The 57,671-nt window shown below is 37.7% G+C and carries 58 protein-coding genes and 1 pseudogene (1 of these 59 running past the window's edge); 49 read left to right on the plus strand and 10 right to left on the minus strand.

Annotated features, from left to right (window positions below):
• Nucleotides 1-1,418 (plus strand): Cna B-type domain-containing protein (locus DN392_RS08660; RefSeq protein ID WP_149238012.1); only part of this gene is annotated, 1,418 nt, incomplete at its 5' end.
• A gap of 648 nt (nucleotides 1,419-2,066) precedes the next feature.
• On the opposite strand, the gene DN392_RS08665 is transcribed toward DN392_RS08660, so the two are convergent.
• Nucleotides 2,067-3,464: a M28 family metallopeptidase gene (locus tag DN392_RS08665; RefSeq protein WP_000749135.1), complete on the minus strand. Its 1,398-nt coding sequence runs from the start codon at nucleotides 3,462-3,464 to the stop codon at nucleotides 2,067-2,069.
• A 536-nt stretch (nucleotides 3,465-4,000) separates the two neighbouring features.
• Nucleotides 4,001-4,795, minus strand: coding sequence for a type I methionyl aminopeptidase (gene map, locus DN392_RS08670; RefSeq protein ID WP_002108936.1), 795 nt, complete (start codon nucleotides 4,793-4,795; stop codon nucleotides 4,001-4,003).
• Nucleotides 4,796-4,952: 157 nt separating this feature from the next.
• Between map and DN392_RS08675 the strand changes: the two genes are divergently transcribed.
• Genes DN392_RS08675 through DN392_RS08690 form a run of 4 tightly spaced genes read left to right on the plus strand, consistent with a single transcriptional unit; the run spans nucleotide 4,953 to nucleotide 8,316 of the window.
• Nucleotides 4,953-5,855, plus strand: a complete 903-nt coding sequence (locus DN392_RS08675) for an ABC transporter ATP-binding protein (RefSeq protein WP_071743637.1) — start codon at nucleotides 4,953-4,955, stop codon at nucleotides 5,853-5,855.
• A complete protein-coding gene (locus tag DN392_RS08680; protein WP_088321580.1) occupies nucleotides 5,852-6,586 on the plus strand; it encodes an ABC transporter permease in 735 nt (244 codons plus the stop codon). The genes DN392_RS08675 and DN392_RS08680 overlap by 4 nt, the downstream gene beginning before the upstream one ends.
• Nucleotides 6,587-7,717, plus strand: coding sequence for a sensor histidine kinase (locus DN392_RS08685; RefSeq protein WP_048566722.1), 1,131 nt, complete (start codon nucleotides 6,587-6,589; stop codon nucleotides 7,715-7,717).
• The gene (locus DN392_RS08690; RefSeq protein WP_000619265.1) at nucleotides 7,714-8,316 is read left to right on the plus strand and encodes a response regulator transcription factor; all 603 of its coding nucleotides are present in this window, start codon (nucleotides 7,714-7,716) and stop codon (nucleotides 8,314-8,316) included. The genes DN392_RS08685 and DN392_RS08690 overlap by 4 nt, the downstream gene beginning before the upstream one ends.
• A 13-nt stretch (nucleotides 8,317-8,329) precedes the next feature.
• On the opposite strand, the pseudogene DN392_RS31160 reads toward DN392_RS08690, so the two are convergent.
• A pseudogene (locus tag DN392_RS31160) lies at nucleotides 8,330-8,653 on the minus strand (bacillolysin).
• A 408-nt stretch (nucleotides 8,654-9,061) separates the two neighbouring features.
• On the opposite strand from DN392_RS31160, the gene plcR reads away from it, so the two are divergent.
• Both plcR and DN392_RS08710 read left to right on the plus strand, forming a co-directional pair.
• Nucleotides 9,062-9,919: a transcriptional regulator PlcR gene (gene plcR / locus DN392_RS08705; RefSeq protein WP_000542915.1), complete on the plus strand. Its 858-nt coding sequence runs from the start codon at nucleotides 9,062-9,064 to the stop codon at nucleotides 9,917-9,919.
• Between the two features lie 86 nt (nucleotides 9,920-10,005).
• Complete coding sequence (locus DN392_RS08710; RefSeq protein ID WP_000734732.1) at nucleotides 10,006-10,152, plus strand: quorum-sensing peptide PapR; 147 nt, start codon at nucleotides 10,006-10,008, stop codon at nucleotides 10,150-10,152.
• Between the two features lie 16 nt (nucleotides 10,153-10,168).
• Here the strand turns inward: DN392_RS08710 and DN392_RS08715 are convergent, their stop codons facing one another.
• The 3 genes from DN392_RS08715 to cls all read right to left on the minus strand — a co-directional run bounded on the left by DN392_RS08715 (nucleotide 10,169) and on the right by cls (nucleotide 15,155).
• Nucleotides 10,169-12,847, minus strand: coding sequence for a DUF4084 domain-containing protein (locus DN392_RS08715; RefSeq protein WP_000609939.1), 2,679 nt, complete (start codon nucleotides 12,845-12,847; stop codon nucleotides 10,169-10,171).
• A gap of 128 nt (nucleotides 12,848-12,975) precedes the next feature.
• Nucleotides 12,976-13,929 (minus strand): UV DNA damage repair endonuclease UvsE, encoded by a 954-nt coding sequence (uvsE, locus tag DN392_RS08720; RefSeq protein ID WP_131233618.1) that lies wholly within the window; start codon nucleotides 13,927-13,929, stop codon nucleotides 12,976-12,978.
• A 32-nt stretch (nucleotides 13,930-13,961) separates the two neighbouring features.
• On the minus strand, nucleotides 13,962-15,155 hold the full coding sequence (gene cls, locus DN392_RS08725; protein WP_000465813.1) for a cardiolipin synthase: 1,194 nt from the start codon (nucleotides 15,153-15,155) through the stop codon (nucleotides 13,962-13,964).
• A gap of 353 nt (nucleotides 15,156-15,508) precedes the next feature.
• Here cls and DN392_RS08730 point away from each other — a divergent pair, with 353 nt between their 5' ends.
• The 8 genes from DN392_RS08730 (at nucleotide 15,509) to pyrG (ending at nucleotide 25,431) form a co-directional block, all read left to right on the plus strand.
• Nucleotides 15,509-17,620, plus strand: coding sequence for a (Fe-S)-binding protein (locus DN392_RS08730; RefSeq protein ID WP_001086763.1), 2,112 nt, complete (start codon nucleotides 15,509-15,511; stop codon nucleotides 17,618-17,620).
• A 9-nt stretch (nucleotides 17,621-17,629) separates the two neighbouring features.
• Nucleotides 17,630-18,913, plus strand: a complete 1,284-nt coding sequence (locus tag DN392_RS08735; RefSeq protein ID WP_002108940.1) for an acetyl-CoA C-acetyltransferase — start codon at nucleotides 17,630-17,632, stop codon at nucleotides 18,911-18,913.
• A gap of 56 nt (nucleotides 18,914-18,969) precedes the next feature.
• Nucleotides 18,970-19,821: a 3-hydroxybutyryl-CoA dehydrogenase gene (locus DN392_RS08740; RefSeq protein WP_048566720.1), complete on the plus strand. Its 852-nt coding sequence runs from the start codon at nucleotides 18,970-18,972 to the stop codon at nucleotides 19,819-19,821.
• Between the two features lie 72 nt (nucleotides 19,822-19,893).
• A complete protein-coding gene (locus DN392_RS08745; protein ID WP_001009066.1) occupies nucleotides 19,894-21,024 on the plus strand; it encodes an acyl-CoA dehydrogenase in 1,131 nt (376 codons plus the stop codon).
• Nucleotides 21,025-21,045: 21 nt separating this feature from the next.
• Nucleotides 21,046-22,185 carry an acyl-CoA dehydrogenase AcdA gene (acdA, locus tag DN392_RS08750; RefSeq protein WP_088321582.1) on the plus strand — a complete coding sequence of 380 codons (1,140 nt, stop codon included), beginning with the start codon at nucleotides 21,046-21,048 and terminating at the stop codon, nucleotides 22,183-22,185.
• Nucleotides 22,186-22,251: 66 nt separating this feature from the next.
• Entirely contained in the window at nucleotides 22,252-22,881 is a 630-nt protein-coding gene (locus DN392_RS08755; RefSeq protein ID WP_000238598.1) for a TetR/AcrR family transcriptional regulator, read from the plus strand.
• Between the two features lie 154 nt (nucleotides 22,882-23,035).
• Complete coding sequence (gene rpoE / locus DN392_RS08760) at nucleotides 23,036-23,566, plus strand: DNA-directed RNA polymerase subunit delta (RefSeq protein ID WP_001009784.1); 531 nt, start codon at nucleotides 23,036-23,038, stop codon at nucleotides 23,564-23,566.
• 257 nt (nucleotides 23,567-23,823) lie between these two features.
• Nucleotides 23,824-25,431 carry a CTP synthase gene (gene pyrG, locus DN392_RS08765; RefSeq protein ID WP_000170449.1) on the plus strand — a complete coding sequence of 536 codons (1,608 nt, stop codon included), beginning with the start codon at nucleotides 23,824-23,826 and terminating at the stop codon, nucleotides 25,429-25,431.
• Nucleotides 25,432-25,463: 32 nt separating this feature from the next.
• Here pyrG and DN392_RS08770 read toward each other — a convergent pair whose 3' ends face one another.
• A complete protein-coding gene (locus tag DN392_RS08770) occupies nucleotides 25,464-25,988 on the minus strand; it encodes a DUF2529 domain-containing protein (RefSeq protein WP_000912405.1) in 525 nt (174 codons plus the stop codon).
• A 202-nt stretch (nucleotides 25,989-26,190) separates the two neighbouring features.
• On the opposite strand from DN392_RS08770, the gene spo0F reads away from it, so the two are divergent.
• From spo0F to DN392_RS08840, 15 genes are all read left to right on the plus strand, one after another.
• The gene (gene spo0F, locus DN392_RS08775; RefSeq protein ID WP_000398593.1) at nucleotides 26,191-26,559 is read left to right on the plus strand and encodes a sporulation initiation phosphotransferase Spo0F; all 369 of its coding nucleotides are present in this window, start codon (nucleotides 26,191-26,193) and stop codon (nucleotides 26,557-26,559) included.
• Between the two features lie 211 nt (nucleotides 26,560-26,770).
• Nucleotides 26,771-27,628: a class II fructose-bisphosphate aldolase gene (locus DN392_RS08780; RefSeq protein ID WP_001131858.1), complete on the plus strand. Its 858-nt coding sequence runs from the start codon at nucleotides 26,771-26,773 to the stop codon at nucleotides 27,626-27,628.
• A gap of 332 nt (nucleotides 27,629-27,960) precedes the next feature.
• The gene (gene murA, locus DN392_RS08785) at nucleotides 27,961-29,250 is read left to right on the plus strand and encodes a UDP-N-acetylglucosamine 1-carboxyvinyltransferase (RefSeq protein ID WP_000413258.1); all 1,290 of its coding nucleotides are present in this window, start codon (nucleotides 27,961-27,963) and stop codon (nucleotides 29,248-29,250) included.
• 116 nt (nucleotides 29,251-29,366) lie between these two features.
• Entirely contained in the window at nucleotides 29,367-30,332 is a 966-nt protein-coding gene (gene glpX / locus DN392_RS08790; RefSeq protein ID WP_000442336.1) for a class II fructose-bisphosphatase, read from the plus strand.
• A gap of 273 nt (nucleotides 30,333-30,605) precedes the next feature.
• Entirely contained in the window at nucleotides 30,606-31,877 is a 1,272-nt protein-coding gene (rho, locus tag DN392_RS08795; protein ID WP_001053898.1) for a transcription termination factor Rho, read from the plus strand.
• A 593-nt stretch (nucleotides 31,878-32,470) separates the two neighbouring features.
• Nucleotides 32,471-32,716 carry a type B 50S ribosomal protein L31 gene (locus DN392_RS08800; RefSeq protein WP_000643447.1) on the plus strand — a complete coding sequence of 82 codons (246 nt, stop codon included), beginning with the start codon at nucleotides 32,471-32,473 and terminating at the stop codon, nucleotides 32,714-32,716.
• Nucleotides 32,717-32,826: 110 nt separating this feature from the next.
• A complete protein-coding gene (locus tag DN392_RS08805) occupies nucleotides 32,827-33,411 on the plus strand; it encodes a thymidine kinase (protein WP_000281084.1) in 585 nt (194 codons plus the stop codon).
• 438 nt (nucleotides 33,412-33,849) lie between these two features.
• On the plus strand, nucleotides 33,850-34,917 hold the full coding sequence (gene prfA, locus DN392_RS08810) for a peptide chain release factor 1 (protein WP_002096180.1): 1,068 nt from the start codon (nucleotides 33,850-33,852) through the stop codon (nucleotides 34,915-34,917).
• Nucleotides 34,917-35,768 (plus strand): peptide chain release factor N(5)-glutamine methyltransferase, encoded by an 852-nt coding sequence (prmC, locus tag DN392_RS08815; protein WP_001267076.1) that lies wholly within the window; start codon nucleotides 34,917-34,919, stop codon nucleotides 35,766-35,768. The genes prfA and prmC overlap by 1 nt, the downstream gene beginning before the upstream one ends.
• Nucleotides 35,769-35,881: 113 nt before the next feature.
• Nucleotides 35,882-36,748 carry a stage II sporulation protein R gene (gene spoIIR / locus DN392_RS08820; RefSeq protein ID WP_064057321.1) on the plus strand — a complete coding sequence of 289 codons (867 nt, stop codon included), beginning with the start codon at nucleotides 35,882-35,884 and terminating at the stop codon, nucleotides 36,746-36,748.
• Nucleotides 36,749-36,797: 49 nt separating this feature from the next.
• Complete coding sequence (locus tag DN392_RS08825; RefSeq protein ID WP_000758432.1) at nucleotides 36,798-37,256, plus strand: GNAT family N-acetyltransferase; 459 nt, start codon at nucleotides 36,798-36,800, stop codon at nucleotides 37,254-37,256.
• Between the two features lie 108 nt (nucleotides 37,257-37,364).
• Nucleotides 37,365-38,408 (plus strand): L-threonylcarbamoyladenylate synthase, encoded by a 1,044-nt coding sequence (locus tag DN392_RS08830; RefSeq protein ID WP_088321275.1) that lies wholly within the window; start codon nucleotides 37,365-37,367, stop codon nucleotides 38,406-38,408.
• Nucleotides 38,409-38,482: 74 nt separating this feature from the next.
• Nucleotides 38,483-39,031: a manganese efflux pump MntP gene (locus DN392_RS08835; RefSeq protein ID WP_000142486.1), complete on the plus strand. Its 549-nt coding sequence runs from the start codon at nucleotides 38,483-38,485 to the stop codon at nucleotides 39,029-39,031.
• Nucleotides 39,032-39,050: 19 nt separating this feature from the next.
• Complete coding sequence (locus DN392_RS30725; protein WP_001037624.1) at nucleotides 39,051-39,182, plus strand: hypothetical protein; 132 nt, start codon at nucleotides 39,051-39,053, stop codon at nucleotides 39,180-39,182.
• An 81-nt stretch (nucleotides 39,183-39,263) separates the two neighbouring features.
• A complete protein-coding gene (locus DN392_RS08840; protein ID WP_000197467.1) occupies nucleotides 39,264-39,542 on the plus strand; it encodes a DUF3935 domain-containing protein in 279 nt (92 codons plus the stop codon).
• A 69-nt stretch (nucleotides 39,543-39,611) separates the two neighbouring features.
• Here DN392_RS08840 and DN392_RS08845 read toward each other — a convergent pair whose 3' ends face one another.
• The gene (locus tag DN392_RS08845; RefSeq protein ID WP_000949075.1) at nucleotides 39,612-40,223 is read right to left on the minus strand and encodes a flavin reductase family protein; all 612 of its coding nucleotides are present in this window, start codon (nucleotides 40,221-40,223) and stop codon (nucleotides 39,612-39,614) included.
• A 159-nt stretch (nucleotides 40,224-40,382) separates the two neighbouring features.
• A complete protein-coding gene (locus tag DN392_RS08850) occupies nucleotides 40,383-40,769 on the minus strand; it encodes a DoxX family protein (RefSeq protein ID WP_000968618.1) in 387 nt (128 codons plus the stop codon).
• Between the two features lie 386 nt (nucleotides 40,770-41,155).
• Between DN392_RS08850 and DN392_RS08855 the strand changes: the two genes are divergently transcribed.
• The 19 genes from DN392_RS08855 (at nucleotide 41,156) to DN392_RS08945 (ending at nucleotide 55,451) form a co-directional block, all read left to right on the plus strand.
• Entirely contained in the window at nucleotides 41,156-41,653 is a 498-nt protein-coding gene (locus DN392_RS08855) for a PTS sugar transporter subunit IIA (protein WP_000473649.1), read from the plus strand.
• A gap of 247 nt (nucleotides 41,654-41,900) precedes the next feature.
• A complete protein-coding gene (locus DN392_RS08860) occupies nucleotides 41,901-42,341 on the plus strand; it encodes a low molecular weight protein arginine phosphatase (RefSeq protein ID WP_000442702.1) in 441 nt (146 codons plus the stop codon).
• Nucleotides 42,342-42,437: 96 nt separating this feature from the next.
• A complete protein-coding gene (rpiB, locus tag DN392_RS08865) occupies nucleotides 42,438-42,881 on the plus strand; it encodes a ribose 5-phosphate isomerase B (protein WP_000869917.1) in 444 nt (147 codons plus the stop codon).
• Nucleotides 42,882-42,902: 21 nt separating this feature from the next.
• Nucleotides 42,903-43,520, plus strand: a complete 618-nt coding sequence (locus tag DN392_RS08870) for a TIGR01440 family protein (RefSeq protein WP_095205689.1) — start codon at nucleotides 42,903-42,905, stop codon at nucleotides 43,518-43,520.
• A gap of 253 nt (nucleotides 43,521-43,773) precedes the next feature.
• On the plus strand, nucleotides 43,774-45,015 hold the full coding sequence (glyA, locus tag DN392_RS08875) for a serine hydroxymethyltransferase (protein WP_000349796.1): 1,242 nt from the start codon (nucleotides 43,774-43,776) through the stop codon (nucleotides 45,013-45,015).
• 271 nt (nucleotides 45,016-45,286) lie between these two features.
• Nucleotides 45,287-45,916: a uracil phosphoribosyltransferase gene (upp, locus tag DN392_RS08880; RefSeq protein WP_000517539.1), complete on the plus strand. Its 630-nt coding sequence runs from the start codon at nucleotides 45,287-45,289 to the stop codon at nucleotides 45,914-45,916.
• A gap of 369 nt (nucleotides 45,917-46,285) precedes the next feature.
• Nucleotides 46,286-46,399: a DUF4024 domain-containing protein gene (locus DN392_RS08885; RefSeq protein ID WP_000232961.1), complete on the plus strand. Its 114-nt coding sequence runs from the start codon at nucleotides 46,286-46,288 to the stop codon at nucleotides 46,397-46,399.
• Nucleotides 46,400-46,425: 26 nt separating this feature from the next.
• Nucleotides 46,426-46,650, plus strand: a complete 225-nt coding sequence (locus DN392_RS08890) for an AtpZ/AtpI family protein (RefSeq protein ID WP_001171220.1) — start codon at nucleotides 46,426-46,428, stop codon at nucleotides 46,648-46,650.
• Entirely contained in the window at nucleotides 46,650-47,042 is a 393-nt protein-coding gene (locus DN392_RS08895; protein ID WP_000567600.1) for an ATP synthase subunit I, read from the plus strand. Before DN392_RS08890 ends, DN392_RS08895 begins: the two co-directional genes overlap by 1 nt.
• 7 nt (nucleotides 47,043-47,049) lie before the next feature.
• A complete protein-coding gene (gene atpB / locus DN392_RS08900) occupies nucleotides 47,050-47,769 on the plus strand; it encodes a F0F1 ATP synthase subunit A (protein WP_000399874.1) in 720 nt (239 codons plus the stop codon).
• A 56-nt stretch (nucleotides 47,770-47,825) separates the two neighbouring features.
• A complete protein-coding gene (gene atpE / locus DN392_RS08905) occupies nucleotides 47,826-48,044 on the plus strand; it encodes a F0F1 ATP synthase subunit C (RefSeq protein ID WP_000052064.1) in 219 nt (72 codons plus the stop codon).
• Between the two features lie 129 nt (nucleotides 48,045-48,173).
• Nucleotides 48,174-48,680: a F0F1 ATP synthase subunit B gene (gene atpF, locus DN392_RS08910; protein ID WP_001142625.1), complete on the plus strand. Its 507-nt coding sequence runs from the start codon at nucleotides 48,174-48,176 to the stop codon at nucleotides 48,678-48,680.
• Complete coding sequence (gene atpH / locus DN392_RS08915; RefSeq protein WP_088321276.1) at nucleotides 48,677-49,219, plus strand: F0F1 ATP synthase subunit delta; 543 nt, start codon at nucleotides 48,677-48,679, stop codon at nucleotides 49,217-49,219. The genes atpF and atpH overlap by 4 nt, the downstream gene beginning before the upstream one ends.
• Nucleotides 49,220-49,230: 11 nt before the next feature.
• Nucleotides 49,231-50,739, plus strand: a complete 1,509-nt coding sequence (atpA, locus tag DN392_RS08920) for a F0F1 ATP synthase subunit alpha (RefSeq protein ID WP_000027510.1) — start codon at nucleotides 49,231-49,233, stop codon at nucleotides 50,737-50,739.
• 288 nt (nucleotides 50,740-51,027) lie between these two features.
• Complete coding sequence (gene atpG / locus DN392_RS08925; protein ID WP_000157704.1) at nucleotides 51,028-51,888, plus strand: F0F1 ATP synthase subunit gamma; 861 nt, start codon at nucleotides 51,028-51,030, stop codon at nucleotides 51,886-51,888.
• A gap of 117 nt (nucleotides 51,889-52,005) precedes the next feature.
• Entirely contained in the window at nucleotides 52,006-53,415 is a 1,410-nt protein-coding gene (atpD, locus tag DN392_RS08930; RefSeq protein ID WP_046960137.1) for a F0F1 ATP synthase subunit beta, read from the plus strand.
• A 20-nt stretch (nucleotides 53,416-53,435) separates the two neighbouring features.
• Nucleotides 53,436-53,837, plus strand: coding sequence for a F0F1 ATP synthase subunit epsilon (gene atpC / locus DN392_RS08935; RefSeq protein ID WP_000847206.1), 402 nt, complete (start codon nucleotides 53,436-53,438; stop codon nucleotides 53,835-53,837).
• 130 nt (nucleotides 53,838-53,967) lie between these two features.
• Nucleotides 53,968-54,750, plus strand: coding sequence for a DUF975 family protein (locus DN392_RS08940; protein WP_000578786.1), 783 nt, complete (start codon nucleotides 53,968-53,970; stop codon nucleotides 54,748-54,750).
• Between the two features lie 47 nt (nucleotides 54,751-54,797).
• Nucleotides 54,798-55,451, plus strand: a complete 654-nt coding sequence (locus tag DN392_RS08945) for a DUF975 family protein (RefSeq protein WP_048566715.1) — start codon at nucleotides 54,798-54,800, stop codon at nucleotides 55,449-55,451.
• 16 nt (nucleotides 55,452-55,467) lie between these two features.
• Here the strand turns inward: DN392_RS08945 and DN392_RS08950 are convergent, their stop codons facing one another.
• Nucleotides 55,468-57,671, minus strand: the 3' portion of a protein-coding gene (locus DN392_RS08950; RefSeq protein ID WP_061673583.1) for a putative bifunctional diguanylate cyclase/phosphodiesterase. It continues 526 nt past the right edge of the window; 2,204 of the gene's 2,730 nt are visible here — the last part of the coding sequence; the start codon falls outside the window, past its right edge; the stop codon is at nucleotides 55,468-55,470.

Genomic DNA, 57,671 nt, shown 5'->3' on the forward strand with positions numbered 1-57,671 from the left:
CAGGATATGAATCCAAAGTAAATGGTACTGACATCACAAATACAAAAGTAGGCGAAACAAAAGTAGAAGGAACGAAAACATGGAAAGACGATAACGCAAAAGATCGTCCGGAAATGATTAAAGTAGATCTTTTACAAAACGGTAAAGTAGTAGACACAAAAGAAGTAACAGCGGCAACAGAATGGAAGTACACATTTGAAAAGCTCCAAGCATACGATGCAAACGGAGTGGCATACAAGTATGAAGTGAAAGAACAGCCAGTAGCAGGATATGAATCCAAAGTAAAAGGTTATGACATCACGAATACAAAAGTAGGCGAAACAAAAGTAGAAGGAATAAAGACGTGGAAAGACGGAAATGCAACAGACCGTCCGACAATGATCAAAGTAGACTTACTACAAAACGGGAACGTGATTCAAACACAAGACGTATTCGCAGTAATGGGTTGGAAATATACATTCACAGATTTAGAAGCATATGATGCGGAAGGAAAAGCTTACGAGTATACAGTAAAAGAACAACCATTAGCAGGATATGAATCCGAAGTAAATGGTACTGACATCACAAATACAAAAGTAGGCGAAACAAAGGTAGAAGGAACAAAAACGTGGAACGATAACAATGTAACAGATCGTCCAAGTTCAATTAAAGTAGATTTACTACAAAACGGTAAAGTAGTAGACACAAAAGAAGTAACAGCAGAAACAAACTGGAAGTACACGTTTGAAAAGCTCCAAGCATATGATGCAAACGGAGTAGCGTACAAGTATGAAGTGAAGGAACAACCGGTAGACGGATACAAATCCGAAGTAAAAGGTTATGACATCACGAATACAAAAGTAGGCGAAACAAAAGTAGAAGGAACAAAAACGTGGAACGATAACAATGCAACAGATCGTCCAAGTTCGATTAAAGTAGACTTACTACAAAACGGTAAAGTAGTAGACACAAAAGAAGTAACAGCGGCAACAGAATGGAAGTACACGTTTGAAAAGCTCCAAGCATACGATGAAAATGGAGTAGCGTACAAGTATGAAGTGAAGGAACAACCAGTAGCTGGGTATGAATCCAAAGTAAAAGGTTATGACATCACAAATACAAAAATCAAGGACGAGCCAAATGTAGATCCAAAAGATCCAAGTACAAATCCAAAAGATCCAAGTACAAATCCGAAAGATCCAAGCACAGATCCGAAAGATCCAAGCACAGATCCGAAAGATCCAAGTACAGATCCGAAAAATCCAAACACAAATACAGGCAACAATAGCGATTCAAAAGTTCCACCTACTACAGAAAATGATAAGCCAACATTACTTCCTAACACAGGAGGAACATCAGCAGGAATGAGTTCAATTCTTGGAGGTATGGTATTGTTCCTTTTAGGTGGAATCCTACTCGCTCGTCAGCGAATTAAATAATAAAAAAGCTTTAGATTATTGATTACACTGTAAACTGAGTAGCTGACAAATTAAAAAATTACTATTGATATTGCTCCCTTTAGGTAAGTATTCAAAAACACTTCACAATAAGGTGAAGGGAAGAATGCAGCCTGAAGGGTTTTTTTTTATAGAAAAAAGGGAACAATTTCAAGGTGGACTCAATCAGTGGCTCTAAAACGATAACAAAACCGTTTTTAAGAAGCACATTATCATTGGACCATAAGCTTAGAGCGTGGTATCTCATGTAATTTAAGGTCAATGCTATGTTTCATTAAGTTTTGGATGAATGCATAGCCATTTTTATGGCTAATTTAGAAATAGCATATTGTAAAGCTTTGTTCTTGAGTAGCTGAAGCAACGTTTATTTTAGGAATGAAGGCATTAGTTCCTGAAGTTCAAGTTAACACAACTGCAAGAGCACCTTTTTATAATTGAAAAACCTTCTCATTAGATGTAATCAATAGTATTTAAATTTTTTATTCTACATAATGCTATGTGATTGATATCCTTTATTTATATATTACGATTTTAATTATACACCATAATACCATGTAATGAATATGCTTTTATGCATATTCATTTTTTCTTAATAAACAGCCACCGATTAATCGGTGGCTTGAAATAGTATTAAGCGGCTTTCTCTCCTGTTTTTACGGTGGAATGAAGGCTATTATAGACGCCTGTACCAATAACCTCTAATGCCATTTTCATGCGTTCAGGTGAAATGTTCTCAAATACGTTATCTTGAGGTGTGTGATATACCTTCTCGATATGATAGATTAATGGATTCCAACTATCGACACCCATCCAAATAAATAGGGCGGCAGGAATACCAACTTCAGCAAATGGCACGTGATCACTGGAGCCGAATTTCCCTTGCAGTACGAGGTCATTATTTAATTGTTTACCTGCTTGTAAGGCTGCGTCTGTTACAAGGTTTGGAGAGCCGTTAGGCGTCATAGCATATAAATTCTTTGCTTTATCGTAATTTGTTGCAACCATGTCTGCGTTAAAGACACCTAAAATTCGATCGCGTTCTTTTTGGGATAAACTATTAACGTAATAATCGGAGCCAAGTAAGCCAGTCTCTTCAGAACCAAAAGCAATAAAACGAATTTCTTTATCAGTTTCTACATTTTGAAAAGCACGAGCTAACTCTAATACTAATCCTGTACCAGAAGCATTATCGTTTGCTCCAGGTGCTCCAACTACACTATCATAGTGCGAACTTACAACGACAGCTTTTTCATTACCTGTACTGTTTTTTGGTTTCTTTTTAGCGATGACGTTTAAGGATTTTAAATTAGATTCATGTCTCGCTTTTAGGGAAAGAATTGTTGTCCCTTTTTTAGCGATTTCTTCTTTAAATGCATTTCCTTGCGCATAAGCAAGACCAAAGACAGGAATAGATTGCTTTTTCGTTAGGCGGGGATTGAAGGTTTGTCCATAATTTCCGCGTCCACCAATTAAACTGTATAAAAGAACACCTTTTGCTCCTTTGCTAACAGCATTTTCAACTTGTTTATTGTAGTCTGCTACTGTTGTTCCCCTTTCAAATAGAACAATCTTTCCATTTACTTCATTTGGAATATCCTCTAATTTTGTCCCACCTTGAACAAAGATAAGAGGAGCTGTAACAGCTTCTGTAGAAATTAGTGCGTTAGGAGCAGCGCCAGCTTGCCAATTACGCTTTGTGGATAATGGGGATTCAATAAAGCCAACGTACTGATCTGGCACTTGAAATGGTTGATAGTCTACTTCATAGCCCATTGATTTAAGTTGCATACCAACGTAGCGAGAAGCCCATTCTTCTGATTTTGTCCCACCAGGGCGAGGACCAATTGTTTCGGATAAGAAACGGATGTGTTCGATGGCGCGGCTTGCATCAACTTGTTTTGTGATAGGTGAAGTCTGTGTGATTTCTGACGTGGAATCAGCTTTGGCTTGTCCAATTGGAGCCAAGCTAACAGCGAGTGATACAGCAAGCAAAGAGCTTACTATTTTTTGTTTTAAAGATTTTTTCATTTTTTCCTCTCCTATTCTTCTATTCTCTCTGACTGACAAAAGAAGACGGATAACGACTTTATTTTACCTTTACATTTTTTATTTTTCAATATTCTGACATTGAGAAATAAAAAATACTATATGCATATTTGCATATTTTTGGTGGAGATATGTATGCTATCATTTTAAATGAAGGTTCGCTTTCTGTTTGGAAAGCTCCTACATTGCATGAATCTAGTGTACCCAAACTTTAGATTATGTAGAGAAAAGAATCCACTGTAGGGTTTCTTTTCTCGTGTTTGAATCATGTGATGATAAATATGTTTCCGCATTTCATAATTATCATCAGTGATATATGTAAGGCATCCATATGAAAATACGAGGCTGTTCAAAGGTTTTCCGTACTTTTGGGCAGCCTCACCCCGTTAAAAAGGTGGTGCCTTGATGCACCACCTTTTATTTATATAAATTTTTGCATACCTAAAAGTAATAAAAAATAGCCGTTTGGTAATAAAAAATAGCCGCTAGGTAGGTTTCTGCTACCAAACGGCTATTTTTTATATTTCTGTTAAAATAATCGGTTCGCCGCGTGTTACGACAACTGTATGTTCACATTGTGCAACAAGGCTTTTATCAGGTGTAACGAATGTCCAACCATCATCGCCGCGCTCAATAATGTGATCAGCTTTCATAGAAATGAATGGCTCTACAGCGATAACAAGACCGTCTTTTAGAAGTGCATTATCCATTGGGTCAAAGTAGCTTAAAATGTGATTTGGTGCTTCATGTAAGCTAAGACCAATACCGTGACCAGTTAAGTTTTGAATCACATTGTATCCATTTTTATGTGCGAAATTTGAAACAGCACGACCAATTTGATTTTGCTTTGAACCAGCTTTAACCTTTTTCATTGCTGCCCAAAATGCATCAACAGCTGCTTGGCAAAGCTTTTCTTTTGCTTCATCTTCTCCAAGTACAAATGAAATACCTGTATCTGCATAATAGCCATCAAGTGCAGCAGATACGTCGACGTTTACTAAGTCGCCGTCTTTTAATACACGCTCTCCTGGAATACCGTGAGCAACTTCTTCGTTTACACTGATGCAAGTTACACCAGGGAAATCATATTCTTTTTCAGGTGCAGAAATAGCACCATGCTCATCTAATACTTTTTTACCGATCAAATCAAGCTCTTTCGTTGTCATACCTGGCTTCGCTTCTTTTTTCATTTCTTCACGTGCAAGCGCAACGATGCGGCCGATTTTTCGTAAGCCTTCTAAATCTTGTTCATTACGAATAATCATGAAAACCACTGTCCTTCCTCGAATGTATATCTTACCCGATTGTATCATGTTTATTTTCGTCCTGCTACTCGCTTGCGGTATGCGGATTGATTCCTCTCACAAAGAATACATGACAATTGTCATATCGATGTTATGACGCATCATACTATTTCCTAACTTTTTCAACACATACAATGTAAATATAAGAAACAGCGGGGGTGGAGAGATGGAAAAGATTATTGAAGTAAATGGTGTTTCTAAAACATTTAAACATAAAAGTGCAGTAAATAATGTTTCATTTCATGTAAATAAGGGGGAAATCGTAGCACTACTTGGACCGAATGGTGCAGGGAAAACGACGACGATGTCGATGATGCTTGGATTAAAGGATCCGACGGAAGGAACTGTTTCTATATTTGGAAAGAGTCCCAAACATAGAGATGTTCGTAATAGCCTCGGTGCGATGTTACAAGAAGTAAGTGTCATTGATAGCATTACAGTGGAAGAGGCAATTGAGTTATTCCGTAGTTATTATACGAATCCGGTAGCGAAAGAAACGTTGCTACAGTTATCAAATTTAGAATCGGAGCGAAAGCAAAGGTGTGAGAAATTATCAGGTGGGCAAAAAAGAAGGTTAAACTTTGCACTCGCACTTGCAGGTAATCCAGATTTGTTATTTTTAGATGAGCCGACAGTTGGAATGGATATTACGTCTCGAAGAACGTTTTGGGAAACAATTCGAAAGTTAGCAAGTGAAGGGAAAACAATTATTTTAACGACACACTATTTAGAAGAAGCGGATGCGTTGGCGGATCGTATTTTATTGTTTGCAAACGGAAAGATTATCGCAGATGGTACACCAGATGCGATGAAGGCGACGATTTCGCGAAAAACTATTACGTTTTATTCGAAGGAAAGTATTCCTGCAAAATTACTAAAAGAATTACCAAACGTAACAGAAGTACAGTCAAACGAAGGGCACTTCACTTTAACAACTGAAGATACAGATGCAACTTTAAAAGCAATTTATCAAAAGAACTTACCTGTAACAGATGTTTCAGTCGAACGTGGAAGTCTTGATGAAGCATTTGAACAGTTTGTCGCAAATCAGAAGGGGGAAATCGCATGAGAGCGTTTTTGATGCAATGTAAGATGGAGATATTACGTACGTTTCGCAATAAATTATTTATCTTTTTCTCATTACTAATGCCAGTTATGTTTTACTACATTTTCACAAATGTTGTTCAAGTGCCACAGAACGGGAATGAATGGAAAGCTCACTATTTAATTTCTATGACTTCATTCAGTATTATTGGAACAGCACTTTTTAGCTTTGGTGTTCGTCTTTCTGAGGAAAGACAAAAAGGGTGGGCACAACTGTTGAGAATTACACCTTTGCCAGAAGGGGCATATATTTCTGCGAAAATTGTTTCACAAACAGTAGTAAATGTGTTTTCAATCGTAGTTATTTTTATAGCAGGTATTTTAATTAATGATGTTCAGTTAACGTTCGGTCAATGGATGGGCGCTGGTTTATGGTTATTACTAGGTGTAACACCGTTTTTAGCGCTTGGATCGATAGTCGGTTCTATTAAAAAGGTTGATGCTGCTGCTGGTTTAGCCAATATTTTAAATATGTGTTTAGCAATTCTTGGCGGGTTATGGATGCCAATCGAAGTATTTCCGAAAATATTAAGATCTATTGGTGAATGGACACCAACATATCACTTCGGAAGCGGTGCATGGGATATTGTAGCTGGAAAATCAGTTGGTTGGGAAAATATCGCGGTACTAGGAGGTTATTTCCTTATATTTGTTGTAATATCAATATATATAAGAAAAAGACAGGAAGCGGTATAAATGATAGAGAAGAAGAGGATTGAGATTTTTCCGAAACAGATGGGTTTCTTCCCGTATATGTGGTTCGTGTATCTGTTATTTCCAATTTACCATTTAGTGCAGGCGTCAGGGTGGAAGCTTGTAATTGGAAGCGGTATGTTGATAGTTTTTATTATCACATACCGTCAGCTTTATTTTGTGCAGAGGACGTTCGTTTTTTGGGCATGTATTCAAATGGTACTTATCTTTTTATTTGCTTTATTTTACAATCCTTTCATGATATTCTTTGGCTTTTTCACCGCAAGTGCGATGGGATTTGCACCAAATAAGAAAGTGTTTCGAGTGCTATTATGTTTGTTAGTTATAATGCTTGGGGCATTTTTATTTGTAAATATGAATCAACTAACAACTGCAAGTTTAGTAAATATCGTTCCAATGTTTATTTTAATGCTTCTTACACCATTCGGAATGCGTAATTTTAATCAGAAAAAGATGTTAAGAAATCAATTAGAAGAAGCAAACGAACAAATTAAAGACTTAGTAAAACGTGAAGAGCGGCAACGGATTGCAAGGGATCTTCATGATACGTTAGGGCATACGTTATCACTCATTACTTTAAAAAGTCAGCTCGTGGAAAAGTTAATTGTAAAAAATCCGGAGCGTGCAAGTGTGGAAGCAAAGGAAATTACGCAAACATCTCGTACCGCTTTAAAGCAGCTAAGGGAACTAATTTCTGATATGCGTATGATTACAGTAGAAGAAGAGCTTGAGCAAATAAAAGCGATCTTACAAGCTGCTACTATTGAATTAGAAATAAAACAAGAAACGAGTGCAAGTTCGTTATCACCCATTGAACAAAATATTTTAGGAATGTGTTTACGTGAGGCTGTGACAAATGTTGTAAAGCATAGTAAGGCGACGCGTTGTACAGTTTCTGTACTAGAATCACAAGGTGAATTAATTTTGACAGTAGAAGATAATGGAATTGGTTTAGCGGATCAAAACCACGATGGAAATGGCATTCGTGGTATGAAAGAGCGTATCGCTCTTATTGATGGGTTTGTTGAACTGAGCACAATCAATCCAGGGACACTATTAATAGTAAAAGTACCAGTTGTCATTAGAACAGGAAAAGATGAGGTGAGGGCATGATTCGAATTATTATTGCAGAAGATCAGCGGATGCTTCGTGGCGCATTAGGGGCCCTACTTGATCTAGAAGATGATATTGAAGTAATTGGGCAAGCTGCGAACGGGGAAGAGGCGCTAAAACTAATTGAATCGCTACAACCTGATGTAAGCATTATGGATATTGAAATGCCAATTCAAAGCGGATTAGATGTTGCGGAAACGTTGCAGAAAGAAAAATCAGCATGCAAAGTAATGATTTTAACAACATTTGCGCGCCCTGGATATTTTGAACGAGCAATGAAAGCAGGCGTGCACGGATATTTATTAAAAGATAGCCCAAGTGAAGATTTAGCTGCAGCGATTCGTAATGTAATGAAAGGAAAGCGAGAGATTTCTCAAGATTTAATGTTCGGCTTATGGCAGGAGCAAAATCCGTTATCAGATCGCGAAAAAGAAGTATTGTTACTTGCGAAAGAAGGAAAGACGGCAAATGAAATTGCGAAGGCACTTTATCTTTCACCTGGTACAGTACGTAATTACATTTCTGAAGTATTAACGAAGCTCGATGCGAAAAATAGAATTGAGGCAATTACAATTGCGGAAGAAAAGGGATGGATATGAAAAAGAAGTTTACCTATGAGTGGTAAGCTTCTTTTTTCTTATAAACAAGTATTTCAATAGAGAGTTTCGTCGCAGTCGCATCGCTCAGAATTTGAAGTATATCGCGTAATTTAGATTTTACTTCATTTTTCGACAAAAAATTTGTTATAGTTAGATTAGGTTATTGGTCTGAATTTTGGACAACCTTGCCACTAACAGTTGTAATTACTCCATTTTTATCTACTTTTACAATGAAATCTTGACTATATATTTTATAGTTTTTGTAAGTTTGTGCAAGGCGAACTTCGGTTTAATTTTCTTTTATTTCTTTATTTGTAGGTTGGGAATCTACATTCATTTCAGTTGTCATTCACCCTTGTTGAGCTTTAGCCTCATTTATTTCACCCCTTAAATACTTTTTCGCCATATTTTTTCGTATCATTTTGAGGTTGTGTCATTTTTAAAGCGTTAAACTAGGCTAAGCAATTTCAATTTTCACTTCATTTTTATCTAGTTCTTGGGTGTAAATAGCTTCTGCTGATAAAGGATAAAGAAGACCGAATGTAACGAAGGCACGGGCAAATTTTCTATAATTTATCTATAAAACTACTAATCTATTATTGTATGTGAGATGGATTGTATGAACAATTTGCCGAATTTTATATATATTATGCATTATTTCATATCAAAAATTGTCGAATTCACATTATGGTAGTGGTATGACAACTTAACAAATTAGATTGTTATAATGGGATGGTGAGTAAGTATGCACGCAGAAAAATTAGGAAGTGAAATTAAGAAGATTAGGGTAATGAGGGGATTAACACAAAAACAGTTATCCGATAACATATGTCATCAATCGGAAGTGAGTCGAATTGAATCGGGCGCGGTATACCCAAGTATGGATATATTACAAGGTATCGCAGCAAAGTTACAAGTTCCCATTATTCACTTTTATGAGGTACTTATTTATTCTGATATTGAAAGAAAAAAACAGTTTAAAGATCAAGTCATTATGCTGTGTAAGCAAAAAAAATATAAAGAGATTTATAATAGAGTATGGAATGAGCTAAAAAAGGAAGAATATCATCCTGAATTCCAGCAGTTTCTTCAATGGCAATATCATGTAGCAGCTTACATATTGAAGAAAATCGATTACGAATATTGTATTTTAGAATTAAAAAAATTGTTAAACCAACAATTAGCTGGAATAGACGTATACCAAAATCTCTATATAGAGAATGCAATTGCAAATATTTATGCTGAAAATAATTATTTTAAGAAAAGTATTGAGTTATTTGAAGATATATTAAAACAATTAGAGACATTGCATGATAATGAAGAATTCGACGTGAAGGTAAGATATAATCATGCAAAAGCATTATACTTAGACGAGCAATATGAAGGGTCACTTTATCAAGTAAATAAAGCAATTGAAATATCATGCCGAATTAATAGTATGGCATTAATTGGACAGCTATATTATCAAAGAGGCGAATGCCTAGGAAAATTGGGGTATGATGAGCCAGAGATTGAAGATGCATATAAAAAGGCAAGTTTCTTTTTTGATATATTAGAAATGCATGCATATAAAGAAGCGCTCGCAGATAAAATCAGTAGATAGATAACCAAAAAATGGATATGCATAATTGCATAGGATATGGATAAAATTTCATGATATATTAAAATAAAAAATGTGGGTGATGGAATATGAAGAAACTACTTATTGGTAGCCTATTAACGTTAGCAATGGCATGGGGTATTTCATTAGGTGATACAGCATTAGAGAAAAGCCAAGTAATTTCTCATAATGATCAAGAGGTACAATTAGCTGGAGATCTACCTTTTGAATATTAAAAAACAACCGTCTTACTTAGACGGTTGTTTTTTTGTGTAGTAACATCCAAACGTCTTTACTAGAAACGGGCTTGCTAATAAGGAATCCTTGAATGTGGTCACAGTTTTGTTCATATAAAAACGTCCATTGTTCTTCCGTCTCTACACCTTCTGCAATAACTTCTAAGTTTAGTTCTTTAGATAGTGTAATGATGGAGGAGATAATCGCTTCCTCTAAAGGACTATTTGTAATTCCGCAAATAAACTCTCGAGCAATTTTTAATGTGTTGATTGGGTATTTTGTTAAATAAGCTAAAGAACTATAACCAGTTCCAAAGTCATCGATTGAAATTTGAATACCGAGATTTTGAAGCTGTTCTAGTTTGGAAATGACAGATTGATTTTGATTAATTGCGATACTTTCTGTGATTTCGATATCTAGTGCTTCTGATTTTAGTTCGGTTTCTTCTAACACTTTTGAAATAGTAGGGATTAAATCTGCATGGTTAAATTGAACAACAGATAAATTCACACCAACTTTTAAGTGAGAAAACCCTTGATTATGCCATCTTTTTGCCTCTAAGCAAGCGGTACGTAAAATCCAATTTCCAAGTTCAATAATAAATCCGGTTTCCTCCGCTAGAGGAATGAATTGGGCAGGAGACACGATGCCGAGTTTTGGGTGCTTCCAACGAATTAATGCTTCAAAACCGATAATTTGTTTTGTTTTTGTGCTTACTTGTGGCTGATATTCTAGGAAAAATTCATTTTGTTGTAATGCTTTTGTAAGTTCACCTTCTAAGAATTGGATTTCATTTTGGGCGATACTTATTTCTTTTGAGAAGAAAACAAATCTGTTTTTTCCATTTGCTTTCGCGCGATACATAGCCATATCAGCATTTTTCATTAATTCAGTAACATCGGTCCCGTAATCAGGATACATGGCAATTCCGATACTCGGTGTAATAGACAGTTCTTCGTCTTTAATGGAGAATGGTTTGTTTAAAACGGTTAAAATTTGTTCAGCTATAAAAGCCGCACTTTTTTCTGAGTACATATCTGGTAATAGAATTGTAAACTCATCTCCACCTTGGCGAGCAACGATATCTTTTGAACGCAAGCAACCACGTAATCTTTTTGCTACTTCAATTAATAATAGATCTCCGACATCGTGACCAAGTCTATCGTTAATTTTTTTGAATCGATCTAAATCAAGGAACATAACGGCAACATCATTCACGCTAGTTTGAGCTGTATTTAAAATGTTTTTTAAATCTTTTTCAAACTTTCGGCGATTTGGTAATCCAGTCAGTGCATCATGAAAGGCTAAATGTTCTACTTGTTTTTGTTTTTCATATAAAGTTGTAATATCACGTGCTATGCCGAACATCCCAACAACTTCTTTGTTTATGAAAGTAGGGATGAGTGTAACGTGAAGATAATAGTAATAGCCTTCTTTTTCTTTTGTGCGAACTTCTAAAGTTTGTGGTCTACCTTCTTTTGTTATTTGTAAAGCTTTCTTTAGTAGATCATGGTCTTTTGAGTCAATAAAGTGTAGAAGAGAATAGCTTTCTACTTCACAATAGTAGGCAGTAAATAAGCTTTCACAAGCTGTATTAGATTGTTGGAAAATACCATCCATATTTAAAGAGAAAACGGCATCAGGATGATCTTCGAATAACGATTTATAGCGTTGTTCACTCTTTGATAACGCAGATGCACCCTCTTCTACTTTGCCTTCTAGTTGTGTAGTCAACTGTTCATATGTATCGATTAGTGCTTGATTATCTTTCCACATGTAAAGTTGTCGTAGGAATAATAAGATGAGTGATAATACTAGACCGATTAGCATGAACTTATCATCCCAAGGTTGAATAAGAATAAAGGAAAAAGTAATGATTATACTGAAATAGGGTAATATAAAGCGCACATAATCAAATCGATAATACTTTGTTTTCGTTTCATGCTGCATTGGTTTGTCCAAAATGTATAGTATGGAAGATAAACCAATTAATAAAATTGAAGCAGTATGTACTAAATAAGAGACTTCAGAAGAAGTTTTCATCCCCATGTTTAGTTGGAACAGATGTATATACCCGTACACAAGTATGATAGTAAAACCGATAATTAATGAAATTCTGCTAGCAGAATATTGTTCTCGTCTATATAGGCTAATAACGGCGTAAATTACTAATGCTTGTGCAATAAAGTATCCAATTAAAACCCAGTGATCTGTTGTTAACATACGAAAGCTTGAGAGGTCCAAAATAAAAGTTAAGGTAAAATAAATATTCATAATAACAATAAAGATACTATCGAATGAAAATTGAGCAAGGCCTCTAATAGAATAATGTTTTATGAATTTGATAGCAAACCCAGAAAAGAGCAAAATATATTGTATGATGAAAAAAGGTAGTGCCTTATATGAGAATATGACTTGATCATATATAGAAAGTGAATGAAGGAATAAAGTTATTTCCATAGTTAGTCCGCATATGCAAGTGCAGAGTAATAAAACCCAAAATAATTTATCACTACGCTTCATTTTCTTAATAGCTTTATATAAGCAATAGCAAGAAAAGAGTGCAGCAAAACAAAATAAGAAGAGAATTCCAATTTCTTTTATATTCAAGTCCTTAGGGATAAGAAATATCCAAAGGGAAAATATAATTATATACATCGTGACAAAGTGTACATATTTTTTTTGATTAATCATATTATGGCTCCGTTTCAATAAAGTTGAATCGCAGGTGGAAAATGCTAATTCCAATCATAGCATATACAATAGGTTGTTTTTTACTATAAAAATTACTTTTTTTGAAAAAAATAGCTCAACATTACAATTTACCATTGTAATGTTGAGCTATTTATTCTTTTTATCCCTCTTATAGAGGATAATTCATGTATTAATTGCAGCATTGCTAAATCTTTCTGTTTACTTTCAATCATAATATCGAAATTATGGTTGATTTTTTTTGCAATGTGTAAGAAAGGCTTAATAAACTCTAAATCAATATATTCAGAGTGAGCCCTAAATTCTTTTTTTGATTTAGGGGAGGAAATGTGAACTTTAGGAGGGACATTTGTATGTGACCAAGTTTCAAAAATTGCAGGGAGTAATACTTCTAGCGGTTCTTCGCAAAGGTTTGCCATGTGATGATGATAATCAAATACGAATGGAATCTTTTCTTTTTGGCAAATCGATAAAGTTTCAGCAGTTGTATATGTTTTATCATCATTTTCAAGCGTCATTTGCTCTTTTATATGTGCAGGAAGTTTTTTTATATTTTTATGGAAACGTCCAACCGCCTGTTCTTTATTTCCATAGGCACCACCTACATGGATGTTAATATAAGAAGAATCTGCAATTCCTATTGCATCTAATACTTTATAATGATAGGCCATATCTGCAATAGCGTTAGTTGTAATATGTGGCTTGTCGCTTGTAAATAGCGTAAATTGATTTGGATGAAAACTTACTCGCAAATTGTATTCTTTAATTAATGTCCCAATTTTACGCCAAAGCGGTGTGAACAACCCGATGTAATCAAACTCGACTTCGGGATGTGTTGCAAGTGGGACGATGGAAGAAGATAAGCGATATAATGGAATTTCATGAGCTATATTGTAATGAAGAATACGTATTGTATGCTCAAGATTTTGCCGTGTAACATCGTATAATTTATCTTCTCGTTCTTGTTTACTAAGCTTTTGAAAGCTTGTAAATGTCATCGTTTTAGCCGGAGAACAGTCCCAGAGTGCCATTGCATGTGAGACATATCCGAAACGCATAATCATAATGAATACATCTCCTTTATCCATTATCTTTCCTATAGAAAGAAAGCAAGTATCGTTCCTACCCATTCTTTCCCTCTATCAATAAGGGAAAGGGGGCTAACATCTTTAAAGGAAAGTAATGACGCATTTTCTAGATCTTCATGGAATTTGTTTTTTACTGTTTGTATAAAATGTTTATCATATAAAAGGCAGTTGATTTCATGGTTAATATATAAACTTCTCATATCAAAGTTTGCAGTTCCAATATCACAAATATAATCATCGACTATAATAACTTTAGCGTGAAAAAAACCTTGTTGAAATGCGTAAATATTACACCCAGCTTGTATTAACTTTCGGCAATATGGGAATTTTGCTTCGCGAACAAGGGCGTGATCCGCTTTTTCTGGAACGAGAACCGTGATTTGAACCCCACGTTTTCGCGCTTTTAATAATGCATTCATAATTTTCTTCCCAGGAATGAAATATGGTGTACCGATAAAGAGTTCTTTTTCCGCACTTTCGATTAAATGTAAAAATGTATTTTGCAAATAGGCACCATCAGTAGGGATAAAACGATGTAGAATGATTCCTGGTTGTTGCTTAGGAAAATAAAGAGGTGAATCTAATAAATTTTGCTTCGTATCGTCGAGCCAATCATGTAAAAATTGCTTTTGTAAATCTTGTATTCCTTCTCCTGTAAGGCGTAAATGATAATCGCGCCATAATCCTAATTTTTGATTATGCCCTAAATATTCTTCTCCAATATTAAACCCACCAATATAACCAATTTTCCCGTCAATAACTGTAATTTTTCTATGGTTTCTTTGATTTGCAGAAAAGAACGGAAAAGGAAATTTCACTTTATGACAAAATGAAAAAGAGACGCCGTGTTTTTGTAGGGAACGAATTGCCTCGTTTGATAAATAATGGCTTCCCAATCGATCGAGTAAAAGTCTTACTTCAATTCCTTCCTGTGCCTTATCGATAAGTAACTTTAAAAATTCACGACTGATTTTATCGTTTTTTACAATGAAGAATAAAACGTGCACATGGTGCCTTGCTTGTTGTATATCAGTAAATAAAGCATCATATAAATCTTGCCCGTATGTATAAAGGTGAAAATTACTTTGACGTAAAGGGAAAGTACGAGAGCGCACACGCTTTAAATGAAGAATCCTCCCATATAAAAGGTCAATTGTGATCCAAAGAGTAACGCATATTAACAAGAGAGATAAGAAGAACATAAGTGAATTCCCTCCTTTGCATTCTTTTCGCCTTCATTTTACTGGCTGCCCGGAAAATCCCGATTGGCTTCACCTTATCCCATATTAAGGGGCGGTAAGCCTCCTACTTAAAAATTAGGCTTACTTAAAGGAATCAGGCGAGAGGAAACAACCCCCTACGGATTAAAGTTTCACTTTATAGTTTCACCGAAATAAACAGCTTTATTAAAAAATATGTTGTTGTATAACAAAAAACTGTTGACTGAATGCTCACTCATTATATAATGAAGACAGGGGATAAAATTCAGAAAATTATATGTTTTTGAAGATTCTAAAAAAGAAAGAGGGCTTACAAAGAGAGGGGTAGCATAAAAATGAATAGCTTACTGATCATTAATTGGCTGGCTGCCATTGCTGTTATTGCTTATGCAGGATATTTGTTTGTGTATCTTATACGGACGAGGATGGCCTACATACAGTTAGGAAAAAAGATTGAATTTGACCGTCGTTTTAAAGAGCGTTGGGATCTCCTTAAGGTCAATGTTTTCGGTCAGAAAAAGCTGCTGAAAGATAAGAAGAGCGGCATTATTCACGTTATGTTCTTTTACGGATTTATTCTTGTCCAATTTGGAGCAATTGACTTCGTTTGGAAAGGACTCGCACCAGGATCACATCTTCCACTTGGACCACTATACCCTGCATTTACATTCTTCCAGGAAATTGTCACACTTGTTATTTTAATTGCAGTCTTTTGGGCTTTTCATAGACGTTATGTTGAGAAGCTAGTTCGTTTAAAACGTAATTTCAAATCAGGTCTTGTTCTTATCTTTATTGGTGGCTTAATGATTTCTGTGCTACTCGGTAATGGGATGGGAATTATATGGCACGGCGAGGAGCTTTCATGGAGTGAACCGATCGCTTCTGCAATCGCTTACGTTTTCTCGGGAATAAATGAAACCGCAGCCATTTCTGTGTTCTATTTCTCTTGGTGGGTGCATCTACTAATTTTGTTAACGTTTTTAGTGTATGTTCCACAATCGAAACACGCGCATTTAATTGCGGGACCAGTTAACGTTTTCTTCGGACGTCTTTCAAATCCAGGGAAACTTGAAAAGATTGACTTTGAAGATGAAACGCAAGAAACATTTGGTGTTGGTAAAATCGAAGACTTTAGACAAAATCAGCTTATTGATTTATACGCTTGCGTAGAGTGTGGTCGCTGTACAAATATGTGCCCGGCAACAGGAACAGGGAAAATGTTATCGCCGATGGATTTAATTTTAAAACTTCGCGATCATTTAACTGATAAAGGAGCAGCAGTGACATCAAAAGCACCGTGGGTTCCAGTAGTTGCTTTTAATAATACACAAGGAAATCAGTTAGCGATGATGGCAGCTGGGAAAGGGCAACAAGAATCAGCAGCTACAACGCTTGCTTACGATCCGAGTTTAATCGGAGATGTTATTACAGAGGAAGAGATTTGGGCTTGTACAACGTGCCGTAACTGTGAAGATCAGTGTCCGGTTATGAATGAGCATGTTGACAAAATTATTGATTTACGCCGCTATCTCGTTTTAACAGAAGGAAAGATGGACGCGGAAGCGCAGCGTGCGATGACAAATATCGAGCGTCAAGGGAATCCGTGGGGACTGAACCGTAAAGAGCGTGAAACTTGGCGCCAAGGTGATGATGAAGTAACGGTTCCAACTGTAAAAGAAAAATCGAAAGCTGGCGAGGAGTTCGAATATTTATTCTGGGTTGGTTCAATGGGATCATATGATAATCGTAGTCAGAAGATTGCGATATCGTTCGCGAAGTTAATGAACGAAGCAGGCATTTCATTCGCGATACTTGGTAATAAAGAAAAGAATTCTGGAGATACACCGCGGCGTCTTGGAAATGAATTTGTCTTCCAAGAGATGGCGACAAAGAATATCGAGGAATTTGAAAAAGCAGGAGTGAAGAAAATCGTTACGATTGATCCTCACGCTTATAACACATTTAAAAATGAGTATCCAGACTTTGGCTTGCAAGCAGAAGTCTATCATCATACAGAATTGTTAGCTCAGTGGGTGAAAGAAGGACGCTTAAAACCTGTTCACGCTATTGAGGAAACAGTTACGTACCATGATTCCTGTTACTTAGGAAGATACAACGAAGTATACGAAGCGCCACGCGATATTTTGAAAGCAATTCCTGGTGTGAATCTTGTAGAAATGGCACGTAACCGTGAAACCGGAATGTGCTGTGGCGCAGGTGGTGGCTTAATGTGGATGGAAGAGACAGCAGGTTCACGTATTAACGTTGCTCGTACAGAACAAGCACTAGCTGTGCAACCATCCATTATCGGTACAGGTTGTCCATATTGCTTAACGATGATTAGCGATGGGACGAAAGCGAAAGAAGTAGAAGAGAAGGTTCAAACTCTTGATGTAACAGAGATTTTAGAACGCTCTGTTATCGGACAGAAGAAAGAAGCGATGTAATCTGCAAGCATGAATACAACTTTAGAGAGAGGTGCAATCATTGCACCTCTTCTCAACGTAAGAACACCGAGCGAGCGCTCGGTGCTAAAAAAAGAGATGGGGGAAATAGATATGAGTAAAACAGTTATTTTAAGTGCTGCAAGAACACCGGTTGGGAAATTTGGAGGATCTTTAAAAGACGTGAAGGCGACAGAACTTGGGGGAATTGCAATTAAAGCAGCACTTGAGAGAGCAAATGTTTCTGCTAGTGATGTTGAGGAAGTTATATTTGGAACAGTTATTCAAGGGGGACAGGGGCAAATTCCATCGCGCCAAGCTGCGAGGGCTGCTGGAATCCCTTGGGAAGTACAGACGGAAACAGTGAATAAAGTTTGTGCATCAGGGCTTCGTGCGGTTACGTTAGCGGATCAAATTATTCGTACTGGCGATCAATCACTAATTGTAGCTGGCGGTATGGAGTCAATGAGTAACAGTCCTTACATTTTACGAGGCGCAAGATGGGGATACAGAATGGGTAACAACGAAATCATCGATTTAAACGTTGCTGACGGCTTGACATGCGCATTTTCAGGTATACACATGGGTGTTTATGGTGGAGAAGTTGCGAAGGAAGATGGAATCTCTCGCGAAGCGCAAGATGAATGGGCATATCGTAGCCATCAGCGTGCGGTTTCAGCGCATAAAGAAGGACGTTTTGAAGAGGAAATCGTGCCAGTAACGATTCCGCAAAGAAAAGGCGATCCTATCGTCGTTGCAAAAGATGAGGCGCCGCGCGCGGATACAACGATTGAAAAATTAGCGAAATTAAAACCTGTATTTGATAAGACGTCGGCAGTGACAGCGGGTAATGCTCCTGGACTAAATGATGGCGGTGCTGCGCTCGTATTAATGAGCGAAGACAGAGCGAAGCAAGAAGGAAGAAAGCCATTAGCAACAATTTTGGCACATACAGCAATTGCAGTGGAGTCTAAAGATTTCCCAAGAACGCCAGGTTATGCAATTAACGAATTGTTGAAAAAAACAGGCAAGACAATTGAAGATATCGATTTATTCGAGATTAATGAAGCATTTGCAGCGGTAGCAATTGCAAGTACAGAGATTGCAGGAATTGACCCAGATAAATTGAATGTAAATGGCGGCGCAGTGGCAATGGGACATCCAATTGGAGCAAGTGGAGCGCGTATTATCGTTACACTTATCCACGCACTGAAGCAGCGCGGCGGCGGAATTGGAATTGCTTCTATTTGTAGCGGTGGCGGTCAAGGTGACGCAATTATGATTGAAGTTCGTTAATTTACGTGTAGGTGATTTTTGATTTATTAACAATTTATATTGAGGGGGAAGAAAGAATGGGTGTACAAAAAATAGTTGTAATTGGTGCAGGACAAATGGGTTCGGGAATCGCACAAGTATGTGCAATGGCAGGATATGATGTGAAGGTACAAGATTTAAAACAAGAGCAATTAGACAGAGGATTGGCTATTATTACGAAAAACTTAGCGCGCCAAGTAGAAAAAGGACGCATGAAGGAAGAAGAGAAGGAAGCGACGTTAAATCGCCTTACAGTAACGCTTGATTTAGATTGTGTGAAGGAAGCGGATCTTGTTATTGAAGCGGCTGTTGAGAAAATGGATATAAAAAAGAAAATCTTTGCGAATCTAGATGAAATTGCTCCAGATCACGCAATTTTAGCGACGAATACGTCATCTCTACCAATTACAGAAATTGCAGCGGTAACGAAACGTCCGGAGAAAGTAATCGGTATGCACTTTATGAATCCCGTTCCGGTTATGAAGCTTGTTGAAATTATTCGTGGTTTGGCTACAGATGATGAGGTGTACGAAACAATTGAAGATATTACGAAAAAAATCGGGAAAGTGCCAGTTGAAGTAAATGATTTCCCAGGATTTGTATCGAACCGTATTTTATTACCGATGATTAACGAAGCGATCTATACGTTATATGAAGGTGTAGCGACGAAAGAAGCGATTGATGAAGTAATGAAACTAGGTATGAATCATCCGATGGGACCACTTACATTAGCTGATTTTATCGGTTTAGATACATGTTTATACATTATGGAAGTGTTGCATGAAGGATTAGGAGATAGTAAATATCGCCCATGTCCATTATTACGCAAGTATGTGAACGCAGGATGGTTAGGACGTAAAACAGGCCGTGGTTTCTACGTTTACGAATAAAGTCCTCCTTTTATTAAAATAGTGGTCTTACCAAATTATTAAAAAGATATATAGCAAACGGAGGCGGAGTACATGAATTTTCATTTTACTGAAGAGCAACAAATGATGAGGAAAATGGTTCGAGATTTTGCGCAGAAGGAAATAGCTCCCTTTGTTCCTAGTATGGAACAAGGGGTGTTCCCAAAAGAGATTTTGCAGAAGATGGGTGAGCTTGGACTAATGGGTATTCCAGCGCCTGCAAAATATGGCGGGGCAGAAATGGATTTTATTTCTTACATTTTAGCAATTGAGGAAATTTCAAAGGTAAGTGCGACGGTTGGTGTAATTTTAGCTGTACATACGTCAGTTGGAATGAACCCGATTTTATATTTTGGAACAGAAGAACAGAAGCAGAAATATGTTTCTAAACTTGCGACTGGTGAATATTTAGGTGCATTTGCATTAACAGAACCAAATGCAGGATCAGATGCAGGGAGTTTGAAATCAAGAGCTGTAAAGAAAGGCGATCACTACATTATTAATGGATCGAAAGTATTTATTACAAATGGCGGTGAAGCAAGTACATACATTGTATTCGCTTCTACAAATCCAGAGGCAGGAAAAAGTGGGATTTCTGCATTTATAGTAGAGAAAGATACACCGGGCTTAATTATCGGCAAAGATGAGCATAAAATGGGACTTCTTGGTTCTCGCACGGTACAACTTACGTTTGAAGATATGAAAGTGCCGGCCGAGAATTTACTTGGTGAAGAAGGACAAGGATTTAAGGTGGCAATGGCGAATTTAGATGTTGGACGAATTGGAATCGGAGCGCAGGCATTAGGAATCGCGGAAGCGGCGCTTGCATGTGCGATTGATTATGCGAAAGAGCGTGAGCAATTCGGCAAGCCAATTGCGGCGCAGCAAGGAATCGGATTCAAACTTGCAGATATGGCAACTAGTGTAGAAGCAGCGCGATTACTTGTATACAGAGCGGCATCGCTAAGAGCGCAAGGATTACCATGCGGTAAAGAAGCTTCTATTGCGAAATTATTCGCTTCTAAGACGGCTGTTGAAGTTGCGATTGAAGCGGTGCAAGTATTTGGCGGTTATGGTTATACGAAAGACTATCCAGTAGAACGATTTTTCCGTGATGCGAAAATCACGCAAATATATGAAGGAACGAGTGAGATACAGAAACTTGTTATTAGTCGAGCTTTATAAAAGGACAAGGGGGAGACGGGAATGCATTTTAAACTATCAGAAGAACATGAAATGATAAGAAAAATGGTTCGGGATTTTGCTAAGAACGAAGTAGCACCGACGGCAGCTGAGCGTGATGAAGAAGAGAGATTTGATCGTGCAATATTTGATCAAATGGCAGAGCTTGGTTTAACCGGAATTCCGTGGCCTGAAGAATACGGTGGAATTGGAAGCGATTACTTAGCGTATGTGATTGCTATCGAAGAATTATCTCGTGTTTGTGCTTCAACAGGTGTAACGCTGTCTGCACACACTTCACTTGCTGGTTGGCCAATTTTTAAATTTGGAACGGAAGAACAAAAGCAAAAGTTTTTACGACCGATGGCAGAAGGAACGAAAATTGGTGCATACGGTTTAACGGAACCAAGTTCTGGCTCAGATGCTGGCGGAATGAGGACAACTGCGAAACGAGATGGAGACCATTACATTTTAAATGGATCGAAAATCTTTATTACAAATGGCGGTATTGCTGATATTTATGTTGTTTTTGCGTTAACTGATCCCGAATCGAAGCAGAGTGGTACGAGCGCGTTTATTGTGGAAAGTGATACACCAGGATTTTCAGTTGGGAAGAAGGAAAGCAAGTTAGGGATTCGCTCTTCACCAACGACTGAAATTATGTTCGAAGATTGCCGTATTCCTGTAGAGAACCTACTCGGGGAAGAGGGCCAAGGATTTAAAGTTGCGATGCAAACATTAGATGGCGGCCGTAATGGTATTGCCGCGCAAGCAGTCGGTATTGCGCAAGGGGCTTTAGATGCTTCTGTAGATTATGCAAGAGAGCGTCATCAGTTTGGGAAACCAATTGCGGCGCAGCAAGGAATTGGCTTTAAACTTGCAGATATGGCAACGGATGTGGAGGCGGCACGTCTTCTAACATACCAAGCGGCTTGGCTTGAATCGGAAGGGCTTCCGTATGGGAAAGAGTCAGCGATGTCAAAAGTATTTGCAGGGGATACAGCGATGAAGGTGACGACTGAAGCGGTACAAGTATTTGGTGGTTACGGTTATACGAAAGATTATCCAGTAGAGCGTTATATGCGCGATGCAAAGATTACACAAATATATGAGGGAACACAAGAGATTCAAAGGCTTGTAATTTCTCGTATGTTAACGAAGTAGGATCAAAGGCGTAGGTATTTTCCTACGCTTTTTCCTTCCAAAAAATAATAGGGAGAGGTGAAGGGGATGGTTAAACACAATGTACATGCGTCCGTGAAAGATGAAAAATTAGTTGCGTTAAGACGTGAACAAATGATTAAAGGTGCGGTGCAATTGTTTAAGCAAAAAGGGTTCCCACGTACAACAACGAGAGAGATTGCGAAGGCGGCTGGGTTTAGTATTGGAACACTTTATGAGTACATTCGTACAAAAGATGATGTTTTATATTTAGTTTGTGATAGTATTTATGAACATGTAAAAGAAAGATTAGAGGAAGTAGTGTGTACAGAGAAGGGAAGTATAGAAAGCTTAAAGATAGCGATAACGAATTATTTTAAAGTGATGGATGAATTGCAAGAAGAAGTATTAATTATGTATCAAGAGGTACGTTTTTTACCGAAAGAATCACTCCCATATGTATTAGAAAAAGAGTTTCAAATGGTCGGGATGTTTGAGAATATTTTAGAGCAGTGTACAGAAAATGGGACATTTACATTAAATAAAAAAGAGATACAGCTTCTTGCACATAACATTTTCATACAAGGACAAATGTGGGGATTTAGACGTTGGGCCCTGCAAAAACTGTATACGCTTGAAGAATATACAGAAATGCAAATTAGGTATGTACTGCAAGGAGCGCATATGTTTCCGAAATAAGGAATAGACAAATTATAATTTTATTACCATATTAAAGTTTCCCGTTTTTTTTGTAGCATATTTGTGCGACTTTTGTTTATAATGAATAGTATGGATTTTTTTAAGCAGACCGTTATATATAAGGTTATATTTGAAGAAAGGAAGTGCCGCATAAGTGAATTTTAAGCAATATTCACCAGAAGAGCTAAAAGAATGTTCAATGATTGAAGTTGTACATAGCGTTTTAGGGGATAAAAGACAAGCAACGACATTCAACGAGTTGGTTCGAGAAATCGCTCAAGTGCTGGGACTATCTCAAGAGCAAGTTAATGCGAAACTCGCACAATTTTATACAGATTTAAACATCGATGGACGTTTCATTAATTTAGGAGAAAATCGTTGGGGACTACGTAGCTGGTACCCATATGAGCAAATTGATGAAGAAATCTTACCTCAGCCAAAACCGAAGAAGAAACGTAAAGTTGAAGAGGACGGTTTTGACGACTACATCGAAGAAGATGAAGACTTCGACGATGCAGAAGCAAGTGAAGAAGAGGTAGAAGATTTGGACAAGGTTCTTGAAGAAGAAGACGGAGATGACGATGATCTTGATGATTTAGATGAAGATGATGAAGATGACTTCGCCGAAGAAGAACTTGAGTACGATGAAGCTGAAGCTGAAGAAGAAGAAGAGGAAGAACTGTAGTTCTTGACTTTTCATTATCGTCCATGTAGAATCATTTTTGGGCTCTTTAAAAAAGGACGATAATACTTTTAAAGTGTAAATATAAAAGAAAATTGCTCCCTACTTATTACTTTATGTGATGAGGGGAGCAATTTTCTTTTTTGTTTTTTGTTTAGAAAATAAAAAGAGTCTAACAATAAGATGGATACAGTGTTATCTACATACGTTGCGCTTTGCAACGGTGATTATATAACAGCAAAATAGGAGGGAGCTTTTTCATGACTAAGTATATTTTTGTAACAGGCGGTGTAGTATCGTCTCTAGGAAAAGGTATTACAGCAGCATCTCTTGGAAGACTTTTAAAAAATCGTGGTTTAAACGTAACGATTCAAAAGTTTGATCCGTACATTAACGTAGACCCAGGGACTATGAGCCCATACCAACACGGTGAGGTATTCGTAACAGATGATGGTGCAGAAACTGATTTAGACCTTGGTCACTATGAGCGTTTCATCGACATCAACTTAAACAAATACAGCAACGTAACAACAGGTAAAATTTACTCTTCAGTTCTTCAAAAAGAGCGCCGTGGTGAATACCTAGGAGGAACAGTTCAAGTTATTCCTCACATTACTAACGAAATTAAAGAGCGTGTATACCGTTCTGGTCGCGAAACAAACGCGGACGTTGTTATTACAGAAATTGGTGGAACTGTTGGTGACATCGAGTCTCTACCATTCTTAGAAGCAATCCGTCAAATTAAGAGCGACATCGGTCGTGACAATGTAATGTACATTCACTGTACGTTAATCCCGTACTTAAAAGCAGCGGGTGAAATGAAAACAAAACCAACGCAACATAGCGTTAAAGAGCTTCGCAGCTTAGGTATTCAACCAAATATTATCGTTGTTCGTACAGAATTGCCTGTTTCTCAAGATATGAAAGACAAGCTTGCATTATTCTGTGACATTGATACAAAAGCAGTTATCGAAGCACGCGATGCAGATACTTTATATGCGGTTCCATTATCTCTTCAAGAGCAAAATATGGACCAAATCGTTTGCGATCACTTAAAATTAGACAATCCAGCTGCAGATATGACAGAATGGACTGCGCTAGTTAATAAAGTACGTAACCTTTCTAAGAAAACAAAAATTGCTCTTGTTGGTAAATACGTAGAGCTTCAAGATGCATACATTTCTGTTGTAGAAGCACTTCGTCATGCGGGTTATTCATTCGACACAGATGTAGAAGTGAAATGGGTAAACGCTGAGCACGTAACACTAGAGAACGTACAAGAATTAGTTGGTGACACAGATGGTATCCTTGTACCTGGTGGATTCGGCGATCGTGGTGTAGAAGGTAAAATCGTTGCAATTCAATATGCTCGTGAAAACAAAGTTCCATTCTTAGGAATTTGCCTAGGTATGCAACTTGCATCAATCGAATTCGCACGTAACGTATTAGGATTAGAAGGAGCTAACTCTTCTGAAATAAATCCTGACACACCTTATGCAATCATTGACTTATTACCAGAACAAAAAGATGTAGAAGACTTAGGTGGCACACTTCGTCTTGGTCTATACCCATGTAAGCTTGCTGAAGAAACAAATGCTTACAATGCTTACAACGAGCCGGTTGTATATGAGCGTCATCGTCATCGTTATGAGTTCAACAATCAATTCCGTCCGGATATGGAAAAAGAAGGATTTGTATTCTCTGGTACAAGCCCAGACGGTCGTCTAGTTGAAATCATTGAATTAAAAGACCACCCTTGGTTCGTGGCAGCACAGTTCCATCCAGAACTTGTATCTCGTCCAAATCGTCCACAACCATTGTTCCATGACTTCGTAAGTGCTTCTATTACGAATAAAGAGAGCAAGTAATAAAAAAAAGCGCCTGAAATAGGGCGCTTTTTTTAATATTCATTTAACATTTCATCGATTGTAAATTTGATTCCATGATATGCAAATAAAGCTATCATTAAACTTGGGAATCCGTAGCGATTGCCTTCATCGTCTGGAATAAGGCCTTTTAACAGCTTAGTATCAATATGTACATCTGTATATTGTTCTAGTGATTCAGTACCTTCTTGAATAGCAGAGATGCCGACAATAGAGTGTCCATCAGCTTGAAGTTTTTTTGCCATTGCTACAACTTCTTCATCTGTTGAAAAACGGCTAATAAGAAGTACGCGGTCTGCAGAAGTTACCTCTACTTCTTTACCATTTTCAAATAATCGTTTTGCTTGCTTCATTGGCTCAGCACCGAATAATGCTTCAGCAACAACGCCCTCCATTTCATTTGTACCATGTAAATAAATGAAACCGTCGCCAACTAATGCTTGAGCAAGTAGACGGGCGCTATCTTCTATATTCATTTCTTCTTTTTGAGAAACTCTGGAGAAATAACCACTTAATTGAGTTGAAAAAATTTTTAACATAATGTTACTCCCTTTCGTACGTGTTTACCGGCTTTCATTATAGTTTATTTTTTTAGAAAGGTGAAATCGAAGGGTAGCATAACAAAATAGGAAACGGTAAAATAAGAAAGAATAGGAAGGGATTTGCCAAAGAATAGCGAAAATTAATCGTTAAGATATAAGAAGCTTTAAATCTTGTATTTATACAGAAAGGTTGGGAGTTATGGAAGGTAAAATTTTAATCGTTGATGATCAATATGGCATTCGTGTGTTATTACATGAAGTGTTCCAAAAAGAAGGTTATCAGACATTCCAAGCAGCGAATGGATTTCAAGCTTTAGATATCGTGAAAAAAGATAATCCAGATTTAGTAGTGTTAGATATGAAAATTCCAGGTATGGATGGTATAGAGATTTTAAAACATGTAAAGGAAATTGATGAGAGTATTAAAGTAATTTTAATGACTGCTTATGGAGAGCTTGATATGATCCAAGAAGCGAAAGATTTAGGAGCTTTAATGCACTTTGCTAAACCGTTTGATATTGATGAGATTCGTCAAGCGGTGAGAGAACAGCTTGCTGTAGAGGCGTAAAAAATGAATTTTTTATAAAAAATATGGAAAAAAGCGTTTACATGGACTAATGAGCAGGTGAATACGGTTGAGTTTTTGAGTACAAGTTGTTATCCTATTGAGTGTAGAAAAAAGTCCGGTATGTAAATATACATATTTTACCTTATTCTGGTCATACTACCAGCGATAAGAACTTATCGGATACAAAAAACGTTTTTTAGGAGGATTCACCATGCCTTTAGTTTCTATGAAAGAAATGCTAAACACAGCACTAGAAGGAAAATACGCAGTTGGTCAATTCAACATGAACAACTTAGAGTGGACTCAAGCTATCTTAGCTGCTGCGGAAGAAGAAAAGTCTCCTGTAATCCTAGGTGTATCTGAGGGTGCAGCTCGTCATATGACTGGTTTCAAAACAGTTGTAGCTATGGTTAAAGCTTTAATCGAAGAAATGAACATCACTGTTCCTGTAGCGATTCACCTTGACCATGGTTCAAGCTTCGAAAAATGTAAAGAAGCAATTGATGCAGGTTTCACATCTGTAATGATCGACGCTTCTCACCACCCATTCGAAGAAAACGTTGAAACTACTAAAAAAGTAGTAGAATACGCACACGCTCGTAACGTATCTGTTGAAGCTGAGCTTGGAACAGTTGGCGGACAAGAAGACGACATCATCGCTGAAGGCGTAATTTACGCTGATCCAGCAGAGTGTAAGCACCTTGTTGAAGCAACAGGTATCGATTGCCTAGCTCCAGCTTTAGGTTCTGTACACGGTCCTTACAAAGGTGAGCCTAACTTAGGATTCGCTGAAATGGAACAAGTTCGTGACTTCACTGGCGTACCTTTAGTATTACACGGTGGTACTGGTATCCCAACTGCTGATATCGTAAAAGCTATTTCTTTAGGTACTTCAAAAATTAACGTAAACACTGAGAACCAAATTGAGTTTACAAAAGCTGTTCGTGAAGCATTAAGCAAAGACCAAGAAGTTTACGATCCTCGTAAATATATTGGACCTGGCCGCGACGCTATTAAAGCAACTGTTGCTGGTAAAATGCGTGAATTCGGTTCTAACGGTAAAGCGTAAGAATAAAATTCCGTTTTGGAAACCGTCTAGTCTTTTAGACGGTTTCCTTTCGTTGTATAATGAAAGCGTGAACAAGTCTAAAGATTTTTATCATTTTGTTTTTGAAATAGAAAATAATGTGCATAGTCCTATTAATAAATGTGATAATGTATCTAAATTGATAATGTAAATTCGATGAATAGTTAATCTTTATCTATTCGTACTACGGGAGAAATGAAGATAATGGTTTCCTATTTATTGAGTGTTAGGGTGGAAAGAGTGATTGAGATTCTTAAGGGGAGCTTTCTATAAGGATATAGAAAGTAAATACATTCACAAGAAGGGAGCTCAATATGGAAAAATTGCTAATTGAAGGCGGAAGAGCTTTAAATGGAACAATTCGAGTGAGTGGTGCAAAGAACAGCGCCGTTGCACTAATTCCAGCGACAATTTTAGCAGATACTCCAGTAACTATTGGTGGTGTCCCTAATATTTCGGACGTGAAAATGTTAGGAGACTTGCTAGAGGAAATTGGAGGAAGAGTAGCTTATGGACAGGAGGAAGAGATGATAGTCGATCCTTCTAACATGGTTGCAATGCCTTTACCGAATGGAAAAGTGAAAAAATTGCGTGCTTCTTATTATTTAATGGGTGCGATGCTTGGCCGTTTTAAAAAAGCTGTTATTGGGCTTCCAGGTGGATGTCATTTAGGACCGAGGCCTATTGATCAGCATATTAAAGGATTTGAAGCGTTAGGTGCACATGTTACGAATGAACAGGGTGCGATTTATTTAAGAGCAGATGAATTGCGCGGGGCACGTATTTATTTAGATGTTGTTAGTGTAGGAGCTACAATTAATATTATGCTAGCAGCTGTGCGAGCGAAAGGTAGAACTGTTATTGAAAACGCAGCGAAAGAACCAGAGATTATTGATGTAGCTACATTGTTAACAAGCATGGGTGCACGCATTAAAGGTGCGGGCACAGATGTAATCCGAATTGATGGTGTGGATTCACTGCACGGTTGTCACCATACGATCATTCCGGATCGTATTGAAGCGGGTACGTATATGATTTTAGGAGCTGCATCAGGAGGAGAAATAACGGTTGATAATGTGATTCCTCAGCATTTAGAGTCAGTTACAGCGAAGTTAAGAGAAGCTGGTGTCCAAGTTGAAACGAACGATGACCAAATTACAGTGAACGGTAATAGAAGGTTAAAAGTAGTTGATATAAAAACGCTTGTATATCCGGGATTCCCAACAGATTTACAACAACCATTTACAACGCTTTTAACAAAGGCGCACGGAACGGGTGTTGTAACGGATACGATTTACGGCGCACGCTTTAAACACATTGATGAATTACGTCGTATGAATGCACAAATTAAAGTGGAAGGTCGTTCGGCAATTGTAACTGGTCCTGTTTTATTACAAGGTGCAAAAGTGAAAGCGAGTGATTTGCGAGCTGGAGCGGCCCTTGTTATTGCAGGGTTAATGGCGGATGGAATTACAGAAGTAACCGGACTTGAGCATATTGATCGAGGTTATGAAAATATAGTAGACAAGCTTAAAGGTCTTGGCGCAAACATTTGGCGAGAACAAATGACAAGTCAAGAAATTGAAGAGATGAAGAACGCATAAGTGATACTTCCGCAAGGGGGAAGCGAAGCATCACTACTTGCGGAAGTATACTTTGTAGAGAAACACGGTTCACAAAATACGGCAGAAATATAAAGACTTAAAGGAGAGGGATTATCGTGGAAAGAAGTTTATCTATGGAGTTAGTACGTGTAACAGAGGCTGCAGCATTATCATCAGCGCGTTGGATGGGGCGCGGGAAAAAGGATGAGGCAGACGGTGCAGCAACATCAGCTATGCGTGATGTATTTGATACAATCCCGATGAAAGGTACAGTTGTAATTGGTGAAGGCGAGATGGACGAAGCACCAATGCTGTATATCGGAGAGAAATTAGGTACAGGATATGGACCACGTGTAGACGTTGCGGTTGATCCTTTAGAAGGGACAAACATCGTAGCAGCTGGTGGATGGAATGCTCTTGCTGTTATTGCAATTGCAGATCATGGTAATTTGTTACATGCTCCTGACATGTACATGGATAAAATCGCGGTTGGCCCAGAAGCGGTTGGGGCGGTCGATATTGATGCGCCTATTATCGATAACTTACGTGCGGTTGCGAAAGCGAAAAATAAAGATATTGAAGATGTTGTAGCGACAGTTTTAAACCGTCCACGTCATCAAGCGATTATCGAAGAAATTCGTAAAGCTGGTGCTCGTATTAAATTAATTAACGATGGAGATGTGGCTGGAGCAATTAACACCGCATTTGATCGCACAGGTGTAGATATTTTATTCGGCTCTGGTGGAGCACCTGAGGGTGTATTAGCAGCAGTTGCATTAAAATGTTTAGGTGGAGAAATTCATGGAAAGCTTCTGCCTCAAAATGAAGCTGAATTAGCTCGCTGTAAAAAAATGGGTATTGAAGATATAAATCGTATCCTTCGCATGGAAGACTTAGTAAAAGGTGACGATGCAATCTTTGCGGCAACAGGCGTAACAGACGGAGAACTATTACGCGGCGTTCAATTTAAAGGTAGCGTAGGAACAACACAATCCCTTGTTATGCGTGCAAAATCAGGCACAGTACGCTTCGTAGACGGACGTCATAGCTTGAATAAAAAACCAAACTTGGTTATTAAGTAAAAAGCGTAAGCAGCTCGTTCAGAATGGGAGGGGCATTGTAGCTCCTGACCATTCTAGCTACTGGAACTAGGTTAAATAAAAGCGAAGACAAATTTTCTTGTCTTCGCTTCTTGTATTTGTGTTTCAACGTATTGATTAAAACTAGATAAAAGGGTTACAATAGTGAATATTACCCTACTTGAACTTATTGCCTTTCATTATTAATTATTTGCCTTCCGTATTTTTTCCCTTTACCCATGTGAAAAGAGAATAACGTTAAAGTGTGGTGTCTGAATGAATTTGTCAATTGCAGCATTAGAAAACATGAAATTAAAAGAGTTATACGAGCTTGCGAAAGAATTTAAGATTTCGTATTATAGCAAATTAACGAAAAAAGAGTTAATCTTCGCTATCCTAAAAGCTCGAGCAGAAAAAGAAGGTTTCTTCTTCATGGAAGGCGTATTAGAAATTATTCAATCAGAAGGATTTGGATTCCTACGTCCTATCAACTATTCTCCAAGCTCAGAAGATATTTATATCTCAGCTTCGCAAATTCGTCGTTTCGATTTACGTAATGGAGACAAGGTTTCTGGTAAAGTACGACCTCCGAAAGAAAATGAACGCTATTTTGGATTATTACAAGTTGAAGCTGTAAACGGAGATGATCCAGAGTCAGCAAAAGAGCGTGTGCATTTCCCTGCATTAACACCATTATACCCAGATCGCCAAATGAAATTGGAAACGGAACCGAAAAAGTTACCGACACGCATCATGGATTTAATCGCACCAGTTGGATTTGGACAACGTGGTTTAATTGTCGCGCCTCCAAAGGCTGGTAAAACAAGTCTATTAAAAGAAATCGCACACAGTGTTACAACAAATCACCCGGAAGCTGAATTAATTGTACTTTTAATTGATGAGCGTCCAGAGGAAGTAACAGACATCGAACGTTCTGTTAAAGGAGATGTTGTAAGCTCTACTTTTGATGAAGTGCCAGAAAATCATATTAAAGTAGCGGAACTTGTGTTAGAACGTGCAATGCGTCTTGTAGAGCACAAAAAAGATGTTATCATTTTAATGGATAGTATTACCCGTTTAGCGCGAGCTTACAACCTTGTTATTCCGCCAAGTGGTAGAACATTATCGGGTGGTATCGACCCAGCTGCCTTCCATAGACCGAAGCGTTTCTTTGGAGCTGCACGTAATATTGAAGAAGGCGGTAGCTTAACGATTTTAGCAACAGCGCTTGTTGATACAGGATCTCGTATGGACGATGTAATTTACGAAGAATTTAAAGGAACTGGAAATATGGAACTTCACTTAGATCGTTCATTAGCTGAGCGTCGTATCTTCCCGGCAATTGATATTCGCCGTTCTGGTACACGTAAAGAAGATCTATTAATTCCGAAAGAACATTTAGACAAGCTATGGGGTATTCGTAAAACAATGCGTGATACACCAGACTTTGTCGAAGGTTTCTTACGTAAACTTCGTCAAACAAAGACAAATGAAGAATTTTTACAAAACATTGTTGCAGACTCAAAAAGATATGTAACAACTAAGTAAAGGGAAAAGATTGGGACTCGCTTATTTTGTGGTAAGCGAGTTTTTTATGTTTTTTTAAGGGAATATTAGAGAGAGCAATATATGGGGGAATTTTGTTTTTTGAGATGAAAATCATATTTGGGTCGAGAGTTTGAAGTGTCCTGGATTCTGAACGAGCCGCTTGTGCTTTTAATTCGATCCAGCTTCAGCGGCTAGAATGGTCGGTGGCTTCACTTCTTCCTACGAGGCAAAAAGCGCCTCTACCGTCCGATGCTCCATCCCCCTCCCATTCTGAGCGAGCTCCATCCCCCTCCCATTCTAAACGAGCCGCTTGTGCTTTTAATTATATCCAGCTCCAGCGGCTAGAATCTCCGGCCATTTCGCTCTCTCGGTCGAAGCAAAAAGCGCTTCTTGGTCGAGAGCTCCAATGTCCTGCGATTCTGAATGAGCCGCTTGCGCTTTTAAATTTTAAAAAGACAAAAACAGGTAGTTGCAAAATGGAGTTAGCCTTGTTATAATTTCATCATATGTGTTTCATCAATATAGTTGTGTAAGCAGCTGAAGATGAAAAACTCTGTTTCGAAAATGATTCAGGGCGGAAGGAGATGAAAAGAATGAAAGCAGGAATCCATCCAAATTACAATAAAGTTGTATTTATGGACACGAACACAGGCTTCAAATTCTTAAGCGGGTCTACTAAAGGCTCTAGCGAAACTGTTGAGTGGGAAGATGGTAACACTTATCCATTACTAAAAATTGAGATCAGTTCTGATTCTCACCCATTCTACACTGGACGTCAGAAGTTTGCTACTGCAGACGGACGTGTTGACCGCTTCAATAAGAAATACGGTATCAAGTAATAAAGAACATAAAACAGGCAAGTGTATGTATTCGCTTGTCTGTTTTTTTTGCAAAAATATTAAACCTTTACCCTACTTTGGATTAGGAAAGTAGATGAAAGGAGAGCTCAATGTACTTAATGAATCAAAATGGTTGGATTGAAGTGATTTGCGGGAGTATGTTTTCTGGAAAATCAGAAGAGCTCATCCGCCGTATACGCCGTACGCAATTTGCGAAACAACATGCGATTGTATTTAAACCATGTATTGATAATCGTTATAGTGAAGAAGATGTTGTATCACATAATGGATTAAAGGTTAAAGCAGTTCCTGTTTCAGCTTCAAAAGATATATTTAACCATGTAGCAGAAGAAATGGATGTTATTGCAATCGATGAGGTACAATTTTTTGATGGGGACATTGTGGAAGTGGTGCAAGTATTGGCAAATCGTGGCTATCGTGTCATTGTAGCTGGATTAGACCAAGATTTCCGTGGTCTACCATTTGGACAAGTTCCTCAGCTGATGGCGATTGCTGAACATGTAACTAAGTTGCAGGCAGTGTGTTCTGCATGCGGATCTCCTGCAAGTCGTACGCAACGTTTAATCGATGGAGAACCAGCGGCATTTGATGATCCAATTATTTTAGTTGGGGCTTCAGAATCGTATGAACCACGTTGTCGTCATTGTCATGCAGTACCTACAAAACAAAGATAAATGAAACTCGCTATGTAGAGCGGGTTTTTTTCGAAAATAGATGAAGATTGGTGGCCGGCTCTTCGTACAGCTAAGAACTTTAGGCAGTCAGAGCTGAGCAAGCCGCTTACGCTTTTAAATATTATCTAGCTCCAGCGGCTAGAATGGTCGGTGGTTTCGCTTCTTCCTGCGAGGCAAAGAGCGCCTCTCTGTCAGAAGCTCCAACCTCCTCCCATTCTGAGCAAGCCGCTTACGCTTTTAAATATATCTAGTTCCGGTGGCTAGCTCTTCGTGTCTAAGAACCTCCCGCACGAGAAGACAAAAAGCGTCTTCTGTGCGAGAGAACCTTAGCCAGTCAGAGCTGAGTGAGCCACCTCCACTTTTAAATATAATTTGCGTTTTTTTGATTAAGTACCATATACTATTTGTATTAGATACTAGGATGTAGAGGTGAATGGTGTGTTAGATCGTTTGCAGGCTGTAGAAGATCGTTATGAGAAGTTAAATGAATTGTTAAGTGATCCAGAGGTTATTAGCGATACGAATAAGCTTCGTGAGTATTCAAAGGAACAATCTGATATGCAGGAAACGGTAGAGGTGTACCGTGAGTATAAAGATGTTCGTGAGCAATTAAGAGATGCAAAAGCAATGTTAGAAGATAAGTTAGACGCTGATATGCGTGACATGGTAAAAGAAGAGGTTTCTGAATTAGAAGGACAAGATAAAGAATTGTCAGAGCGTCTGAAAATTTTACTTGTTCCAAAAGACCCTAATGATGATAAAAACGTTATCGTTGAGGTTCGTGGTGCTGCTGGTGGTGACGAGGCCGCTTTATTTGCTGGTGATTTATATCGTATGTATAGCCGTTATGCTGAGGTACAAGGTTGGAAAACTGAAATTATCGAAGCGAGCTATACAGAGTTAGGTGGATATAAAGAGATTATCTTTATGATTAACGGTAAAGGTGCTTTCGCGAAGCTGAAATTCGAGAATGGTGCTCACCGTGTACAACGTGTTCCTGAAACGGAATCTGGTGGACGTATTCATACATCTACAGCAACTGTAGCTGTATTACCAGAGGCAGAAGAAGTAGAAATTAGTATTCATGAAAAAGATGTTCGTGTTGATACGTTTGCTTCTAGTGGTCCTGGTGGACAAAGTGTTAATACAACGATGTCAGCGGTACGTTTAACGCATTTACCGACTGGTGTAGTTGTATCGTGTCAGGATGAGAAATCACAAATCAAGAATAAAGAAAAAGCGATGAAAGTATTACGCGCACGTGTTTATGATAAGTTTAGACAAGAAGCGCAAGCTGAGTATGATCAAAACCGTAAACAAGCTGTTGGTACGGGTGATCGTTCAGAGCGTATTCGTACGTATAATTTCCCGCAAAACCGCGTTACAGACCATCGAATCGGTTTAACGATTCAAAAGCTAGATCAAATCTTACAAGGTAAGTTAGATGATTTCATCAATGCCTTAGTGATGGAAGATCAGGCTCAAAAGATGGAGGCAGCTGAGTAATGCGTGTCTATGAAGCCCTGAAATGGGCTTCTTCTTTTTTACAGGAAAATGGACGAGATGAAAATGCGGGAGAACTTGTCCTTTGTCATGTATTAAAGACGAACAGAACCGGAATGCTCATGAATATGCGTGAAGAAATAACTGTGGAACAAGAAACAAGTTTTACGGAGTTTATTCACAAGCATGTAGAAGGTATTCCTATTCAATATATGATTGGTTATGAAATGTTTTATGGACGGTCGTTCTTTGTGAATGAAGAAGTATTAATACCAAGACCGGAAACAGAAGAGCTTATAGTGGGAGTGTTAGAAAGAATCGAGCGTCATTTTGGCGATGAGAAACTACATGTGGCGGACATTGGTACAGGTAGTGGAGCGATTTCAATTACGCTTGCTTTAGAAAATAAAAATCTTCATGTGTATACGGTAGATATTGCACAAGAGTCGATTGAAGTTGCAAAAGAAAATGCAAAAACTTTAGGCGCAGAAGTAACGTTCTATCATGGTGATTTATTGTCACCATTTTATAAAACAGGTCAAAAGTTAGATGTTGTTGTTTCAAACCCTCCATATATACCGGAAGAGGATTGGCGTGGCCTTTCTCCTGTGGTGAAAGAGCATGAGCCAAAGAGAGCACTTGTTGGCGGTGAAGACGGATTAGATTTCTATCGCCGTTTTATGGAAGAGTTGCCGAATGTATTGCAGAAGAAAGCAATTGTGGCATTTGAAATTGGAGTAGGGCAAGGTGAGGATGTAAAATGGTTGTTACAACAAGCTTTTCCACATGCTCATGTTGAGGTTGTTTTTGATATTAATGGAAAAGATCGTATGGTATTTGCAGAGATGGAGTAAGGTTCACACCTTACTCTATTTTTTTTGTGGAAAAATTTATATAGATTTTGAATTTAATAGTTTAGAAAGATGAAAGTCTGTCCACACTGTTTGTAGAAGGGACGGTGGAGGAAATGAAAAAACAAGTTATTGCTTATCTTCTTCTATTATTAATTGGTGCACAGTTGCTTGTGCAGTTTGGATATATGAAAGCTGATGCGAAAGGGCCTTCAGTTATTCCGAAAGAGGCCGTTCGATTACGGATTTTAGCAAATAGTGATTCAGATAAAGATCAGGCTTTAAAGCGCAAAGTGCGTGATGAAGTAAAAGCACAAATTGATGGATGGGTAGCAGATTTAACTTCATTTGAAGAGGCACGTAAAGTCATTCAAAGTCATATTCCAGAAATCGAAAAAATAGTGGCAAATACGTTGAAAAAAGAAGGAAGTAAAGATTCATTTCAAGTGAAATTTAGTAAGAATGTAAAGTTCCCTACAAAGGTATATGGTAATTTTATTTATCCAGCAGGGGAATATGAGGCGGTATTGATTACAATTGGGAAAGGGGAAGGGGCAAACTGGTGGTGTGTATTATTTCCACCGATGTGTTTCTTAGATTTTTCAAGTGGTACAGCTGTAAGGAAAGAAGAACATGTTGTGAAGGCTGAATCTCCTGAAGAGGAGCAAGTAAAACAAATAGATGATGAAGAAGTAGTAAATACAGAAGAGAAAAAAGAGGATGAGGTGAAAGAAAAGAAAGCTGTAAAGCAGGAAGTCGCAAAAAAAGTAACAGCTTCTGAAAAGAAAGTAGTAAAAAATGAAACGAAAGTAGAAGAACAACCTGTAAGTAAAGAGGAAACAAAAACTGTGGAAAAAGTGGAGAAACCTGTGGAACAAAAACAAGAAAAACAAAATGAGTATGTAAAAGTAGAGGAGGAAGAAGAAAAGCCAGAAGTTAAGTTATTTATTGTAGAAGCTTTTACATCTTTATTCTCTAAATAGTACTATTCGTAAATCCCTTCTCATATATAACAAAGAGGAGGGATTTACTATGAAGAAAGTATATTTTGCTACGAAAGCAGATGTGGAAAGATTGCATTCTTTTTTCGGACAAGCTAATAAAAAAGATGATAAAATAAATGAGTTGTACGCGCAATTTATGATTTTGGAAGAGGCGGAAGAAATACGGGCTGTCATCGGATATGAACAAAGTGAAGAACACGCACTGATTCGTTCTTGTTTATTCACACCTAATGTGGATAAACAGACTTTCTTATATTTTTTCGAAATGTTTTTGCAGTATATGAACGAAAAAAATATTCGACAATTGTACTTACTAACAAATCATCCACAATCTATAACAATCTTTCAGTTTTTTGACTTTGTTACTATAGAGAAAGAAAACGTACCAGAGGGAATTCGACAGTTAGAACACTTTTGTAAAAATATAAAAGAGCCAAATGCAATAATACTAAATTGTCAGCTATTCACAAAGTTATCCACGGATTAATTAGGTTTATCCACATTTTGTGGATAAACCTTGTTTGTCTTTTGGATAAATCTCATAGTAAACTAAAAATAGACAAGTATTTCAGGGTAGAAAAGGACGTGGGAAAAAATGCATACAAATATGTGGGTTGTGGATAATGTTGTGGAAAGAAAAAAATATTATCCACAGTTACAAGAAGCAGCAAAATTATTAAGGGAAAACGAGGCGATTGCCTTCCCTACAGAAACGGTATATGGACTAGGTGCAAACGCGATGAATGATGAAGCAATCGCGAAAATTTTTGAAGCGAAAGGAAGACCGAGTGATAATCCACTTATTGTCCACATCGGTACAAAATCACAGTTAGATGGGATTGTGAAAGAAATCCCGCCAGTTGCAGAGAAGTTAATGGAGCATTTTTGGCCAGGCCCGTTAACAATTATTTTACCTAGAAAAGAAGGAATTTCAGAGAAGGTGACGGCAGGACTTAATACGGTTGGAGTAAGAATGCCTGATCATCCAGTAGCGCTTGCTCTTATTGAAGAGGCAAATGTACCTGTTGCAGCACCGAGTGCGAATCGCTCTGGTCGCCCAAGTCCGACACTAGCTTCTCACGTATATGAAGATTTAAATGAGAAAATTGCAGGTATTGTAGATGGTGGTGCGACGGGAGTAGGTGTTGAATCGACTGTAATTGATTGTACGAGCGAGGTTCCAACGATATTACGCCCAGGTGGAATTACGAAAGAACAATTAGAAGCGGTAATTGGTACTGTTTCTTTAGATCCGGCTTTAAAGGACGAGAAGGAAAAACCGAAATCACCTGGAATGAAATATACACATTATGCACCGAAAGCGCCGCTTAGCATTGTTGAAGGTTCACGTGAGTTTATTCAGCGCCTTGTGGATGAGAAGAAGGAAGAAGGATTCAAAGTGGGTTTATTAACGACAGAAGAGTATCAGCATGTATATAGCGCGGATGTAGTATTATCTTGTGGTGTTCGAAGCGATTTAGCTAGTGTGGCGACTAAATTATATGATGTACTTAGAACATTTGATGCAAGTGAAGTGGATGTTATTTTTAGTGAATCATTTCCAAATGAAGGAATAGGGAATGCCATTATGAATCGCTTAACGAAAGCAGCAGGACATCAGATTATTACTGAATCATAAGGTACGATTAGCAAACAGAATATTTCTCCTCGGATAAGCATATTTTGAAGTAGCACGTCCGAGGAGGGACATGAATGACGTTTGAACAGCTAATACCTTTAACAATTATGGCATTCGCCTTAGGGATGGATGCGTTCTCGGTGAGTCTTGGTATGGGAATGATGACCTTAAAGGTAAGACAAATTCTGTATATCGGTATGACGATAGGGATATTTCATATTATCATGCCATTTATAGGAATGATATTAGGTCGCTTTTTATCAGAACAGTATGGAGACATTGCGCATTTTGCAGGTGCTATTTTATTAATTGGACTAGGATTCTATATTATATATTCATCTATTTTGGAGAATGAAGAGACTAGAACGGCCCCTATTGGAATTAGTTTATTCGTATTTGCATTTGGCGTTAGTATAGATAGTTTTTCAGTAGGCCTTAGTCTTGGTATTTACGGGGCGCAGACAATTATTACGATATTACTTTTTGGATTTGTTAGTATGTTATTAGCGTGGATTGGTTTATTAATTGGTAGACATGCAAAAGATATGCTCGGTACATATGGTGAGATAGTAGGTGGTATCATTTTGGTTGGATTTGGATTATATCTCCTTTTTCCTATATAATTTTAAATAGGAGGGAGTTATGAATAAATTATTGGAATGGTATATTCGATTTTTAACTTTTTTCCCTAGGTGGTTAAGACGGCTTGTTATTTGGGGTATTATTTTGCAAATTTCAATTTTAGGTTGGATGAAGTTAATTCGCGAATGGTAAGATAGTTCCTTTCTGTGCATAGTTTTATTTATACTATACTGATTACACTAAAAAATTATAGATATAGAAAGGATGAGATAAATGACGAGATTGAAGCAAGTTTTTGGTATTATTATTAGTTTTTTTGTTTTTTGGTTTAGTATGCTCGGTGTACAAATGTTTGCTGAGTTTTTAGATATTGAGTCATTGAAGTTTGTGGCGGGAAAAACGGAGGCAGCGCGTGCCTTTTATTCTCCATATCCGTTTATAATCGTTTTTCTTATTACATTGCTTTCCCTATATTTCTTAGTAATTAAGCTTGGGAAACCGAAAAAAGAGAAAGTACCTACTTTAGAGGAAAAAAAGGAAGAATTACAATGATAAAATCCCTTGCTAAATAGCAGGGGATTTTATGTTTGAGTGATGGAAGGAATCGAGCCGCTTCCGCTTTTAAACTGGTCTTACCAACTCGAATTGTTCGCCTAGTTTAGCGTAGTTGTGTCCTGCTAGGCGGCTTACTGGTTTTAGTCCTTCTGCATGAATGCGGCCGTTTTCGTATAGGTGTTCTGCGACGTGGAAACGAACGACGCGTCCGATTAGTAGATCGCAAGCTGGTGAGTCTTCTGTTCCGCCAAGAGGGATTGCGCGTTCTAGTACGCATTCCATTCGAATATTAGCTTCTTTCACACCTGGAACGGAGATGACATCACTTTCAATTGGTGTTAGTTTTGCTAGTTCAATTTCACTTTCATTTGGCGGGAGGTTAGCCGCTGTTTCGTTAATTGCTTCTACGTAAGATTCATCAGAGATATGTACGACAAATTCACCTTTTTCAATTGCGTTTCGGGAAGTGTCCTTTCTTTCTCCGGCTTTTCGTTGTACAGAAACTGAGATAAGTGGTGGATTAGCAGCGACAATATTGAAATAGCTATACGGTGCTCCGTTTAATACGCCGTCTTTTGTTACAGAAGTAACGAATGCGACAGGGCGTGGAATGATACTTCCCGTTAATAATTTGTAATTCTCTTTTTCCGTTTGTTCATTTGGATTAATGGATAACATGCGTAAAATCCCCTTTCTAAATATGACGACTTATTGTTTGTTTACAAGATGTTAGTGGAAAACTCCTGCTGAAAATAATATTTTTATTACATAAAAAGAACTTACTTCATTGTGATTGAAGTAAGTTCCGTCTAAATAATCTCGAATTCAAGATAAAAATTATAATAAAACGTATGCACCAGGTCCGATTAAAGCTACCCCGATAGCAACGGCGATTAACATTAAGTTGTATTCATATCCGTTTTGGGTTACCCAGTAACCATTTTTCCCGTGAACAGTGAAGATTGCCATTAACATTGTTCCGACGATAAATAATGAACCGATTGCAGTGAAAATACCTGATGCGAATAAGAAACCACCTAATAATTCAGTTGCGCCAGCCATAAATGCCATAAATACACCAGGGCGTAAACCGATTGATTCCATCCAGCCACCTGTTCCTTTTAAACCGTAACCACCGAACCAACCAAATAATTTTTGAGCACCATGACCCATGAATGTAATACCTATAATAAGACGAATAATAAGAAGACCGAAATCCATCATTTTTGAAACCTCCTAAAAGTTATTAACTTACCTTATGTAAGTAATAATAAAATAGTTACTTACTTTAGTCAAGCGGATTTTGAAAAAAGTTTGAAAAAAATTTTACAAATTAAAAACAAAAAACAAAATGTAGTAAAGACCTCTAGACAAGTTGGGTAAAAAAAGAGAAAATATAAGTAGAAGTTAACTTCTTATTGTTATTCAGACAATCAGAATTGACTGGAATTTTGCAAAGAGCTACAATAAGAGTCTATTAGTAATGACGTAATTTATTTCGAAAGCGTTTTTACAGTATAATATTCGAAGTATGAAGTCTTACATGTATCCCGAGTTTTACTAGGGATTGCCCTATAAACTTTTAGGTAAATTATGAGGAGGACTATCCTATGTTTAAAAAATTATTCGGTTTTGGTTCAAAAACAAATGAAGAAACAATCGTAGCTCCATTAACTGGAGCAGTGAAAAATATTGAAGAAGTACCAGATCCAGTATTCGCTGGTCGTATGATGGGTGAAGGTGTTGCAATCGATCCTACTGAAGGTGTAGTTGTATCTCCAGTTGATGGTGAAATCGTACAGTTATTCCACACAAAACATGCTGTAGGAATTAAAGCGAAAAACGGTACAGAAATTTTAATCCACGTTGGATTAGAAACTGTAAAAATGGAAGGCGAAGGTTTCGAAGCTCACGTTTCTGAAGGCCAAGCTGTAAAAGCTGGAGATAAATTAATCTCATTCGACTTAGAATTAATCCGTGAAAAAGCGAAAAGTACAATTACCCCAATTGTTATTACAAACACAGATGCAGCTGAGTCTATTAAAACAACTGTAGGTGTAACAGCTACAAAAGGTTCAACAGAAGTAATGAAAGTTACAATGAAATAATTATTGTATAAGAGGAATCCGTTTCATATGAAATGGATTCCTTCTTTTGTTTTGTAGTACGCTTGCTATGTATGTTAAAATACTCTAGGCACTTGGAAATAGGGTTTCACATATATGTGGATAAGGCGCATTTTTCTTAGAAAAAATATAAGAGAAATGCGCCTTTCGTATATTCACATTTCTTTTGTTCTATTCTTATGTACGTTATGATGAAAGATAGGAAAAAGAAGAAAAGGGGTGGGTTTGGATGGAACGAGTGTTATTTATTTGCACTGGAAATACATGCCGTAGCCCGATGGCTGAGGCGTTACTTCGTCATCATGGAGAAGGGAAGTTTGAAGTGCAATCTGCTGGTGTTTTCGTCTATCCTGGAAGTGATGCGTCGATATATGCAAAGGAAGCTTTAGCTGAAAAGGGAATTACAATCGATCATGCTTCGCAACAGATAAATGAAGCTTTGATTGATTGGGCAGATATTGTAGTAACAATGACGGAAAACCATAAGCAAATTGTACTTGGGCATTATCCGAGTGTTGAAAAGAAAGTGGATACATTATATGGAGTAACTGAGGGGATAAGTAAGGATATTTCAGATCCATTTGGCGGTTCACTTTCTATTTATAAAGAAACGTTAGAAGAGATGGAAAAACTTGTACAAACTTTACTGAAAAAACATTCAGAAGGTTGATGTTTCGTGTATAATACGATATTGGAGATTACTTCGTTCCGTTAAGGTAACGAGTGAGAAATGAAGATAATTGATTGAAACTTTGGAGGGGTAAAAATGAAAGTAGTAGTAGCATCTGATCACGGCGGTATGAATATCCGTAAAGAACTTGTAAGTTTATTAGAAGAGTTAAATATTGAATATATTGATTTAGGTTGTGAATGTGAAGCTGGTTCTGTTGATTACCCTGATTTTGCGTTTCCAGCAGCGGAAATGGTAGCGAATGGTGAAGTAGATCGTGGTATTTTAGTTTGTGGGACGGGCATCGGTATGTCAATTGCAGCAAACAAAGTAAATGGTATTCGTTGTGCATTAGTTCATGATACTTTCAGTGCGAAAGCAACGAGAGAGCATAATGATACGAACATGTTAGCAATGGGCGAGCGTGTAATTGGTGCAGGTCTAGCACGTGACATCGCAAAAATTTGGTTAACAACTGACTATGAAGGTGGTCGACATGAAAACCGCGTAGGAAAAATTAAAACATACGAAACAAAGTAATAGATTCTAACTAGAAGTAGTATGAAATATAATTTGGTGAACCAACCTGTGAAAGGAAGAGGCGTAATGACAGAAATCGTAAAGGTAAGAGAACAGTTACAAATTTCGCTTGCTGATTTCCAAGAACAAGCTTCATTACAAAGTGGTCAAATTTTTGTAGTGGGGTGTAGCACGAGCGAAGTGCTAGGAGAAAGAATTGGGACATCAGGAACGATGGAAGTAGCAGAGGCGATTTTTTCTGAGTTAAAACAATTTCAAGAGCAAACAGGTATTGAGTTGGCGTTTCAATGTTGTGAGCATTTAAACCGTGCTTTAGTAGTTGAGAGAGAGTTGGCGATGAAATATCAATTTGAAATTGTAACAGTTACGCCTGTTAGATCAGCAGGTGGTGCATTAGCAACATATGCGTATCACAATTTGAAAGATCCGGTAGTAATTGAGTTTATTAAAGCAGATGCAGGAATGGATATTGGTGATACATTTATCGGTATGCATTTAAAGCATGTAGCTGTTCCGGTTCGTACAGGTGTGAAGGAAATTGGAAGTGCGCATGTAACGATGGCAACAACACGTGGAAAACTAATTGGTGGAGCACGTGCTGTTTATGCGGCGAAGGAAGAGACTATAACTTGCCGTTAGACATGAAAAATTATAAAGTCGCATAATAGCTTTATATCGAGAGATAAAAGGTATGTAGTCTGACTTTATAATAGAAGAAAGAAAAGACCGATTTTCGGTCTTTTTTTTCTTTTATGATATAGAAAGTCATGTTAGAATGTAGTTGAAAACATGAAGGTTCGAAAGAATTACAACCTGAATTTTCGTTTTTTCTGAATAAATGAGAAAAAACTATTGGGAATCGATGTAATTCGTTCAGAAAAGGGGGATTTTGGTGGATCATTTAAAACGTCAAGATGAAAAGGTATTTGCTGCAATTGAGGCAGAACTAGGAAGACAGCGTTCAAAGATTGAGTTAATTGCTTCGGAAAACTTCGTAAGTGAAGCAGTAATGGAGGCGCAAGGTTCTGTTTTAACGAATAAGTATGCTGAAGGATATCCTGGAAAACGCTACTATGGTGGCTGTGAGCACGTAGACGTAGTGGAAGATATCGCACGTGATCGCGCGAAAGAAATTTTTGGTGCAGAGCATGTAAATGTTCAACCACATTCTGGTGCACAAGCGAACATGGCAGTATACTTTACGATTTTAGAGCAAGGCGATACAGTACTTGGTATGAATTTATCTCATGGTGGTCACTTAACACACGGAAGCCCTGTTAACTTCAGTGGAGTACAATATAATTTCGTAGAATATGGCGTGGATGCTGAATCTCACCGTATTAATTACGATGATGTATTAGCAAAAGCGAAAGAACATAAACCAAAATTAATCGTTGCAGGTGCAAGTGCATATCCTCGTGTTATCGATTTCAAACGATTCCGTGAGATTGCAGATGAAGTGGGTGCATACTTTATGGTTGATATGGCACATATCGCTGGTTTAGTAGCTGCTGGTTTACATCCAAACCCAGTACCACACGCACATTTCGTTACAACGACAACACATAAAACATTACGTGGTCCACGTGGTGGTATGATTTTATGTGAAGAGCAATTTGCAAAACAAATTGATAAATCAATCTTCCCTGGTATTCAAGGTGGTCCACTTATGCACGTAATTGCCGCAAAAGCTGTTGCATTTGGTGAGACGCTACAAGATGATTTTAAAACATATGCACAAAATATCATTAATAATGCGAACCGCTTAGCTGAAGGTCTTCAAAAAGAAGGACTTACACTTGTTTCTGGTGGAACAGACAATCATTTAATCCTGATTGATGTTCGTAACTTAGAAATCACAGGTAAAGTAGCAGAGCACGTATTAGATGAAGTTGGTATTACAGTGAACAAAAATACAATTCCATTTGAAACAGCAAGCCCATTTGTAACAAGCGGTGTACGTATCGGTACGGCAGCTGTAACATCTCGTGGTTTCGGTTTAGAAGAAATGGATGAAATTGCGTCACTTATTGCTTACACATTAAAAAATCATGAAAATGAAGCTGCATTAGAAGAAGCAAGTAAGCGTGTAGAAGCGTTAACGAGCAAATTTCCAATGTACACAGACCTATAATAGATTAAAGAAGACTGCTGAGACGTAATTGTTTTGGCAGTTTTTTTTTGGACATATATTGTTCTTTAAGTATGTATACAAATGATGAATAAATTTTGGCGATATAATGAAGGATACAGCTCCCATAATTGGTAAAGATACTAGATAGATTCATCGTAAAATCATGATTTTGCCAAATTTGCCCTTGAATATTAGTAGCGTTTTCTTTACAATCGTAAATAGTGTAAAAAAGCGTGCAAACGCATGAATATCATCTAAAGGAGAGATTCACATGGGAAAACTGTATGTATTTGATCACCCGTTAATTCAACATAAGATTACATATATTCGCGATAAGAATACAGGTACGAAAGATTTTCGTGAATTAGTGGACGAAGTAGCAAGTTTAATGGCTTTCGAAATTACTCGCGATCTTCCACTTAAAGACATTGAAATTGAAACACCTGTAAGCAAAGCGACAACAAAAGTGATCGCTGGTAAAAAGCTTGGTTTAATTCCGATTTTACGTGCAGGTTTAGGAATGGTTGATGGAATTCTGAAATTAATTCCAGCAGCAAAAGTAGGACACGTTGGTTTATACCGTGACCCTAAAACGTTGCAACCGGTAGAATACTATGTGAAACTTCCAACGGATGTAGAAGAACGTGACTTTATCGTACTAGATCCGATGCTAGCAACAGGTGGTTCTGCAGCTGAAGCAATTAACTCTCTGAAAAAGCGCGGTGCAAAACAAATTAAATTAATGTGTATCGTTGCAGCTCCAGAAGGAGTAAAAGTAGTACAAGAAGAACATCCTGATGTTGATATTTATGTAGCAGCATTAGATGAGAAATTAAATGACCACGGATATGTAGTACCAGGTCTTGGTGATGCTGGTGACCGTTTATTCGGAACGAAGTAAGACAACTGACGAGAGGGGATTCCCCTCTCGTTTTTTTTGTTCCGAGTAAGTAGGGGAGGGAGATAAATATACAGGCTATATACAACATAAGTTGTATACACACCACATATAATATAGAAGTCTTACGTCTAGCAAACACTATATATGGAAGGGGAGCGTTATATTTTAAAAATATAATAGTGACAAACTTGTGAACATTATCTTCTATTATAAATAGAAAACTGTTAGAAATTGCATATCTATAACCAGTATTTAGAAGGGTAACGTTTTCATTTTTGGGAGGAAATACCTGATACTCAAATTTTTTGATTTTTTACGATTTCTCGTTGACACTGTTAATACCCTATTGTATGCTAACAACGGGGATAGATGGTAGGGCTTTCAGTGACAAAAATACATCTATTCCGTGACGAAAATGTAAACTTTTTATTTTGTATAGGATTTATGCAAAAAAATGAGTTATTATTAACACATCGTGAATGAGGGTTACATATTGGAGGGATGAATCCTTGCAAAAAAACGATCGCAGCCATATAAAAGCTTATGCTTTAATGTCAGGTATTCTTGCTCAGTTAGTCGGTTCTATTCTTATTGGAATCTTTGGTGGGCAGTGGATTGATAGTAAGGTTGGAACGTTTCCATTGTTTCTTATTATAGGGTTATTACTCGGATTAGGAACAGGGATATACGCAATGATTCGACTCATTCGACATTACTATTCGGGAGAGCAATGATGATAGACGTACATGGACTTGTCCAAAGACAAAAGAAATATATGTACTACTTGCTTGCGCTTCTAGTGCTAGGATGGGGATTCACCTCTTACAAGGATGTATTTCTTGGACTGATTATCGGAACGATTTTCAGTTTTCTTAGTTTGCGCATCATTGCACGTAGAACAGACAAGCTGTTGGATCGCGTAACAAATGGAGAAAACGTGAAGTTTAAGGCGACAGCGGTAAGTACATATTCGAGATTCGCCACGATTGGGTTATTAATTTTATTTGCAGCCAAATATCAAGAGTTAATTGCGATGTGGGGCCTAGGTGTAGGATTGCTGACAGGATATCTTGTCATGATCATAGATTTTCTTTATTTAGAGTATAAGAGCAGGGAAGAGAGGTGAATTACTAGTGGAACACGGTAAATTAGTTGAATTTCTAGGTTTAACGTTCGATTTGTCATCAGTTATGATGGTTACTGTAGCAGCAGTTATTGTTTTCTTAATCGCTGTTATCGGAACTCGCAGTTTAGCCCTTCGCCCAACCGGGATGCAAAACTTCATGGAATGGGTGTTTGACTTCGTGAAAGGGATTATCAATAGTACGATGGATTGGAAAACAGGTGGACGTTTCTTAACGCTTGGCGTTACGCTTATCATGTTTATCATCGTATCGAACTTCCTTGGTTTACCATTCATGTATTCAACAGTTGAGGCTGGCGAACATATTGCATGGTGGAGATCACCAACGTCTGATCCAGCAGTTGCATTAACATTAGCCGTGATGGTAGTTACCCTCACCCATTATTATGGAATTAAGATGAAGGGTACGAAAGAATACGTAAAAGGTTATTTCCAACCTATGAAATTCTTATTCCCATTAAAGGTTATTGAGGAGTTTGCTAACACATTAACGTTAGGTCTTCGTTTATTCGGTAACATTTATGCAGGTGAGATCTTATTAGGATTACTTGCTAAGTTAGGCGGAGCATCATTCCTTGGAGCATTAGGTGCGCTTGTACCAATGTTAGCATGGATGGGATTCAGTGTATTCGTTGGATCAATCCAGTCATTTATTTTCGTTATGTTAACGATGGTTTATATGGCTCATAAAGTAAGCCATGACCATTAATATAATTTAAGTAAGAAAAAATTTATTTTTTTATAATACAAAGGAGGACAAATTAAATGAGTTTAGGTGTAATCGCAGCTGCAATTGCAATTGGTTTATCAGCATTAGGTGCAGGTATTGGTAACGGTCTTATCGTATCACGTACAATCGAAGGTGTTGCTCGTCAACCAGAATTAAAAGGCGCACTTCAAACAATTATGTTCATCGGGGTTGCTTTAGTTGAGGCACTTCCAATCATCGGTGTAGTTATTGCATTCATCGTAATGAACAAATAAGGGAGACTCCCCTTACATAGATGGCGAAGAGTGTTTTTCCGAACTTTCTTCGCCATTGCTTTATGAACGAAACGTATGTCTTTTTTTTTCATATGATCAATTTAGATATTTTGAAGGGAGTGAATCCTTGTGCCAACTTTATTATTAGGGGCTTCCATTCCATTTGGAACGATTGCTTATACATTGTTCATTTTCTTACTTCTATTAGTAATGCTACGCAAATTCGCGTGGGGTCCTTTAATGGGAATTATGAAAGAACGTGAAGAGCATGTTACTAATGAAATCGACGCTGCAGAAAGAAGTAATGCTGAAGCGAAGAAATTAGTAGAAGAACAACGTGAAATGTTAAAACAATCGCGTGTTGAAGCACAAGAGTTAATCGAAAGAGCGAAAAAACAAGCTGTAGATCAAAAGGATGTTATTGTTGCTGCTGCGAAAGAAGAAGCAGAATCAATTAAAGCATCTGCTGTACAAGAAATTCAACGCGAAAAAGAGCAAGCGATTGCTGCTTTACAAGAACAAGTCGCTTCTTTATCTGTTCAAATTGCTTCTAAAGTAATTGAAAAAGAGTTAAAAGAAGAAGATCAAGTTAAGTTAATTCGCGATTATATTAAAGAAGTAGGAGAAGCGCGATGAGCAATGGGATTGTAGCAAAACGTTATGCTGTCGCTCTTTTTAAAATTGCAAAAGAAAAACACGTATTAGAAATGTTTGAAGAGGAATTACGCCTTGTACAAAACGTTTATGTAAAGAACGAAGACCTACATAGCTTTTTAACGCAACCGAACATTTCAAAGGAACAAAAGAAAACGTTTCTTGCAAACGTATTCGGATCTGTTTCTGAATCTATTTTAAATACGTTATATATTTTAATTGATAACAAACGCATTGATATTTTACCTGAAATTGCAGATGAATATGTTGTTCTTGCTAATAAAGAACGTAACGTAGCCGACGCAACTGTATATTCTACTCGTCTTCTATCAGAAGAAGAGAAGCTTAACATTGCAGAAGCATTTGCAAAGAGAACGGGAAAAGATGCAATTCGCGTAAAAAATGTTGTAGATGAAGATTTACTAGGCGGCATTAAAGTACGTATTGGAAATCGCATTTACGATGGAAGCTTACAAGGAAAATTAGCACGTATTCAGCGTGAATTAATGAAGAATAGATAGGGGTGAAGCACATGAGCATCAGAGCTGAAGAAATTAGCGCACTGATAAAGCAACAAATCGAGAACTATCAGTCTGAAATCGAAGTTAGTGATGTTGGTACAGTTATCCAAGTTGGTGACGGTATTGCGCGTGCTCATGGTCTTGATAACGTTATGGCTGGTGAACTTGTAGAGTTCTCTAACGGCGTTATGGGGCTAGCACAAAACTTAGAGGAAAACAACGTAGGTATCATTATTTTAGGACCTTACACAGAAATTCGTGAAGGTGACGAAGTTCGTCGTACTGGTCGCATCATGCAAGTACCAGTAGGAAAAGAACTAATCGGTCGTGTTGTAAACCCATTAGGTCAACCAGTTGATGGTTTAGGCCCAATCAATACAACAAACACTCGTCCAATCGAAAGTCCAGCACCAGGTGTAATGGATCGTAAATCTGTTCATGAGCCACTTCAAACAGGTATTAAAGCGATCGATGCTCTTGTACCAATTGGCCGTGGTCAACGTGAGTTAATCATTGGTGACCGTCAAACAGGTAAAACAGCAGTTGCACTTGATACAATCATTAACCAAAAAGATGAAGATATGATTTGTATCTATGTAGCTATCGGACAAAAAGAATCAACTGTACGTAACGTAGTAGAAACACTACGTAAGCACGGTGCATTAGATTACACAATCGTTGTAACTGCATCAGCTTCTCAACCAGCTCCATTATTATACTTAGCTGCTTATGCTGGTGTAACAATGGGTGAAGAGTTCATGTACAATGGTAAACACGTATTAGTAGTATATGATGACTTATCAAAACAAGCAGCGGCTTACCGTGAGCTTTCATTACTATTACGTCGTCCTCCAGGTCGTGAAGCATATCCAGGGGATGTGTTCTACTTACATTCTCGCTTATTAGAGCGTGCAGCAAAATTAAGTGATGCAAAAGGCGGCGGTTCTTTAACTGCACTACCTTTCATCGAAACACAAGCAGGGGACGTATCAGCTTACATCCCAACAAACGTAATTTCTATTACGGATGGACAAATCTTCTTACAATCTGACCTATTCTTCTCTGGCGTACGTCCAGCGATCGATGCGGGTACTTCTGTATCTCGTGTAGGTGGATCTGCTCAGATTAAAGCAATGAGTAAAGTATCAGGTACACTTCGTCTTGACCTTGCATCTTACCGTGAGTTAGAAGCGTTCGCTCAGTTCGGTTCTGACCTTGATAAAGCAACTCAAGCGAAACTAAACCGTGGTGCTCGTACTGTTGAGGTATTAAAACAAGGGTTACACAAACCATTACGTGTAGAGAAACAAGTTATCATTCTTTACGCTTTAACACGTGGATTCCTAGATGATATCCCGGTAGTAGATATCACTCGTTTCGAAGAAGAATTCCATGCTTGGTTAGATTCTAATGCGACTGACTTATTAGAAGAAATCCGCACAACTAAGAAACTTGCGGATGACGATAAATTTGCAGCGGCAATTAACGGATTTAAAAAAGTATTCGTAGCTTCTGAATAATAAAAGCGGAAGCGGCTCGTCCTGAATGTGAGGGGGGTGGAGCTTCTGACGAAGAGGCGGTCTTTGTCTCGTAGGAAGAAGTGAAGCCACCGAACATTCAAGCCGCTGGAGCTAGATAATATATAAAAGGCATCTCAAGATTTGAGATTGCTGACGGTTATGTAAAGGAAAAGAGTAGGTGCACCTATTCTTTTCCTTCAATCATGAGCAAGAATATCTTGCAACGTAGATTAGGAAGAGGATTCTTACTAATCGTGCCAACTTCTGGAAAAAAGGTGGTGAAAACCTGTGGCATCTTTACGCGATATAAAAGCGAAGATTACCTCGACAAAGAAAACGAGCCAAATTACGAAAGCGATGGAGATGGTATCTGCATCTAAGTTAAACCGTGCAGAGCAAAATGCTAAATCTTTCGTTCCGTATATGGAAAAGATTCAAGAAGTAGTAGCGAGCATTGCGCAAGGAAGTAAAGGGATTAATCACCCAATGCTAAATTCGCGCCCTGTAAAGCGTACAGGGTACATCGTTATTACATCTGATCGCGGACTAGCAGGTGGTTATAACAGTAACGTATTACGTACAGTAAGTAACGTAATTCGTGAACGTCATAATATGGATTCAAACCAATATTCAATTATTGTGCTTGGCCGACTAGGACGTGATTATTTAAAACGTCGCGGCTTTAACATCATTGATGAAGTAGTTGGATTATCTGACCACCCATCATTTACTGATATTAAAGACCTTGCTTCTCGAGCAATTGCGATGTTCGCAGATGGTGCTTATGATGAGCTGTATATTTACTACAACCATTACGTAAGTAAAATTTCACAAGAAGTAACGGAAAATAAAATTTTACCGCTTACTGATGTGGCGTCTGACAAACCGACGACAGCTTATGAATTCGAACCTTCTGAAGAAGAAATTTTAAAAGTATTATTGCCACAATACGCAGAAAGCTTAGTGTACGGTGCATTACTAGACGGTAAAGCAAGTGAACACGCAGCGCGTATGACAGCAATGAAGAGTGCTACAGACAACGCAATGGAAGTTATCGATTCACTTACACTTTCATTCAACCGTGCGCGTCAAGCAGCGATTACGCAAGAGATTACGGAAATCGTTGGTGGAGCAGCAGCGTTAGAATAGTATTAAAAAGCGGAAGCGGTTCTTTCAGGAGAACTGCGAAAGCTACACTAATAAAAAATTAAAAGCCGACTTCTCTTAGAAAGCTGGCTAATTAAAAGAAAGCTAGGAGGGAACCCGATGAATAAAGGGCGCGTTACGCAAATCATGGGTCCGGTTGTAGACGTTAAGTTTGATGGCGGAAAGCTACCAGAAATCTACAACGCCCTTACGGTAAAACAAAGCAACGAAAACGGAACAAGCATTAACTTAACATTTGAAGTTGCACTTCATTTAGGTGATGATACAGTTCGTACAGTTGCAATGTCTTCCACAGATGGACTTGTTCGTGGCACAGAAGTAGAAGATACTGGTAAAGCAATCTCTGTACCAGTTGGTGATGTAACACTTGGTCGCGTATTTAACGTATTAGGTGATGCAATTGACTTAGATGGTGAAGTTCCTGCGGATGTACGTCGTGATCCAATTCACCGTCAAGCACCTGCATTCGAAGAATTATCTACTAAAGTAGAAATTCTTGAAACTGGTATTAAAGTAGTAGACTTACTTGCTCCTTATATTAAGGGTGGTAAGATCGGTCTATTCGGTGGTGCCGGTGTAGGTAAAACTGTATTAATTCAGGAATTAATTAACAACATCGCACAAGAACACGGTGGTATCTCTGTATTCGCTGGTGTAGGTGAGCGTACTCGTGAGGGTAACGATTTATACCACGAAATGAGCGATTCTGGCGTAATTAAGAAAACTGCGATGGTATTCGGACAAATGAATGAGCCACCTGGAGCACGTCAACGTGTTGCATTAACAGGTTTAACAATGGCTGAACATTTCCGTGATGAGCAAGGACAAGACGTACTATTGTTCATCGATAATATCTTCCGTTTCACGCAAGCAGGTTCTGAAGTATCTGCCCTTCTTGGTCGTATGCCATCTGCGGTAGGTTACCAACCGACACTTGCAACAGAAATGGGTCAATTACAAGAGCGTATTACATCTACAAATAAAGGGTCTATCACGTCTATCCAAGCGGTATATGTACCAGCCGATGACTATACGGATCCAGCACCAGCTACAACGTTCGCTCACTTAGATGCAACAACAAACTTAGAGCGTCGTTTAACACAAATGGGTATTTACCCAGCCGTAGATCCATTAGCATCTACATCTCGTGCACTTTCTCCAGAAATCGTAGGAGAAGAGCATTATGAAGTAGCTCGTCAAGTACAGCAAACTTTACAGCGTTATAAAGAGCTTCAAGATATCATCGCTATCTTAGGTATGGATGAGTTATCTGAAGAAGATAAGTTAGTTGTACATCGTGCTCGTCGTATTCAATTCTTCTTATCTCAAAACTTCCACGTAGCTGAGCAGTTTACAGGTCAAAAAGGTTCTTACGTACCTGTAAAAAATACAGTTAGCGGATTTAAAGAAATTCTAGAAGGAAAATATGATGACCTTCCAGAAGATGCATTCCGTCTTGTAGGTGGTATTGAAGAAGTTATTGAAAACGCGAAGAAAATGATGGCGTAAGGCCTTAGGAGGGACGAATTATGAAGACATTTCCAGTCAGTATTGTAACTCCTGATGGACCGGTTTACGAAAAAGAAGTAGAAATGGTAAGCGTAAAAGCAGAGAGTGGGGAAATGGGGATCTTACCGGGTCACATTCCAACTGTTGCACCATTAAAAATTAGTGCAGTTCGTCTGAAACATGGTGGACACACTGATTATGTAGCAGTAAGCGGTGGCTTTATCGAAGTTCGTCCAGATAAAGTAACTGTATTATCATCATCTGCTGAAGAAGCAAACCATATCGATATCCATCGTGCAAATGAAGCGAAGCGTCGCGCTGAACAACGTATGCAAGATAAACAAGCACATGTTGACTTTAGACGTGCAGAAATGGCATTACAACGTGCTGTGAACCGTTTAAACGTTTCCGATATGAAATAAAAAATCCGTAAAGGCTTTGCCTTTACGGATTTTTTTGTGTAGTTCATGGATAATTTTACAAAAATGGTATACTTATATTGATGCTTGTATAAGTAGAGAATGTACAACAATTTATAAAGGGGATGAATAAATGATCGGTGAAATGAAACGAGAAGCGTTGCACTCTTTAAAGGGAAAATGGGGGCTAGGTGTTGGATCAACGATTTTATATTTTATTTTAAGTTATGTTGTTTCAATGGCTGCAATGCTTATAATGTTAATTCCAGGAATTATTATATTTTTCTTAGTTGTTAGCTTAACTGGATCAGTTGAAGAGGAAACGATGTCAATCGGAGCAGGTATTACATTTGGTATTTTTTATTGCATCATAATAATTTTGAGTAACGCATCGTATGGAATTACATCATACGGTTATACAAATGTATTTTTACAGATTAGTAAACGAGAAGGTGCTAAAGTAGATCACTTATTCGAAGGATTTCGTGGCTTTAAAAGAATGATGAAAACGATGTGGGCAATGCTTGCGATTTTATTATATACAGGTACATGGATTCCAATGTTGCTAGTAGCCTTATTCGCATTTTTCGGTGAAGAAGGAAATACGTCGTTTACTATCGCTTTCTTTGTACTATTAGCTATTTCAATCGTTGTTATGATTGTGATGTATTTTTCTTATGCGATGACGTACTATGTAATGATTGAAAATCCAGAGTATAGTGTGTCACGAGCAATGAAAGAAAGTAAGCATCTTATGAAGGGACATAAGTTAGATTTGTTTCTTTTATGGCTTAGTTTTATAGGATGGGGTATTTTAGCAATTCTTACACTTGGAATTGGTTTTCTTTGGCTTAGCCCGTATATGAGTACAACGACAGCGCATTTTTATCGTTATCTTTCAAAAGACGAATTGTAGTAGGAACATGCTATACTAATAGAGTTATTACGTATAGGAGGAACAATATGATTAGTGATTTAAAAGGAGAAGCGTTAGATTCATTAGAAGGGAAATGGGGATTAGCTGTCGGGGCAACATTACTGATTTCGATTCTTATTTTAGCTTTTAGCTTTAGTATTGATTTCATTTTCTCTCAATTTTGGGATTGGAAAGAAGTAAATAACTCACTTTCAGTAGACGTTATTACAATATTGATGGTAGGTCCATTAACGCTAGGTGGTTATCATTTAGCGCTACATATCATTCGTGAAAAGGAAGCACGTATTGGGCATATATTCAGATGGTTTACAGAAGTAAGTAAGTTTATAAAGTCATTTTTATTATATATAGTAGTGAACATTTATATTTTCTTATGGTTTTTACTATTTATTATTCCAGGCATTATTAAATCATTTTCTTATGCGATGACGTACTTTATAATAAATGATCATCCTGAGTATTCCATAAATCAAGCTATTACAGAAAGCCGTCGTATGATGGATGGACATAAGATGGAGTATTTCATTTTATGTTTAAGCTTTATTGGTTGGTTTATATTAAGTTGTATTACGCTCGGGATTGGATTCCTATGGCTAATTCCATATTTTTATACGACGTCAGCAGCTTTTTATGAAGAAATTGCAGAGGAGTATTACGAGAAAACAATTCCGACACTATAAAAACACCCAGTATGAGCTATTGGTTCATACTGGGTGTTTTTTGTAGAAATTTTATAAATTGATGACTAGTAAGTGGTTTACTGAAATAGTAGCCTTGCATATATTTACAGTTGTTCTTTTGTAGAAACTTAAGTTGTTTTTCTGTTTCAATTCCTTCAGCAACGACAGAAAGGTTTAAAGTATTTGCAAGGGAAAGGATAGTGGAAACAATAGCTCGTTCCTCAGGCCGATGATCGGCTAGTTGTGTAAATTCTCTCGGTACTTTTAATGTATCTATAGGGAAAATTGATAAATAAGCGAGAGAAGAATAGCCGGTACCGAAGTCATCAATGGACGTTTGAATACCATATTCCTTTAATTGTTTTAGTCTTGATAATGTTTCTTTTTCGTTGATCATTGCAATTCGTTCTGTTAGCTCAAGTGTTACATGCTTTGGATCGACTTTAATGTCTGTTAGTATTTGTGAAATGTTCTCGATTAAATGATCTTGCTGGAACTCTTTTGCAGATAAGTTCACACTTATTTTTAAATCTGTGTAGCCGAAAGTATGCCATATTTTTAACTGGCGACAAGATTCTTTTAATACCCAATGACCGAGTGGAATGACTTGAGGCGTCTCTTCTACAATTGGAATGAACTCACATGGCGGAATGTCACCTAGGAGTGGGTGTTTCCAGCGTATTAATGATTCAGCACCAATAATCTTTTTCGTCGTAATATCAATTTGTGGTTGATAGACGAGATAAAACTCTTCGTTTACTAAAGCGAGTGGTAAATCTTTTTCAATTCGAGCTTTTCGTTCCATTTTTTTATACAATTCTTTCGTGTACAGAGAGCTACCATTTTTCCCTTTATTTTTTGCTTCGTACATGGCCATATCAGCATGCTGTAAAATGGACAATGGATCTTCACCTGCTTCAGGATATATTGCAATCCCGATGCTCGGTGAGATTTGTAAATGTTGACTTTCAATTTCGAATGGTTCGTTCATGGCTGCTACAATCGTATCAGCCATTTTTTTTACATCGGGTCTTTTTTTATAATTTTCGATAAGGATTGTGAACTCATCCCCAGCTAGCCGGGCGAGCTTCATATTTGGTGTCGATAGTCTTTCTAGTCTTTTTGCTACGGCAATTAATAGAAGGTCTCCTACCCTATGACCGAGGGTATCATTAATAACCTTAAAGCGGTCTAGGTCGAGAAACATAACAGCAAAAGGCCTTTTTGATATTTCGGATCGAGCAATTGCTTGTTCTACATATTGATGAAATGCACGGCGATTTGCAAGCTCTGTTAAAGTATCATGATATGCTAGAAAATTAATTTGTTCTTGTTGTTGTTTGCTTTCCGTAATATCTTTAATCATTAAATAAACACCAGAAATATGATCCTTTAAAAAGATAGGAACTGCTGTAACATGCAAGTAGTAAATATCCCTATTTTTATGATATGCCCGTACTTCTAAAGAAATAGATTTCCCCTTTTTTACCCGATGAAAGGCACTAATGATTTCTTCCAAATCTTCTTCATACATAAGTGAATAGTAAGGTTGATTTAATAATTCATTCGTTTGATAACCGAGCAAAGTAGTACCAGCGTTATTCACTTTGAGAAAATTACCGTACAAATCTAAGGTGAAGATTGGATCTGGATGATGCTCATATAAAGATTTAAACATCTGTTGGTTATGATATAGTTCATTTTTTTGTTCTACTAAATCTTCTGTACGCAGTTCAATTTGTTTTTCGAGTTCCGAGTTGAATTGCATTTGGGCTAGTAATAATATTTTATTTTGTTTTCGAACTAAACTATGGCGTATGAGAACGAAGGAGAAAGTTATTATAAGCCCGATTACTACAATAGGTGCAAAAACATATTCAACTAGTATAAAAACAATAAGCATTACTACAGAAATATAAGGTAATGACAATCTGATCGATTCCCCAAGTTTAGGTGTTAATAGTACTTGCTCTTGTCTTTCAGGTTCTTTTGTATGCAGAATACAGGCGATTGCCACTAGTACTAAAGTTACTTGATAGAGAGGAGTAACTGTAAACATAGAATACTCGGGTGTGAAGTATTTGATATAAGCATAAATCGCATCTGTAGTAGCATATAAAATTAAAGCACTGCCAAGAAGCGCACCAACTTTTTTGGATAATAAGGATAATGGCTTGAATAACAGATTGATTCCTATGAGAAGAAAGAGCAAATCGGCCA

The sequence above is a fragment of the Bacillus sp. BB51/4 genome (assembly GCF_008368845.1).
Lineage (GTDB): Bacteria > Bacillota > Bacilli > Bacillales > Bacillaceae_G > Bacillus_A > Bacillus_A wiedmannii.

Coding starts and splice junctions, on each gene's coding strand:
- DN392_RS08665 (WP_000749135.1), bottom strand. CDS start 3,464: ATGAAAAAATCTTTAAAACAAAAAATAGTAAGCTCTTTGCTTGCTGTA.
- map (WP_002108936.1), bottom strand. CDS start 4,795: ATGATACAATCGGGTAAGATATACATTCGAGGAAGGACAGTGGTTTTC.
- DN392_RS08675 (WP_071743637.1), top strand. CDS start 4,953: ATGGAAAAGATTATTGAAGTAAATGGTGTTTCTAAAACATTTAAACAT.
- DN392_RS08680 (WP_088321580.1), top strand. CDS start 5,852: ATGAGAGCGTTTTTGATGCAATGTAAGATGGAGATATTACGTACGTTT.
- DN392_RS08685 (WP_048566722.1), top strand. CDS start 6,587: ATGATAGAGAAGAAGAGGATTGAGATTTTTCCGAAACAGATGGGTTTC.
- DN392_RS08690 (WP_000619265.1), top strand. CDS start 7,714: ATGATTCGAATTATTATTGCAGAAGATCAGCGGATGCTTCGTGGCGCA.
- plcR (WP_000542915.1), top strand. CDS start 9,062: ATGCACGCAGAAAAATTAGGAAGTGAAATTAAGAAGATTAGGGTAATG.
- DN392_RS08710 (WP_000734732.1), top strand. CDS start 10,006: ATGAAGAAACTACTTATTGGTAGCCTATTAACGTTAGCAATGGCATGG.
- DN392_RS08715 (WP_000609939.1), bottom strand. CDS start 12,847: ATGATTAATCAAAAAAAATATGTACACTTTGTCACGATGTATATAATT.
- uvsE (WP_131233618.1), bottom strand. CDS start 13,929: ATGATTATGCGTTTCGGATATGTCTCACATGCAATGGCACTCTGGGAC.
- cls (WP_000465813.1), bottom strand. CDS start 15,155: ATGTTCTTCTTATCTCTCTTGTTAATATGCGTTACTCTTTGGATCACA.
- DN392_RS08730 (WP_001086763.1), top strand. CDS start 15,509: ATGAATAGCTTACTGATCATTAATTGGCTGGCTGCCATTGCTGTTATT.
- DN392_RS08735 (WP_002108940.1), top strand. CDS start 17,630: ATGAATACAACTTTAGAGAGAGGTGCAATCATTGCACCTCTTCTCAAC.
- DN392_RS08740 (WP_048566720.1), top strand. CDS start 18,970: ATGGGTGTACAAAAAATAGTTGTAATTGGTGCAGGACAAATGGGTTCG.
- DN392_RS08745 (WP_001009066.1), top strand. CDS start 19,894: ATGAATTTTCATTTTACTGAAGAGCAACAAATGATGAGGAAAATGGTT.
- acdA (WP_088321582.1), top strand. CDS start 21,046: ATGCATTTTAAACTATCAGAAGAACATGAAATGATAAGAAAAATGGTT.
- DN392_RS08755 (WP_000238598.1), top strand. CDS start 22,252: ATGGTTAAACACAATGTACATGCGTCCGTGAAAGATGAAAAATTAGTT.
- pyrG (WP_000170449.1), top strand. CDS start 23,824: ATGACTAAGTATATTTTTGTAACAGGCGGTGTAGTATCGTCTCTAGGA.
- DN392_RS08770 (WP_000912405.1), bottom strand. CDS start 25,988: ATGTTAAAAATTTTTTCAACTCAATTAAGTGGTTATTTCTCCAGAGTT.
- spo0F (WP_000398593.1), top strand. CDS start 26,191: ATGGAAGGTAAAATTTTAATCGTTGATGATCAATATGGCATTCGTGTG.
- DN392_RS08780 (WP_001131858.1), top strand. CDS start 26,771: ATGCCTTTAGTTTCTATGAAAGAAATGCTAAACACAGCACTAGAAGGA.
- murA (WP_000413258.1), top strand. CDS start 27,961: ATGGAAAAATTGCTAATTGAAGGCGGAAGAGCTTTAAATGGAACAATT.
- rho (WP_001053898.1), top strand. CDS start 30,606: ATGAATTTGTCAATTGCAGCATTAGAAAACATGAAATTAAAAGAGTTA.
- DN392_RS08800 (WP_000643447.1), top strand. CDS start 32,471: ATGAAAGCAGGAATCCATCCAAATTACAATAAAGTTGTATTTATGGAC.
- DN392_RS08805 (WP_000281084.1), top strand. CDS start 32,827: ATGTACTTAATGAATCAAAATGGTTGGATTGAAGTGATTTGCGGGAGT.
- prmC (WP_001267076.1), top strand. CDS start 34,917: ATGCGTGTCTATGAAGCCCTGAAATGGGCTTCTTCTTTTTTACAGGAA.
- spoIIR (WP_064057321.1), top strand. CDS start 35,882: ATGAAAAAACAAGTTATTGCTTATCTTCTTCTATTATTAATTGGTGCA.
- DN392_RS08825 (WP_000758432.1), top strand. CDS start 36,798: ATGAAGAAAGTATATTTTGCTACGAAAGCAGATGTGGAAAGATTGCAT.
- DN392_RS08830 (WP_088321275.1), top strand. CDS start 37,365: ATGCATACAAATATGTGGGTTGTGGATAATGTTGTGGAAAGAAAAAAA.
- DN392_RS08835 (WP_000142486.1), top strand. CDS start 38,483: ATGACGTTTGAACAGCTAATACCTTTAACAATTATGGCATTCGCCTTA.
- DN392_RS30725 (WP_001037624.1), top strand. CDS start 39,051: ATGAATAAATTATTGGAATGGTATATTCGATTTTTAACTTTTTTCCCT.
- DN392_RS08840 (WP_000197467.1), top strand. CDS start 39,264: ATGACGAGATTGAAGCAAGTTTTTGGTATTATTATTAGTTTTTTTGTT.
- DN392_RS08845 (WP_000949075.1), bottom strand. CDS start 40,223: ATGTTATCCATTAATCCAAATGAACAAACGGAAAAAGAGAATTACAAA.
- DN392_RS08850 (WP_000968618.1), bottom strand. CDS start 40,769: ATGATGGATTTCGGTCTTCTTATTATTCGTCTTATTATAGGTATTACA.
- DN392_RS08855 (WP_000473649.1), top strand. CDS start 41,156: ATGTTTAAAAAATTATTCGGTTTTGGTTCAAAAACAAATGAAGAAACA.
- DN392_RS08860 (WP_000442702.1), top strand. CDS start 41,901: ATGGAACGAGTGTTATTTATTTGCACTGGAAATACATGCCGTAGCCCG.
- rpiB (WP_000869917.1), top strand. CDS start 42,438: ATGAAAGTAGTAGTAGCATCTGATCACGGCGGTATGAATATCCGTAAA.
- DN392_RS08870 (WP_095205689.1), top strand. CDS start 42,903: ATGAAATATAATTTGGTGAACCAACCTGTGAAAGGAAGAGGCGTAATG.
- upp (WP_000517539.1), top strand. CDS start 45,287: ATGGGAAAACTGTATGTATTTGATCACCCGTTAATTCAACATAAGATT.
- DN392_RS08885 (WP_000232961.1), top strand. CDS start 46,286: ATGGTAGGGCTTTCAGTGACAAAAATACATCTATTCCGTGACGAAAAT.
- DN392_RS08895 (WP_000567600.1), top strand. CDS start 46,650: ATGATAGACGTACATGGACTTGTCCAAAGACAAAAGAAATATATGTAC.
- atpE (WP_000052064.1), top strand. CDS start 47,826: ATGAGTTTAGGTGTAATCGCAGCTGCAATTGCAATTGGTTTATCAGCA.
- atpH (WP_088321276.1), top strand. CDS start 48,677: ATGAGCAATGGGATTGTAGCAAAACGTTATGCTGTCGCTCTTTTTAAA.
- atpA (WP_000027510.1), top strand. CDS start 49,231: ATGAGCATCAGAGCTGAAGAAATTAGCGCACTGATAAAGCAACAAATC.
- atpD (WP_046960137.1), top strand. CDS start 52,006: ATGAATAAAGGGCGCGTTACGCAAATCATGGGTCCGGTTGTAGACGTT.
- atpC (WP_000847206.1), top strand. CDS start 53,436: ATGAAGACATTTCCAGTCAGTATTGTAACTCCTGATGGACCGGTTTAC.
- DN392_RS08940 (WP_000578786.1), top strand. CDS start 53,968: ATGATCGGTGAAATGAAACGAGAAGCGTTGCACTCTTTAAAGGGAAAA.
- DN392_RS08945 (WP_048566715.1), top strand. CDS start 54,798: ATGATTAGTGATTTAAAAGGAGAAGCGTTAGATTCATTAGAAGGGAAA.